The sequence below is a fragment of the Micromonospora sp. NBC_00858 genome (genome assembly GCF_045207365.1).
Lineage (GTDB): Bacteria > Actinomycetota > Actinomycetes > Mycobacteriales > Micromonosporaceae > Micromonospora.
Window position 1 is genome coordinate 3835105 of sequence record NZ_CP108828.1, and the last position, 57238, is coordinate 3892342.

Below are 57238 nucleotides of genomic sequence, written 5' to 3' on the forward strand. Positions count from 1 at the left end.
CCACGGCCGCCGCCACCCCGGCTGCGATCCGGGCCAGGTCGGCGTCGTCGGTGACGTACGGCGGCATCGTGTAGATCAGGTCGCGGAACGGCCGCAGCCAGACCCCCTGGTCGGCCGCCGCCACGGTGGCCGCGCCGAGGTCGACCTCGTGGTCGAGCTGGACCACCCCGATCGCGCCGAGCACCCGCACGTCGGTCACGCCCGGTGCGCCGCGCAGCGGCTCCAGCCCGGCGCGGAGGCCGCCGCCGACCCTTTCCACCTGCGCCGCCCAGTCCCCGGCCCGCAGCAGCCCGATGGAGGCGTTGGCGACCGCGCAGGCCAACGGGTTGCCCATGAAGGTGGGTCCGTGCGCCAGCACGCCCGCGGCGGAGATGGCCCGGGCGACCCGCGGGGTGCAGAGCGTCGCCGCCAGGGTCAGGTAGCCGCCGGTGAGCGCCTTGCCCACGCACATCACGTCCGGGGTCACCCCGGCGTGCTCGGCGGCGAACATCGTCCCGGTACGGCCGAAGCCGGTGGCGATCTCGTCGAAGATCAGCAGCACTCCGTGCGCGCGGGTCACCTCGCGCAGCACTCGCAGGTACCCCGGATGGTGGAAGCGCATCCCGCCGGCACCCTGCACCACCGGCTCGACGATCACCGCGGCCAGTTCGTCGGCGTGCCGCTCGACCGCGTCCACCAGCTCCGCCACGTACGCCTCGTCGGGCGGGTCGGCGAAGCCGCCCGGCGGGACCGGGGCGAAGACCTGCCGGGGCAGTACGTCGCCCCAGAGGTGGTGCATCCCGCCCTCCGGGTCGCAGACGCTCATGGGGTGGAACGTGTCGCCGTGGTAGCCGCCCCGCCAGGTGGCGAGCCGGCGCCGCTGCGGTTGGCCGACGGCCCGCTGGTACTGCAGGCACATCTTCACCGCCACCTCGACGCTGACCGAGCCGGAGTCGGCCAGGAACACGTGCTCCAGGCCGTCCGGGCTCAGCTCGACCAGGGTCCGGGCGAGCTGGACCGCGGGTTCGTGGGTGAGCCCGCCGAACATCACGTGGCTCATCCGGCCGAGCTGGTCGGTCACCGCCGCGTCCAACGCCGGGTGCCGGTAGCCGTGGATCGCCGCCCACCAGGACGACATCCCGTCCACCAGCTCCCGCCCGTCGGCCAGCCGCAGCCGTACCCCCTCGGCGCTCTGCACCACGTACGGCGGGTTCGCCGACGGCAGCGCGGTGTACGGATGCCAGACGTGCGCCCGGTCGGCGGTCAGGATCTCCTCGGGCGTCACGCGCGTTCCTTCCAGTCCTGGGCGGGCAGGGCAGCCGTACGCCCCACGCCGGGTCCGGTCACCGCCCGGCGACCGCGTCCGGCGCCGGGGACGCGGCCGTCGCGCGGGCGACGGCACGGACCAGGGCGGGGCCTCGGTAGATGAAGCCGGTGTAGAGCTGCACCAGGGCGGCGCCGGCGTCGAACATCCGCGCCGCGTCGTCCGGGTCCAGCACTCCGCCGACCCCGATGATCGGCAGCCGGCCACCGGTCTCCCGGTGCACGAAGGAGACCACCTCCCGGGCCCGGCCGGTGAGCGGCCGGCCGGACAGGCCGCCGGCCTGCGCGCCACGCTCGGCGTCCACCGGGGCGAGCCCGTCCCGGGCCAGGGTGGTGTTGGTGGCGATCACCCCGGCCGCGCCCCGGGCCAGGCAGACCTCCAACAGCTCGGCGATCGCCGCCTCGGTCAGATCAGGGGCGATCTTGACCAACACCGGCTTCTCCCCGACCAGCGCGACGAGCAGCGCGTCCAGGTGCGCCCGATCCTGCAACGAGCGCAGCCCGGGGGTGTTCGGTGAGGAGACGTTCACCGCGAAGTAGTCGCCGTGCCCGCGCAGCGCCCGGTACGAGGCGAGGTAGTCCTCGACCGCCTCGTCCAGCGGGGTCACCTTGGATTTGCCCAACGAGATGCCCAGCGGCACGCCGATCGGCCGCGGCAGCGCGGTCAGCCGGGCGGCCAGTGCGGCGGCGCCGGCGTTGTTGAAGCCCATCCGGTTGACCACGGCCTCGCTGGCCGGCAGCCGGAACAGCCGCGGCCGGGGGTTGCCCGGCTGTGCCCGCGCGGTGACCGTGCCGACCTCGACGAAGCCGAAGCCGAGCGCCGGCCAGGCCGGCAGCGCCGCCCCGTCCTTGTCCATTCCAGCGGCCAGCCCGACCGGGTTGGGGAACCGCACGCCGAACACCGTGCGCGGTGCCTGGACCGCGTACCGGGCCCGCAGCGCCGCCAACGCCATCGGCCGCCGGGACAGCGCGGCCAGCCGCCGCAACGTCCACTCGTGCGCCGCCTCCGCGTCCCCACCGCCAACCCGGAACAACTGCGGCCGCACCACCCGCTCGAACACGGTCACTGGGCGGCTCGAAGGGTGGCGTGCAGGTCCTGCAGGGGGCGGACCTGCATGTCGCCGCGGATCCGCGCCTCGATACCCATCACGGCCGCGGCGGCGCCGGGGACCGTGGTGATGCAGGGGATGTCCGCGGTGACCGCGGCACTGCGGATCTCGTACCCGTCCGAGCGGGCGCTGGCGCCCGAGCCCTGCGGCGTGTTGATCACCAGCGCCACGTGGCCGCCGAGGATCAGCGACACCGCGTCGTCGCCCTCGCCGGCCTGGTAGTGCTTGCGGATCTGCTCGCAGGCGATGCCGTGCCGACGAAGCACCTCGGCGGTGCCGGTGGTCGCCACGATCTCGAAGCCCAGATCGGCTAGGCGCTTGATCGGGAAGATCATGCCACGCTTGTCCCGGTTGGCCACCGAGACGAAGATCTTCCCGGCGGTCGGCAGCGAGCCGTACGCGGCCGACTGGCTCTTGGCGAAGGCGTGCCCGAAGTTAGTGTCGATCCCCATCACCTCGCCGGTCGACTTCATCTCCGGCCCGAGCAGCGAGTCGATCCCCTTGCCGGAGCGGGTACGGAAGCGCTTGAACGGCAGCACCGCCTCCTTGACCGCGATCGGCGCGTCGGCGGGCATCGTGCCGCCGTCCCCGGTCGCCGGGAGCAGGCCCTCGGCGCGCAACTCGGCGATGCTGGCGCCGAGCGCGATCCGGGCCGCCGCCTTGGCCAGCGGCACCGCGGTCGCCTTGGAGACGAACGGGACGGTCCGCGACGCGCGCGGGTTGGCCTCCAGCACGTAGAGCACGTCGTCCTTGAGCGCGTACTGCACGTTGAGCAGGCCGCGGACGCCGACGCCACGGGCGATCGCCTCGGTGTAGCGACGAACCTCGGCCAGGTGCGAGCCCGCGAGGGTGATCGGCGGCAGCGCGCAGGACGAGTCGCCGGAGTGGATGCCGGCCTCCTCGATGTGCTCCATCACCCCGCCGATGTAGACCTCGCCGTCGGCGTCGCAGAGCGCGTCCACGTCGATCTCGATGGCGTCGTCCAGGAACCGGTCCACCAGCACGGGGTGGTCCGGGGAGATGTCGGTGGCCCGGCCGATGTAGTCGCGCAGCGTCGGGTCGTCGTAGACGATCTCCATGCCCCGCCCGCCCAGCACGTACGACGGCCGGACTAGCACCGGGTAGCCGATCTCGTCGGCGATCGCCTTGGCCTCGTCGTAGGAGGTGGCCATGCCGTGCGCCGGTGCGCGCAGCCCGGCCCGGGCGAGCACCGCGCCGAACGCGCCGCGCTCCTCGGCGAGGTGGATCGACTCCGGGGAGGTGCCGACCACCGGTACGCCGGCGTTCTTGAGCCGCTGCGCCAGCCCCAGCGGCGTCTGCCCGCCCAGCTGCACGACCACCCCGACCACGCCCGGCCCGCCGGCCGCCCGGCCGGAGGACTCCTCGGCGTGCCAGACCTCCAGCACGTCCTCGAAGGTCAGCGGCTCGAAGTAGAGCCGGTCGGCGGTGTCGTAGTCGGTGGAGACGGTCTCCGGGTTGCAGTTGACCATGACGGTCTCGAAGCCGGCCGCCCGCAGCGCCTGCACCGCGTGCACGCATGAGTAGTCGAACTCGATGCCCTGCCCGATCCGGTTCGGGCCGGACCCCAGGATCAGCACCTTCGGCCGGTCCGACGGCACGACCTCGGTCTCCGAGTCGTAGCTGGAGTAGTGGTACGGCGTGGTCGCCTCGAACTCGGCGGCGCAGGTGTCCACCGTCTTGTAGACCGGGCGCACGTCGAGGCGGTGCCGCAGGGTCCGTACGCCGTCCTCGGCGGCCAGCTCCGGCCGCAGCGCGGCGAGCTGCCGGTCGGACAGGCCGGCCCGCTTGGCCCGGCGCAGCAGCTCGGCGTCGAGCACCGGGGCGTCCACGATCTCGGCGCGCAGCTCGACCAGCGCGGCGATCTGGTCCAGGAACCACGGGTCGATCCCGCCGGAGGCGGCGGTGACCTCGGCGATCGACGCGCCCAGGCGCAGCGCCCGCTCGACGGTGTACAGCCGGCCGTCGTGCGGGATCCGCAGCGCGGCGAGGGTGTTCTCCGTCGTCGCGTCGGCCGGGTCCGGCACCGTCCAGAAGCCCGCTTCCTTCGTCTCCATCGAGCGCATCGCCTTGTTCAGCGCCTCGGTGAAGTTGCGCCCGAGGCTCATGGCCTCGCCCACCGACTTCATCGTGGTGGTCAGCTCCGGGTCGGCGCCGGGGAACTTCTCGAACGCGAACCGCGGGATCTTCACCACCACGTAGTCCAGCGTCGGCTCGAAGGCCGCCGGGGTCTTCAACGTGATGTCGTTGGGGATCTCGTCGAGGGTGTAGCCGATGGCCAGCTTGGCGGCGATCTTGGCGATCGGGAAGCCGGTCGCCTTGGAGGCCAGCGCCGAGGAGCGGGACACCCGCGGGTTCATCTCGATCACGACGATCCGGCCGTCGGCCGGGTTGACCGCGAACTGGATGTTGCAGCCGCCGGTGTCCACACCGACCTCGCGCAGCACCGCGATGCCCAGGTCACGCAGGTGCTGGTACTCCCGGTCGGTGAGCGTCATGGCCGGGGCCACGGTGACGCTGTCGCCGGTGTGCACGCCCATCGGGTCGACGTTCTCGATCGAGCAGACCACCACCACGTTGTCGTGCCGGTCGCGCATCAGCTCCAGCTCGTACTCCTTCCAGCCGAGCACGCTCTCCTCGATGAGCACCTCGTGCACCGGGCTGGCGGAGAGACCGTCGCCGGCGATGCGGGCCAGGTCCTCCGGGGTGTGCGCCATGCCGGAGCCCAGGCCACCCATGGTGAACGACGGCCGGATCACCACCGGCAGGCCCAACTCGGCGACGGTCGCCTCGACCTCGTCCATCGAGTGGCAGACCCGCGAGCGGGGCACCAGCGCGGCCGGGTCCTCGATGCCGAGGCGGACCCCGGCCTTGGCCACGATCTCCTTGAACAGCTGGCGGTCCTCGCCCCGGTTGATCGCGTCGATGTTCGCGCCGATCAGCTCCACGCCGTACTTCTCCAGCACGCCGGCCTCGTGCAGGGCGACCGCGGTGTTCAGCGCGGTCTGCCCGCCGAGGGTGGCCAGGATCGCGTCCGGCCGCTCCTTGGCGATGACCAGCTCCACGAACTCCGGGGTGATCGGCTCGACGTAGGTCGCGTCGGCGAACTCCGGGTCGGTCATGATCGTCGCCGGGTTGGAGTTGACCAGGCTGACCCGGATCCCCTCGCTGCGCAGCACCCGGCAGGCCTGGGTGCCGGAGTAGTCGAACTCGCAGGCCTGCCCGATCACGATCGGCCCGGAGCCGATCACCAGGATGTGCTTGAGATCGGTCCGCTTAGGCATTGCTGCGCCCCTCACTGTGCTGCGAGTCGAGGCCGCGGCCTTCGATCAGCTCGGCGAAACGGTCGAAGAGGTAGTCCGCGTCGTGCGGGCCGGCCGCCGCCTCCGGGTGGTACTGAACGGTGAAGGCGGGCACGTCCACGGCTCGCAGCCCCTCGACCACGTTGTCATTGAGGCAGACGTGGCTGACCCGAACCCCGCCGAAATCGGTGCCGATCACCTGGTCGGGGACCACCGCGCCCTGCCCCGCGCCGGGCACCTGGACGGCGAAGCCGTGGTTGTGGCTGGTCACCTCCACCTTGCCGGTGGTCCGGTCGAGCACCGGCTGGTTGATCCCCCGGTGGCCGTAGCCCAGCTTGTAGGTGCCGAAGCCGAGCGCCCGGCCGAGGATCTGGCTGCCGAAGCAGATGCCGAACAGCGGCACCCGCCGGACGAGCGCCTCCCGGGCCAGCGCCACCGGGCCGTCGGCCGTGGCCGGGTCGCCGGGGCCGGGCGAAAGGAAGATCGCGTCGGCGCCGGTGGCGAGCAGTTCCTCCATGCTCGACCCAGCCGGCAACACGTGGGTGGTCACCCCACGCGCGGCGAGCCGGCGCGGCACGTTGCGCTTGATGCCCAGGTCCAGCGCCGCCACGGTGAACCGGTGCTCCCCGACCGCCTCGACGACGTACGGCTCGGCGGTGGTCACCTCGGCGGAGAGGTTCGCGCCGACCATCTGCGGCGACTGGCGAACCCGGGCCAGCAGGCCGCGCGGGTCGTCGTCGACGCTGGAGATGCCCACCCGCATGGCGCCCCGCTCCCGCAGGTGCCGGGTCAACGCCCGGGTGTCCACTCCACTGATGCCCACCACACCCTCGGTGGCGAGCCGGTCCTCAAGACTGCCGGTGGCCCGCCAGTTCGAACCGATCCGGGCCGGATCGCGCACCACGTACCCGGCCACCCAGATCCGGCTGGACTCGTCGTCCTCGCCGTTGACGCCGGTGTTGCCGATGTGCGGGGCGGTCTGCACCACCACCTGCCGGTGGTAGGACGGGTCGGTGAGGGTCTCCTGGTAGCCGGTCATGCCGGTGTTGAAGACCGCCTCGCCGAAGGTCTCCCCGACACTGCCGTACGCCTCGCCGTGGAACGTACGCCCGTCCTCGAGTACGAGGATCGCGGAACGTCTGCGGGTCACTTGATTGCCTTTCCGTCCAGGACCGTCGGCTCGCCACGCAGGAAGGTCGCCACGATGCGACCCGGCAGCGTCATGCGGGCGTACGGGGTGTTGCGACTGCGACTGGCCAGCTCCGCCGGGTCGATGGTGCGACGGGCGGCCGGGTCGACCAGGGTCAGGTTGGCCGGCACGCCGGGTGCCGGGTCGACACCGTGGCCGGCCAGCCCGGCGATCCGGGCCGGGGTCCGCGACATCCGCTCGGCGATCAGGTCCCACTCGGGGCCGAGCACGTCCAGCGCGATGGAGAGGGCCGTCTCCAGGCCGAGCATCCCCGGCCGGGCGTACGCCCACTCGCACTCCTTGTCCTCCACGGCGTGCGGGGCGTGGTCGGTGGCGATCACGTCGAGCACCCCGTCGGCGAGCGCGGCGCGCAGCGCGGCGATGTCCGCGGCGGTGCGCAGCGGCGGGTTGACCTTGAAGACCGGGTCGTAGGTCTCCGCCCGCTCGTCGGTGAGCAGCAGGTGGTGCGGGGTGACCTCGGCGGTGACCCGTACCCCGCGCGCCTTGGCCTGGCGCAGCACCTCGACGCTGCCGGCGGTGGAGACGTGGCAGACGTGCAACCGGCTGCCCACGTGCTCGGCGAGCAGCACGTCCCGGGCGATGATCGCCTCCTCGGCGACCGCCGGCCAGCCGATCAGCCCGAGTCGGGTGGAGACCTCACCCTCGTGCATCTGGGCGCCCTCGGTGAGCCGGGGCTCCTCGGCGTGCTGGGCGATGATCCCGTCGAACGCCTTGACGTACTCCAGGGCCCGGCGCATCAGCTTCGGGTCGGCGACGCAGTGCCCGTCGTCGGAGAAGATCCGCACCCGGGCCGCGGAGTCGGCCATCGCGCCCAGCTCGGCCAGGCGCTCGCCGGCCAGCCCGACGGTGACCGCGCCGATCGGCTGCACGTCGACCAGCCCGGCCTCCCGGCCGAGCCGCCAGACCTGCTCGACCACGCCGGCGGTGTCCGCGACCGGGGAGGTGTTGGCCATCGCGCAGACCGCGGTGTAGCCGCCCAGCGCGGCCGCGCGGGAGCCGGACTCGACGGTCTCGGCGTCCTCCCGACCGGGCTCGCGCAGGTGGGTGTGCAGGTCGACCAGTCCGGGCAGGGCGACCAGGCCGGTGCCGTCGAGCACCGTGGCGTCCGGTGCGGACAGCCCCGGGCCGACCTCGGCGACCACCCCGTCGCGGATCAGCAGGTCGGTCGGTGCGGAGCCGACGACACTCACGCTGGTGATCAGGTACGCGGTCACCGGTTGTTCCCTCCGAGCAGCAGGTACAGGACGGCCATCCGCACGGAGACCCCGTTGGTGACCTGTTCGACGATGGTGGAGCGGGGAGAGTCGGCCACCTCGGGAGTGATCTCCATCCCCCGGTTCATCGGGCCGGGGTGCATGACGATCGCGTGCTCGGGCAGCCGGCGCATCCGCGGCCCGTCCAGGCCGTAACGGCGGGCGTACTCGCGGGCGGAGGGGAAGTAGGAGTCGTTCATCCGCTCCCGCTGCACCCGCAGCATCATCACCACGTCGACGTTGGGCAGCACGGAGTCGAGGTCGTAGGAGACGTCGGTGCCGGGGGCGAGCGCCGCGGAGATGTCCACCGGGATGAGGGTGGGCGGGCCGACCAGGGTGACCTTGGCGCCGAGGGTGGAGAGCAGCAGCACGTTCGAGCGGGCCACCCGGGAATGCAGCACGTCCCCGACGACCGCGACCGACAGGCCGGCCAGCCGGCCAAGCCGGGCCCGCATGGTGTACGCGTCCAGCAGCGCCTGGGTGGGGTGCTCGTGGGTGCCGTCGCCGGCGTTGACCACCGACCCGTCCACCCAGTTGGCCAGCCGGTGCGGCGCACCGGAGGCAGGGTGCCGGACGACCACCGCGTCGGCGCCCATGGCCTGCAGGGTCAGCGCGGTGTCCTTCAGGCTCTCGCCCTTGGTGACGCTGGACCCCTTGGCGGAAAAGTTGATCACGTCGGCGCTGAGCCGCTTCGCCGCCGCCTCGAAGGAGATCCGGGTGCGGGTGGAGTCCTCGTAGAAGAGGTTCACCACGGTCCGGCCGCGCAGCGCGGGCAGCTTCTTGATCTCCCGGCCGGCGACCGTGGCCATCTCGGCGGCGGTGTCCAGGATCTCGGTGGCGGTGTCGGCGTCCAGGTCCGCGCCGGAGAGCAGGTGCCTGATCATGAGGTGGTCCCCCCGTACAGCTTGACCTCGTCGGCTCCGTCGGTCTCGGCGAGCGTGACCCTGACGCTCTCGACGAGCGAGGTCGGGATGTTCTTGCCGACGTAGTCGGCCCGGATCGGCAGCTCCCGGTGGCCGCGGTCGACCAGGACGGCGAGCTGCACGGACGCCGGGCGGCCCACGTCGTTGAGCGCGTCGAGCGCGGCCCGGACGGTGCGGCCGGAGAAGAGCACGTCGTCGACGAGGATGACCCGCTTGCCGTCGATGCCACCGGCCGGCAGCTCCGTCGGGCCGACCGCGCGGGTGGCGTGCCGGCGGAGGTCGTCGCGGTAGAGCGTGATGTCGAGCACACCGACCGGGACGGCGACGTCCTCGAAGGTGCTGATCCGGGCGGCGAGCCGCCGAGCGAGCGGGGCACCCCGGGTGGGAATCCCGAGCAGCACCGTGTCGGCGGCGCCCTGGGTCTTCTCCAGGATCTGGTGGGCGATGCGGTCGACCACGCGTTGCACGTCGGCGCTGGCGAGGATCACCTTCACCGAGGGTTGTCGCGGTGGTGACGAGCGGGCAGCCGGTGGGTATGCCACGGCGGACCTCCTTCCCCGCCTCACTGGACGGGTCGTTAAAGGATGTCGGGCACCTCCGGCCGGTCCGCGGACGGACCTGGCCGGGGCTTCACGCCACGTTACCAGTGGTCACCGGGCCGATGGACGGCGGCCGCTGAGCATCGGATCAGGCCCGGCGAATGGGGATAACTCCCCCGGTGCTCCCCAACGGTAAGGTCACGACCACTTGACCAGGTGTCGCAATCCCCGTACCGTCACGCTCCGTAGCGATCGACGGGAGAACCCCGAGCAGCACTGGGAGTGTCCGAATGCCCTCTGAATACGCCAAGTCGCTGGGCGCCCGCCTGCGCTCCATCCGCCAGCAGCAGGGTCTCTCCCTGCAGGGCGTGGAAGAGAAGTCGAACGGGCGGTGGAAGGCCGTGGTGGTCGGCTCGTACGAGCGCGGCGACCGGGCCGTGACGGTGTCCCGCCTGGCCGAGCTGGCTGAGTTCTACCGCGTCCCCGTCTCGGAGCTGCTGCCCGACGGCAGTGGTGTCCGTCACGAGCCCACCAGCAAGATCGTCCTGGACCTGGAGCGGCTCTACGACGAGGCCTCCGAGGACCTGGCCTACGTCGCCCGCTACGCCCGCGCCATCCAGCAGCAGCGCGGCGACTACAACGGCCGGGTGCTCTCCATCCGCGCCGATGACCTGCGGGCGCTCGCGATCGTCTACGACGCCTCGCCGTCGGGTCTGATCGAGCGGCTCACCGAGCACGGTGTGCTGGTCGCCGACCCGCGGGCGTTCTTCGCGTCCTGAGCCGTCGATCCACGAGAAGGGCCCGTGCCATCCGGCACGGGCCCTTCTCGTGGTACGGGTGCTCAGCGGGTGGCGTACTCGGCGATTCGGCCGAGGATGCCGTTGAGGAAGCGCGGCGAGTCGTCGGTGGACATCTGCCGGGCCAGCTCGACGGCCTCGCTGATCGCCACCGCGTCGTCGATCTCGTCGACGTAGAGCAGCTCGTAGACCGCGATCCGGGCGAGGTTGCGGTCGACCACCGGCATCCGCTCCAGCGTCCAACCCTCGGCGTAGCTGGCGATCAGCTCGTCGATCCGGTTCAGGTGCTCGGCGACCCCCTCGATCAGGCCCACCGCGTAGCCCAGGTGCTCCGGCCGGGGCTGCTCGATCCGCTGCAGGTAGCCGGCGAGCACCTCGACCGGGGGCCGGTCCCGAAGGTCAGCCTCGTAGAGGACGTCCAGCGCCCGCTTGCGCGCCTTGCGACGCGCGGGCATCTGCTGCTTGGGACCCTCAGCCATCAGGAGCGGCCGAGGTAACGGCCGTCGCGCGTGTCGACCTTGATCTTCTCGCCTGTGGTGATGAAGAGCGGCACCTGCACGGTCGCGCCGGTCTCGACGGTGGCCGGCTTGTTGCCGCCGGTCGACCGGTCGCCCTGCAGACCCGGCTCGGTGTAGGTGACCTCCAGCACGACGCTGGTGGGCAGCTCGATGTAGAGCGGGACGCTCTCGTGCGTGGCGACGGTCGCCTCGGCCTCGGGGAGGAGGTAGTTGGCCGCCTCGCCGACGGTGCCCCCGGGAACGGTGATCTGGTCGAAGGTCTCCAGATCCATGAAGACGTAGTCCTCGCCGTCGGCGTACAGGTACTGCATCGTGCGCTTGTCCACGGTCGCGGTTTCGACCTTGGTGCCCGCGTTGAAGGTCTTGTCGACCACCTTCCCGGACAGCACGTTCTTCAGCGTGGTGCGCACGAACGCACCACCCTTACCGGGCTTGACGTGCTGGAACTCGACGACGGCCCAGAGCTCGCCGTCAAGGTTGAGTACCAGGCCGTTTTTGAGGTCGTTGGTGGAGGCCATTTCCTGCCTTGATCATCAATTGGCGGACAGACCCTACGAGTCTACTAGCTGCGTCGAATCGCCCGGCCCCCGCTCGGGACGGCCCCTCAGCGGGCGGCCAGATGGTGCAGGGCGAGGCGATAACCGTCAATGCCGAGCCCGCAGATCACCCCAGTGGCCACCGCGGACACCACCGAGTGGCGCCGGAAGTCCTCGCGGGCATGGATGTTGGAGATGTGCACCTCCACCAACGGCCCCCGCAGCATCGCGCAGGCGTCCCGCACCGCGTACGAGTAGTGCGACCAGGCGGCCGGGTTGAGCACCACCGCGGCGCCCTCGTCGGCGGCGGCGTGCAGCCAGCCGAGCAGCTCGTGCTCGGCGTCGGTCTGCCGGACCGTCACGTCGAGCCCCAACTCCTTGCCGGTGTGCTCGCAGAGCGCCACCAGGTCGGCGTAGCTGGCCGCGCCGTACACAGCAGGCTCGCGGGAGCCCAACCGGCGCAGGTTCGGCCCGTTGAGGACGTAGACCTTCACGCCGGGCCACCTTTCGTTCGCGACCGCGGGGCTCGCAAACCCGGCTCACTCCTCGCGCTCACGCGAGACCCACCTCCCGGTAGGCGGCCGCGAGCAACTCGTCGTCCGGACCCTCCAACATCGCCGGGCGGGCCAGCCCGTCCAGCACCACGAAGCGGAGCTGACTGCCCCGGGCCTTCTTGTCCACCCGCATCGCGGCCAGGAGCTGCGGCCAGGCGTCGGCCGGGTAGCTCACCGGCAGGCCGAGCGCGGCCAGGGCGCTCCGGTGCCGCTCGGCGGTCGGCGCGTCCAGCCGGCCGGCGAGCCGGGCCAGCGCGGCGGCGTACACCAGGCCGACGGCGACAGCGTGGCCGTGCCGCCAGCGGTAGCCCTCGACCCGCTCGATCGCGTGGGCCAGCGTGTGCCCGTAGTTGAGCACCTCCCGCAGGCCCGACTCACGCAGGTCGCCGGAGACCACGTCGGCCTTGACCCGGATCGCCCGCTCGATCAGCTCCCGGGCGACCGGCCCGCGCGGGTCGGTGGCCGCCGCCGGGTCACGCTCGACCAGGTCCAGAATCGCCGGGTCGGCGATGAAGCCGCACTTGATCACCTCGGCCAACCCGGCCGCCAGGTCGGTGGCGGGCAGGCTGTCCAGGGTGGCCAGGTCGGCCAGCACCCCGACGGGTGGGTGGAACGCGCCCACCAGGTTCTTGCCGGCGGCGGTGTTGATCCCGGTCTTGCCGCCCACCGCGGCGTCCACCATGCCCAGCAACGAGGTGGCCACCGGCACCCAGCGCACGCCGCGCAGCCAGCAGGCCGCGACGAAGCCGGCCAGGTCGGTCACCGCGCCGCCGCCGACCCCGACCACCGCGTCGGTACGGGTGAAACCGGCCGCACCGAGCCGGTCCCAGCACTCGGCGGCCACGTCGATCTGTTTGCCCGCCTCGGCGTCGGGCACCTCGATCGGCAGCGGCTCGACGCCGGCCGCGCGCAGCCGCTCGCCGATCGCGTCGGCCAGCGCCTTCAGCGGGGGCGCGTGCAGCACCGCCGCGCGGGTCGCGCCGGGCAGCAGCCCAGGCAGCGTGTCCAGCAGGTCTCGTCCGACCAGCACGTCGTACGGCCGCTCGCCGCCGACCGGGATCCGGGTCACCTCGTCCATCGCCGGCAGCCTAGTCCAGCGGAGGGCGCGGTGACGGCAGCTGCCCACCTGCTGGCCGGGCGGCCCAGTCGGCCAGCAGGCGGGCGTGCTCGGCCACCGCGGCGCGCAGCGCGTCCGGGTGCCGCACGGTGAACGGGCAGCCCAGCCCGGCGAGCAGCGCGGCCGCGCCGGGCAGGCTCTCCGCGCGGCCCCGAAGCAGCACCCCGTCGGTGGTGGCGGTCAGCTCGGCCACGCTGGGCGGGACGCGACGGCGGGCGGCGACCAGGTCGGTCTCCAGCAGCACCTCGATCTCGTGCGTGTACGGCACGCCGGCCAGCGACCGGGTCACCCGGGCCACCGGGTCGAAGCCGTCCGGCACGGTGAACGTCGCCGCGCCAGGCGTCACGGCGCCGATCCGGTCCAGCCGGAACGTGCGGATCTGCCCACGCCGGTGGTCGTGGCCGGTGACGTACCAGCGGCCGGCGTGGAAGACCAGCCCGTACGGGTCGAGCTCACGGTGCGACTGCTCACCCCGCCAGGAACGGTAGTCCAGCGCCACCCGCTGCCGGTGTCGGGCAGCCGCGGCCAGTGTGAGCAGGGTGCCCGATGTCGGCCCCCGCTGCGCCTCGGGGCGCCACAGGGTGAAGCCGAGGTGCTCCTGCACGGCGGCCAACCGGTCGGCGAGCGCCGCCGGCAGCACCCGCCGGATCTTCGCCAGCGCGGTGGCGGTGGCCGGCTGCTCGGTGCCCAGCCCGACCCGTTCGGCGACGACCAGGCCGAGCAGCACGGCCACCGCCTCGTCGTCGGTGAGCATCAGCGGCGGCAACTTGAACCCGGGGTGCAGCCGGTAGCCGCCGTGGCGGCCCCGGTCGGCGGTGACCGGGATGCCCATCTCGACCAGGGTGGCCGCGTACCGGCGCACGGTGCGCTCGTCCACGCCGAGCCGCCCGGCCAGCTCGGCGGCGGTCGCCCGGTGCCGCGTCTGCAGCAGTTCGAGCAGGGCCAGCACCCGAGCCGCAGGATGTGACACGGACCACTCCTCTAAACCGGGCGGATTCTGTCCGGTTGCAATCGTACGGTCGTGGCCACAACCGAGAGAAGGAGCGACAGATGGCGACGTTCGTGCTGGTACCGGGGTTCTGGTTGGGTGCCTGGGCATGGCGGGACGTGACCGGTGCGCTGCGCGCGCAGGGGCATGAGGTCTACCCGATGACGCTGACCGGGTTGGCCGAGCGGGCCCATCTCGCCGGGCCCGAGGTGAGCCTGGAGACGCACACCGTCGACATCGTCCGGTTGATCGAGGTCGAGGACCTGCGGGAGGTGCTGCTGGTCGGGCACTCCGGCGGTGGCATGCCGGTCGCTCAGGCGGCGGACCGCATCCCGGACCGGATCGCCCGGGTGGTCTACGTGGAGAGCGGGCCGCTGCCGGACGGCACGGCGCAGTTCGACACGGTGCCACCCGAGGAGCAGCAGGCGCTGCGGGACGCCATCGGTGCTGGTCACCTGCTGCCGCCGCCGGCCTGGGATCCGGCGGCCGATCCGGCCAACCTGGCCGGGCTGGACGAGCCGACGCTGGCCCTGCTGCGCGCCCGGGCCACTGGGCAGCCGCTGCGGGCGGCGACCGACCCGGTGCGGCGCACCGGTGGTCGCCCGGTGCCGACCGCGCTGGTCGCCAGCACCTTCCCGCTGGCGGTGGTGGAGCAGATGATCGGACAGGGGCACCCGTTCTTCACCGGGCTGGCCGGTGGTCAGCTGTTCGAGCTGCCCACCGGGCACTGGCCGATGCTCAGCGAGCCCAAGGCCCTGGCCGACGTGCTCGACGCCATCGCCCGCAGCTGAGGCAGTGCCTGCCACCGGCCCGCCACACCCGACCATGAGGGGCGAAATACGCCGGCCGGGGTGAAACGGCGGGCGGTGACAGGCCTGTGGGAGGGTGTGTCGGCGCGGTGGTCGCGTCCATGGTGATGCCCGGCGGACAGTTGCGGGGCAGGGGTGAGGAGTTGGGCATGTCGACGGTGAAATGGGCTACCGGCGCGGCGATGTTGACGTGCGCCGGGGCGCTGGTGGCCTGCCAGGCCGACCCGCCCGCAGACCCCGCCGCCTCCGCCGGGCCCTCCGCCTCGGCACCCGCGACGGCGACGGTGGCTGCACCGTCGCCGTCCACCCCGCCGCCGTCCACCTCGGCAGGTCCGACCGACGCCGTCCTGTCCGGTTCACGGGAGGTCGCCATCGTCCGGGTGCAGTCATTCGAGTCCGGGGTGTCGCTCTACGGCCAGCTCGTCGAGGCCGACGACGACAGCGGCCGCCAACGGTTCGTCCCGACGCCGATCGGTGGCGACAAATACCTGATCAAGGCGTACGGCCAGCCCAACAGCCATCCCGCCAACGATGAGCCGTCCTGCTGGCAGGTGCGCAACCCTCGCACCACAGAGTCACTGACCGTCGAGGGGGCGGTCTGCGACACCGCCAACCCGGGTCAGCAGTTCACGATCACCGCCAGCGGCAAGGGTGCGTACGCGATCAGCAACGAGTCGGCGTACCTGCAGCACTCCGCCACCAGCGGCCTGATCCTCGAAGAGCTGGGCGACGCCCCGCTGCGGAGCACCTTCCGGTTCGTCGACAACGGCCCCGCCCGCCGTCCGGCCGGCGGCTGACCGGGTCAGCGGGGCAGCAGCGCGGCGATCTCGGCGACGATGTCCTCCGGGGTCCGACCGTCGGTGCGCACCGTCGCGGTGGCCACCTCGGTGTAGAGCGGCCGGCGCTGATCCATCAGATGCTTGAGGGTGGCCCGCGGGTTGATCGCCAGCAGCGGCCGGCCGGCGCCGAGCCCGACCCGCTTCACCGCGTCGGGCAGCTCGACCGAGAGGTGCACCACCCGGTGCCCGACCAGGGCGGCCCGGGTCTCCTCGGCCAGCACCGCGCCGCCGCCGAGGGCGAGCACCCCCGGGCTGGCAGCCAGCGCCGCGGCCACCGCGGCCCGTTCGAGGGTACGGAAGTGCGCCTCACCCTCGTCGATGAAGATCTCCGGGATGGGCTTGCCGGCCATCCGCTCGATGTCGGTGTCGGTGTCGCGGAACTCCACGCCGAGGGCCGTGGCGAGCGCCTCCCCGACGGTGGTCTTGCCGGAGCCGGGCGCGCCGACCAGTACGACGACCGGCGCCATCAGCGGATGACCAGCGCGTCGAGGTAGCCGGCCACGTTGCGGCGGATCTCGGCCACCGAGTCCCCGCCGAACTTCTCGGTGGCCGCCTCCGCCAGCACCAGCGCGACCATCGCCTCGGCGACCACCGCCGCGGCGGGCACCGCGCAGACGTCCGAGCGCTGGTTGATCGCGGTGGCCGGCTCCCCGGTGGTGACGTCCACGGTGGCCAGCGCCCGGTTCAGCGACGAGATCGGCTTCATCGCGGCACGGACCCGCAGCGGCTCACCGGTGGTGATGCCACCCTCCAGGCCGCCGGCCCGGTCGGTGACCCGGCGGACGCCGGTCGCCGACGGGATGATCTCGTCGTGCGCCTCGGAGCCGCGGGACCGGGCCTGCTGCCAGCCGTCGCCGATCTCCACACCCTTGATCGCCTGGATCGACATCAGCGCGGTGGCCAGCCGGGCGTCGAGCTTGCGGTCCCACTGCACGTGGCTGCCCAGCCCCGGCGGCACCCCGTACGCCAGCACCTCGACCACGCCGCCGAGGGTGTCGGCGGCCTTCTTCGCGGCGTCCACCTCGGCGACCATCAGGGCGCTGGCCTCCGGGTCGAGGCAGCGCAGCGGGTCGGCGTCGATCCGGGCGGCGTCCTCCGGGCGCGGGCGCAGCCCTGGCTTCGCGGCCACCGGGCCCAACTCGACGACGTGCGAGACGATCTCGATGCCGAGCGCCTGCCGGATCAGCGCCTTGGCGACCGTGCCGACGGCCACCCGTGCGGCGGTCTCCCGAGCGCTGGCGCGCTCCAGGATCGGCCGGGCGTCGGTGTGGCCGTACTTCTGCATGCCGGCCAGGTCCGCGTGGCCCGGCCGGGGGCGGGTCAGCGGGGCGTTGCGGGCCTGCCGGGCCAGCTCGTCGGGGTCGACCGGGTCGGCGGCCATCACCGTGCGCCACTTCGGCCACTCGGAGTTGCCCACCCGGATCGCCACCGGGCTGCCCAGGGTGACGCCGTGCCGCAGGCCACCGAGCACCTCGACCTCGTCCCGCTCGAACGACATCCGGGCGCCACGGCCGTAGCCCAGCCGCCGGCGGGCCAGCTCGTCGGCGATCTCGGTGGTGCTCACCTCGATGCCGGCCGGCACCCCCTCCAGCAGCGCGACGAGGGCGGGACCGTGCGATTCACCTGCAGTCAACCAGCGCAACACAGCGGTCAGTCTGTCACGGCCTGCCACCGGCACTGTGCGCTGCCCGTCGCGTCCCGCCCTGCGGACGCCGCCGGCTTGACGGGAAACCCTAAGATCAGGTCGGTGCGCCGGGAAGTCTGGTCGGCAGTGACTTCGTCGAGCCCTGATTTCAGGAGTTCCGGTGCTGCTCTTCGCGTTCGCCGCCGTCCTGCTGCTGGCCGTCCTGCTCTCCAGCCTGGCCCACCGGACCATCCTCTCCACCGCGGTGCTCTTCCAGTTCGCCGGCTTCGTGCTGGGCCCGGAGACCACCGGGTTGCTGGAGGTCACCGCCCAAACGCCGATCGTGTCGACCCCGGCCGAGCTGGCCCTGTTCACCGTGCTCTTCACCGCCGGCATGCGGGTCGGCTGGGCGAACCTGCGGCTCGGCGGCCTTGCCGACTGCCCGGCCGGGCGCTGGGATGGGGCCTGCCGCTGACCCTGGTCATCACCGCGGTGCTGGCGCACTTCGTGGTGGGGTTGGACTGGCCGGAAGCACTGCTGCTCGGGGCGATCCTCTCCCCCACAGACCCGGTCTTCGCCGCCGGCCTGGTCGGCAACGACCGGCTGCGCCACCTGCTCAACGTCGAGGCCACCTTCGGCGAGCGGCAGCGGGAGAGCTTCGAACACTTCGGCGAGCTGATCGCCGGGCTGGGTCTTCGCGGTGCTCGCCATCGTGGTGGCCCGCCCGGCGGCACTGGCCGTGTCCTTCCTCGGCTCACACCTGAGCCGCACCGAGCAGTTCGCCGCCATGCGGATCGGCCCGGAGGGCTTCGCCTCGGTGGTCTACGGCCTGCTGGTGCTCCAGGCCGGCACCCCCGCTGGCGACGAGGCCTTCCACCTGGCCGCGTTGACCATTGTGCTGTCTATCTTCGCGCACTCCTCGACCGACACTGTGATCGCCCTAATCTTCAACCCGTCGCCCCCGCCTGGTACGAAAATGGCTGCGGTTATATGGCTCGGCTGTCGCCGGGCCGAACCGAAGGCCCAGGGCCGCGACCGCCGACGCCAGTCCAACCACAGCGTCGAGAAACACAGCGTGACGACGTAACGGGACTGCCAACCGCTCCGCGTCGGCCCAGCCGAATTCGCTGATGGCGCCGTCGAGCAGTTCAGGGTGTCCGAAACGTCGATGACCTGTGCGACTTCCACCGAATGCACACCGCCTCCTGCCGGGTCCTGGGCTTCAGCCCGCAGGCCTACTACGCGTGGCGTAGAGATTCGGCCTCACAGCGGGACTGGGACAACGTCCACCTGATCAACGCCGCGCTGGACATCCACCACGACGACCCGGCGTTCGGCTACCGGTTCATCGCCGACGAACTCGCCGCTCAGGGCATCCACCGCCGGCGCCAACCGGGTGGCCAGGCTCTGCTTCTGGGAAGACGTCGCGCGGGTGCGGGTGGGGAGGGCGGCCTCAGGCGGCGCGTGCCGCAGCCAGCGCGGCGGCCATCTCGGCCCGGGGCGCGGCGACCCCGGTGAACTGCTCGAACTGGCCGACCGCTTGGGCCAGCAGCAGATCCAGCCCGGAGACGAGCCGGCGACCGGCCGCCAGCGGCGTCGGCCACGGGTCGTAGAGCGCGTCGAAGAGCACCGCCTCCGGCCGCCAGGCCACCGTGCCGGCGAGCGGGTCGGCGACCCCCTTCGGCACCGTCGCCGCCGAGGGCGAGCACCCCCGGGCTGGCGGCCAGGCCGGCCCGCGCCAGGTGGCGGCGAAGCCGTTATGAACTCCGGTGCGCAATCAGCGACTTGGTAAGGCCCAGCAGTCGTTCGTTGCGAATGGTGGCATCCGGAAACAGGTGCCGCATCTCCGCCCGGCCGATCAGCTCCGTGGTGAGGACCTGCCGGATAGCTGCCTCGTACGACTTGCCCGGGGTGTATGCCAACGGCCACTTTCGCGCCACGACCACGCGCGCCGGCACCGGCAGGAACTGCATGCCGGGCGCCACCCAGTGCGGCTCGACCGGGAAGTACCGGTACGGCGTCTGCACCCAGTACGCGGGCGCCAGCTCGCGAATCGCCTCCGCCATGCGCCGGCGGCGTTCGTGCCCGCCCACATGCTCCAGCACGCTGTTGCTGAAGACGAGGTCGTACCGGCGGCTGAGGATGCTCTTGGGCAGCTCGCAGGCGTCGGCGTGGTCCGCCTCGGCCCACGCCGGCAACTCCGACGGCAGCGGCTCCAGGTTGACCACGTGGACGCGCGCCGGACGTACCGGCACCCCGGCCCAGCTCTCCACCCGCCCGCCAAGGTCGAGGACGCTCATCTCGGCGAGGTTGGGGAACGTGTCCGGCAGCCAGGCCGCGCGCCGCGCCCGGCGCTTCGCGCCGAGCGAGGTCGGCGAGTCGACCAGGCGGAACCTGAGCGAGTGAAGTGCCATGAGCCGGCATCCTTGTCTGCTGTGTCGGGGGAGGCGGTTCGCGAAGCGAACCGGTCGTGCGGTCGGTGGGCGCGAGCTCAGATGCCCCGGCCCCGCTTGTGCAGGGTGCGCAGGACAGCGTCGGCCCGGACCACCCGCCCGGCCACCGCGAGCGCGAGGTACGCGCGCGGCTCGCGCGGGTTGCGCCGGATGGTCCGCCGCGCCCAGCGCAGCGCGCCCTGCCGGTCCCCGGACGCGGCCCGGGCGAAGGCGATCTGCCCGGCAACGCGCGCCTCGCCGGCCGGCTGGGTGCCGAACTCCGGGTAGCGCTCCAGCAACCACTGCAACGCCTCGGAGATCGTGTCCCAGCGCTGCGCGAAGTACGACCGCTGGTGCCAGCGCACCAACACGTAGGGGGTGCGCAGGTTGACCAACGGGGCGCTGCGGGCGGCCCGGAGCAGGAACTCGTAGTCCTCTGCGTAGCTGCCCGGGATCTCCTCGTCGACCAGCCCGAACCCGTCCCGCAGGGCCGCGGCGCGGATCAGGAAGGTGGACGGATGCAGCTCGGTCATCCGGTCCCGGAGCAGGTCGGCCAGGGCGACCCGCTCCCTGTCGAGCACCCGGTCCACGGTGTGCCCGTCGTAACTGACCCGGATGCCGCAGCTGACAAACTCGGCCTCCGGCGCTGTGGCGAGCGCGGCGATCTGGGCGGAGAGCTTGCCCGGCAACCATTCGTCGTCGTCGTCGCAGAACGCGATCAGCTCACCCTCGGCGGCCAGGGTGCCCGAGTTGCGTGCCCCGGCCAGCCCCGGGGTTCGCCCGTTACGGATCACCCGGACGGCGCGGTCAGGCCGGGACAACTCGATCAGCGACCCGTCCGGGTCGGAGTGGTCCTGGACCACCACGACCTCGATGGCGCCGGGATGCTCCTGGTCGAGGATGGCCCGGACCGCGGCGCGGAGCAACTCCGGCCGATCCCGGGTCGGCACCACGACGCTGACCGTGGGTGCCGTCATCGGTCCCGCCCCTGGCCCCGGCCGGGCCGCTCCCACGGGCGCCACCACGCCCGGCGTCGCCCGGATGCGGAGGCGACCAGCCCGTCCACGATCTGCCCCACCCGGGCCACCGCCGCGTGCCGCGCGTCGTGCGCCTGCGGGTCGGAGGCGACCGCGAAACGGGTCGGGTCGGCCAGCCCGGCGTCCAGTGCGTCGCGCAGGGCCTGACGGGTCTCGCAGAGCGCGACCATGCCGGCCGCGCCGAGCCGGCGGGCGAAGAGCAGTTGGTGGTCGTCGACGTGCTCGCCGTGGGCCGGATCCCGTGGAACCACGATCGGCAGGTGACCGTGCCGGCGGGCCTCCAGGATGGTCGCCGGGCCGCCGTGGCAGACCACCAGGTCGACGTCGGCCATCGCGGCCTGCAACGCGTCGTGGCCGAGGAACGGCACCGCGCCGGGCAGCGCGGGAGCACGGGTGTGCCCGTGCTGGACGGTGAGCCCGACCTGGTCGGCGGCCTCGACATGCCACTCGTCCAGCCAGCTCACCAGCCGGTCGAACTGGTGCTTGTCGGTGCCGACGGCGACCAGCACTCGTAGCTGGGCGTCGTCGGCGCGATCCCGCTGGCGGGGCACCAGGGCCGAGTCCGGGTGGGCGGCGTGCGGCACCGCCCGGGGCGGGGCGGGCCGGGCGGCGGGCGCTGTGCCGGTGGTCGCCTCCCCGCTCACAGCAGCGTCCCCACGACGGTCGCCTCCGGGTACTGCCGACGTTGCTCATCCCACTGCACGAGCATCGCGGAGAGAAACGGTCGGCAGAGCCGGGCGGTCAACGTGGGGGTGTCGATCCGGTCGTACACCTCGATGTACACGGTCGGGACGTTGCGCAGCCGGGCCAGCACCACGAACGGAACGGCGACCCCGGCGCCGGTGGTGACCACCGCGGCGACCCGTCGGCGACTCAGCACCCGCCAGGCGAGCACCGCGTTACGCAGGAGGTTCGGCACGTTCCGGGTGGTCGGATGGTGTGCCGGCACCAGGTCCTCCCCGGCGAGCAGCGACACCGCCTCCGGCGTGTCGAAGGTGACCCAACATCGGGGCCAGGTCTCGTACCAGGACCGCAGTGCCAGCAGTTGGGCCAGGTGACCGCCGCTGGAACCAACCAGCAGCAGGACCGGGAGCCATCCGTCCTCAATGTTCGTGTCCACGCGACTCCCCACAAGTTCGCTTGGAATTTCGGTCGGCGCCAGGCAGAAGCCGATCACAGGCCGGCCGTTGTACAGGGCGACCGGATAATCGATCGATCTCCCGCCCGGGCCGTCCGGCGCGCCGGTCGCCCGATGGTTCATCGACCACCATCACGACAAGTGATTCTCCCGTCACGCTCAGCCAGTGGTCAACAGCCATCGGCGTGGCGATCCATCCGAATCAGCCCGTATCTCGTTTCTCGATGACGTCCAACAGGGCGGGGTGCAGCGCGGCGTTCCAGCCCGCTCCGCCGTCGGCCAGCCGCCAGGTCCGCAGCCACATCTCCAGCAGGTAGCCGTCGGCCACCAGACGGCGCTGGGCCGGCCCGAGCCCCATCTGGTCGCCGTACCGATCGAGCTGGGCGTCGATGGCGTCCGCAGCCGTGCCAGCCGGTTCCGCGCGCAGCACCACGGCCCGCTGGAACGCGTCGTGCGCCAGGTCGAAGCCGAGCGGGACGTGCGGCCCACTGTGCTCCCAGTCCCAGGCAACCAGCCGTCCGTCGTGCAGGCCGAGGTTCCACGGCACCCAGTCGCCGTGCCAGTGTCCGAACTCGACCGTGGTGCGCCCGTGCCGGCGTACCAGCCTTGCCACCGCGGCGACCGCCCGCGCACCGGACGGGGCCGCGCCCGCCGCCCGGGCCGCCTCGGCGGCCAACCGGGCGAGGAACGGTGAGCCGGCCAGCGGTCGGGGCGGGGCCGCCGGGCGGCCCCTGCGGGCGACCGCGAGCAGCGCGGCGATCCGCGGCCGGTCGGTGACCGGCACCCCCTGCACCCGCGACGGCAACGGCTCGACCACCGCCACCACCTGCCCCGCCCAGTCGAGCTGGGCCAGTAACCGGGGCGTCGCCGGGTGGTCGGGCACACCGGTCACCTCGGCCAACGCGCGCAGCGCGGCGGACTCGGCGGCGACCAGCGCCCGGGTGGCGTCGTTCCAACCGATCTTCGCGTACCCGCGGGGCCGGCCGTCGGCCGCGAAGAGCTGAAGTGTGGGCTTGTGGTTCGGGTCCGGTGGGCGCACCCCGCACGCCGCGTGCAGCGGAGCGCCGCCGAGGGCAACGGCGAGCCGCTCGGCCAGCAGCAGCTCGGCGGGCTCCTCGCCGGCCGGCACCGAGACGGTGAGGGTGGGAAAGCCCCGCTGTAACGCCCCGACCCGGGACAGGGTGCCGAGCGCGGCCCGCACGGCGCGCACCTTCGGCGGACGCAACGCGTTGTACGCCAGCAGCGACGCCGTGGTGGCCCGGGGCGCGCCGAGCGGCAGCAGGAACCGGGCCCGGGCCAGCGACGGAACCACCGCGTACCGGGCCAGCGCGCGGTGACCGGCCGGCGGTTCGCCGCCCACGGTCAGCGCGACCCGCTCGTTGCCGAAGACCGCCCGACTCACCCAACCCAGCCCGTCGGTCCGGGTGCGCGGGTCGGTGGACGCGGCGACCTCGACGGTCACGCCGCCCGCTCCGGCCAGTCGAGGTTCAGCCCGAGCCGCTGCCGCAGCGCGTCGTTGTACGGCCGGTAGTACGCGGTCAGCTCCGTGCGCAGCGCCGGCGCCAGCGGAGCGGACCGCCGGTCGTTGTAGACCTTGAAGTTGGGCAGGTTGTACGGGGGCAGCCCGAGGAAGTCCAGCGTCCGACGGTAGGTGAGGCGGGCGTCGCGGTAGAGGGCCTCGCTGGGCAGGAAGAGGATCCGCGCCCGGTCGAACCGGTCCAGCCACGGCTCCAGGTGCTCCAGGTAGCGCCCCCGGGCGCGGTAGGTGTACCAGTCGTAGGGCTCGCTGAAATACTCCGGCTCGGCAATCAGCCGCTCCCGCTCCCCCGCCGTCCGCTCCTCCTCGGCGGCCAGGGCGTCGGCGAAGTCCAGCGGCTCGATGCCGTGCGTCCGCCGTTCGTTCCAGTGCGAGTACGCCCGCTCGACCGGGTCCCGAAGCAGCACGATCAGCCGCACCGACGGCATCAGCGCGGCGACGCGTTGCGCGGCCAACGGGTGGAACATGTAGAGCGGGGCGGCCTCACCGACCCGTGCCGGCCCGCCGTGCCGGCTCTCCAGCGCCGCCCGCTGCCGCTCGGTCGGGAAGTGCGAGCGGTACCACGCCTCGCCCCGGTGCCAGTTCTCCTCGAAGTAGTGCGAGGCCTTGGTGTTCCAGGCCGGGAAGAGGCGCGGCACCAGCGGGTGCTGGATCAGGTAGTTCCACAGCGAGGTGGTGCCGCCCCGTTTGGTGCCGATGATGAGGAAGTCCGGCAGTGGCCGGCGGTCGCTGGTGCGCACCGCATAGTCGACCAGAGAGTCCTTCACCCGGTTGGTCACCTGGGTCGGCACGAGTTGCTTCACCCGGTCTCGGATGGACGACACGGAGGACCTACCTGCCCTTCATCGAGGCCGTGGCGGCACCGACGGCGGCCGGCTCTGCCCCCTCCCCGCCACGGAGCCGTTTCATGGTCACCCGGATGCGCCGTCGCACGCTGGGCACCGTCAACATGCCGACGCAACCGGCGGCCAGCACACCCAGCGCCGACACCAGACCGACAATCCCCCGACCGCCCGTGAGCACGCCGGCCAGAGCCGCGATCCCCACCCCGGCGACCACCCCGGCCGCCGCGCGCAGCAGCGCCGCGTCGACCAGAGGCTGGCCGACCACCGCGCGGGCGCAGCCGAAGGCGGTGAGGTTCTCGGTGGCGATGCCGGCCGCCCACGCGACAGCGGCACCGGTCACGCCGTGCTCCGGGATCAGCCACAGCCCGAGGGAGACGGTGACCAGCAGCCCGGCCACCGTCGCGGCCAGGTGCAGGCCACTGCGCCCGCCCATCAGCAGCAGGCTCTGCACGTTTCCCACGCCGGTGTTGACCAGCATGGCCAGGGCGAGCACGGTCATCGCGGCGGTGCCAGCGGTGAACTCCGGCCCGAAGAGCTGGAGGAACGCCAGCCCGAACACGGCCAGCAGCAGGTAGACCGGCCAGGACAGCACCAGCGCCCAGGTGGTCAGCTGCCGGTGCACCGCCGCCGCGGCGGCCCGCTCGCCGCGCCCGAGCAGCCGGGACAGTTGCGGCGACACCGCCACCCGCAGCCCCTGCATGGCGAGCTGCCCGGCCAGGATGTAGCGGCCGACCGCACCGAACACGCCGGCGTCGGCCTGCCCGGCGAGCACCGAGGTGAGCAGCACGCCCACCCACACGGCGCTGGCGTCGATCGCCGCGGAGGCGGCGCGGGGCAGGGCGAAACGCCAGAACGTCGACCAGTCGGCCCGCTCGGGACGCAGCGTCGCGCCCCGGCCGACGCCGAGTGGGCCGGCCACCAGCGTCAGGCAGACCAGGACAGCGAACGCCGCCGGGACCAGCCAGCCGGTCATGCCGACCAGCACACCTCCGCTGGCCACGGCGGCCGCGCCGACCAGCACCGGCCGGGCGACCGGCACCAGGACGGACTGCACACCGACGTACGCCCGAATCGGACGGACGCAGCGCAGCACGGCGAGCAGCAGCGTCATCGCCACCACCAGCGGCACCGCGGCGAAGCTGACCGCGATCAGGGCCGTACCGCCGGCGCCCGGCCCGTCCAGCAGGCGGGGTGCGAGCGCGTCCGCGGCGAACACCCCGGCGAGGCCGACGATGACGGCTGCCACCAGCGGCGGCAGGAGCGCCACCGGGAGCACGCGGGCGGCGTCGCCTCGCCCGCCGGCGCGCCGCCGGGGCAGCGTCCAGATCAGCCCGGTCTCCGCACCCAGCGTGCACACGGCGGCGGTGACGGTGACGACTCCGATCGCGGCGAAGAACGCGCCCGAGCCGACGGTGCCGTAGCCGCGGGTGATGACGACCGCCAGCAGGAAGCCGAACAGACCGTTGGTGGCGGCGCCGGCCAGCCCGGCGAGGCCGGTGCGGGCGCTGCGCCGGGCCTCGGTCGTACCGTCGGTCGACGGCTCGTCGGGGTCGGATCCGGCGACGGCCGCAGCCGGTCGCACGTCGTCGCCGGGACCGGAGTCGGCGGCCGGGCGGATGCTGGCGGTCATACCGGAACGGCCTTGAGGCTGCGCGTGGGGTGGGCCGGGTGAGCCCGCCCGGCCCCCGCCTCCCGCTCGATGAGCACCACCGTGAAGGCGACCGCGAAGAACGCGACGGCCAGGTTGGGGCTGGCCATGCCGTAGAACGGGAACTGCACCAGGCAGACCACCGGGACCACCGCGAGCCACTGCCCGGCCGCCGAGCGGGCCCGCTGGCAGATCACCACGGCGGCCACGAACCAGGCGAGGAAGAGCACCAGCGCGGGTATGCCGTGGCTGAACAACACCATCCACACTTGCCCCTGGGTGCCGACCGGCGCCTGGGCGGAGAGGGTGTCGGCGCTGACCGGCGCACCGTAGCCCAGCCACGGCGAGTCGCCGATGCGGCGGATCACCTCCGCGTACAGGGAGAACCGGTCGGTGTTGGTGTCGCTCGACTCGACGCGGTTGCCGATCAGCTCGGTCACCGGGATGAACAGCGTGGCGAGACCGCCGAGGACCAGCACGCCGACGACCGAGAGGCCCACCCGCATGTTCCCCCGCAGCGCCGCCCGGACGCCGAGCAACACGAGGCCCGCCCCGAGGCTGACGAACATCACCCGGTTGAGGGTGAGGAAGGCCGGCGCCAGCGACAGCGGCAGGGACGCCAGCAGCATCCAACGCAGCACGCCGCGCCGGCGCAGCATGGTGTACGCCACCACGCAGGGCAGCGTCATCGCGTACGCGCTGCCGTAGTTGTTGGTGTACGGAAAGGGCGCGGCGGGCCGGAAGACCGGGTCGAGCGACCGGGCGCTGTACTCCGTGGCGGTGACGTGGACCAGGTCCTGGATGTAGGAGTTGCCCGCGACGCCGCCGGGCAGGAGCACCTCCATCGGCGTGGTCAACGCGAACCGTGGCGCCAGCACGCCCAGCCAGCCCAGCGCGACGAGCCCGAGCCAGAACGCGCAGAGCGGCAGGAGCACCGCCGTCGGGTCGGCGCGTTCCCGGGCCAGGGCGTAGACGTAGACGCCGACCACCAGGGCGGTGACGTAGAAACCCAGACGCAGGGCGAACGTCGGCAGGGACCCGGCCGACGACAGTCGGGTGGCGCTGAGCACGACCAGGGCCAGGAAGAGCAGCCAGATCCCGGTCACCGGCGGCAGCGGCACCCGGCCCCGGACCAGCAGCAGCGCGAACAGCAACGCGCCGAACAGCGACCAGCCAAGGTAGAACGCACCTGCCACCCACCACAGCGGAACCAGGCCGAACATGAGCGCCAGGGGCCAGAGTGGCAGCATGGCGGGCCGGAACGGCGGGGCCGGAGCGGGTGGCTCGGGCGGCGGCGGGTCTTCCCCCGCCGGGTCATTGGTCGCCGGGGCGCGGGTGACGGCCACCGTCAGTCCGAGCCGCTGCGGGTGAGGACGAAGCCCAGCGGCGTGACGCCGGCGGCCCGGAGCCGGCCGACCAGCCGGCGCAGGTCGCTCTCCCGGGTCCGGTCGCGTTCGACCACCACAACGGCCGATCCCTGGCGAGCGATCGCGACACCACGCTCGTCGGACTCCGCCGGAGGGGCGTTGTACAGCACCAGCCCGTGGTCGGCACCCTGCCGCCAGCTGCCGAACCGGACGCTGCCGATGCCCACCGCGACGTCGCCGGCACCGCCGGTCCGGTTGATCTCCACACCGCGCGCGGAGGCGACCCGGGGCAGAGTCAGGGTGGCGTCAGCGTCGGGCGACGGGCGGGCGCCGGGCGGGTGCGGCGACGGCCGTCGGGCGGGTGCGGGCTCCGCGGCCGCACCGCCGTTGGCCGGCGTTCCCGCCGGGCGCGGCTTCGGCACGATCGACCGTGCCTGGTCTGCAACGACCGGCAGCCGGCCCCGGTCGGCGAGCACGGCGGCGCGCAGCTTCTCGACGCGTCCGCTGTCGTCGGCGAGGAACACCTCCCGACCGTCGGCGGCGAGTGCCACCGCGAGGCCGGCGGTGAGGATGCTCGGATCCTCCCGGGCTGCCAGCAGGGACACCCGGGCGGGCTGGCGGACCCGCTCGGCGATCGCCATGGCCACGTAGCGCACGTCGGCGTCGACCGCCCGGCGTCGACCGCGGAACCGCTGGCGCCGTACGGTGCCCAACAGCGGCAGGCCGGTGGCGGCGCGGCCGTCCGCCGCCGAGCGGATCCGGCGGTCCACCGTCTCCCAGGCGTACGCCAGCACCACTCCGATCAGCGCCCCGCCGAGCAGGCCGGCGAACAGGTAGAGCGGGCGGTCCCTGCCAGCGGACACGAGGGCCCGCTCGGCGGTCTGAGTGACCCAACCGGGGTTGACGTCGACCGCGGCGATCTCGGTACGCGCCGAGCTCAGCTGCGTGAGCTGGCTGTTGATCCCGGAAAGCTCGGCGACCGCGGCGTCGAGGGCACCCTCCCGGGCGGTACCGATTCGCCGTTGCAGCGCGGTCTGCTGCGCGGCGACCTTGCCGATGCTCTCGTCGTACGACCGCAGCATCTCCGTGCGCTGTTTCTCGTACATCGCGCGGCGCACGTCGAGATAGGCCTGGGCGGCGATGTTGACGCTCTGCACCGCCTGGTCCGCCGAGCGCGCGGTGTAGGAGAAGCGCAGGATCTGCCCACCGGTGGGCACCTCGACCGCGAGTGCGTTCCGCATGTCGCGTTGGTCCCGGCCGTTCGCGTCGGCGAGCCGCTGCACCACCTCGGTGCCGGTGGCGATGCCGCTCTCCACGTTCATGTTCACCGCCCGGTCGGCGGCCGCTCCGCTGGGGGTGAAGGCGTCGGTGACGACCGGGCGGACCGCCACCACCGCGCTCGCGGTCACCACCGGCGGCACCATCAGCACGTACCCGACCGCCGCGAGCAGCCCGACCGCCGCGACCGCCGCGACCAGGCGGATGCGGTGCAGCGGGACGCGGAGCAGGTCGGCTAGGGTGACGGTACGGGCAGGTCCGCCGCCGGAGGCGTCGACGGGCCAGCTACCGACAGGAGCGTCAGTCATGGAGCGTTCTTCACCGCCTGTTGTGGTGTGCGGCGACCACGACCGGCGGCAGGGTGCGTCCGCATCACCGTCGCGGCGAGGGCGGTAGGTCCACTGCCGACGACGGACGATCCCGGGTAACGCCCTCCCCCGTGTCGTGGTGCCGGCGACGGGGGCCCCGCCGCCGGCCCAACACGAGCAATCTAACGATGTTTCGTCACCAACGGTGAGACCGTCACTGCACAGAGAAAAAGGTCCGTGGCGTGGACCAGGTCAGCTCCGGGGTCGCCGGTGCGATCACCACCGCCGCCGTACCGTCGACCGCCGGTGCGGCTGTCGGGTCGAACGGCACGCTGCGCAGCGTGCCGTCGGTGCCGCCGTAGACGATGCGGCCGCCGACCCAGGCCATGCCGCGTACCGTCGACCAGGTCACCCCTGTGGTGGGCAGGGTGAACTCGGTGGCGCCGAGATAGTCGCCGTCGGTCTCGAAGTAGCGGTAGTAGAGGGCGTTCGCACCGGTGCGGGTGTAGTAGAGCCTGCCGTTGAGGAAGAACGCGCCGGTCATCGCCGCGGGGTTGGACCAGTCGTTGTAGCCGGACGACTCCCACGGCACCCCGATGGCGCCGCCGTTGAACATCGAGACGTCGAGCCGGCTGCCGGTGGGCATGCCGCCAACGACGTGCGACCAGTAGATCCGGTCACTCACCCGCCAGGTCGCCCCGGCGCCGGTGTAGTTCGGCTGGCTGACCGTGGTCGGGGTGCCGATGGCCGCACCGTCGAACGGCACCTTGGCGAGCTGCCCCTCCCCCGTACCCAGGTAGATGTTGCCGGTGGTCGCGGTCGGCGGGTTCTTCGGGGTGATGGTGCGCCCGCCGACCAGCGGGAACATGCCGAGCCGGCCGTGGTACTCGCCGCCCATGGCGTCGGAGTTTTGCCCGAAGTAGAGCCCGTCGCTGCCCCGCCAGAGCACCGGCACCTGGGAGCCCCACGTGCTGGTGCCGGCGGGCATCGAGCCGCTGGCTCGACGGCCGGGGTTCCAGTTGACCGGCATCCCGGTGGCCGGGGTCACCGCGGCGACACCGAGCCGGTCGACCGCACCCGCGCCCGCCGCGTCGCTCGCGTTGGGATTGTTGAGCCAGCGGAAGTGCCCGCCCAGGTAGATGACGTTGTCGGCCACCTCCACGGAGGTGATGGTGTCGTTGCCTGTGTAGTCGACCCAGGTGCCGAGCTGGCCGCTGCCCCGGTTCGCGGTCTCGAACCGGACCAGCGCGTCGCAGTACGCGGCCGGCCAGCCGCCTCCGCCGTTGGTGCCGACCACGAACCAACTGCCGTCGGCGCCGAACTTGACGTCCTGGACGTAGTGGACGAACGTCGCCGGCGCCGCGCACGGTGGCACGAACTTGTCGCTGCTCCAGTCCAGCACCGTCGGCGTGCCGGTCAGGTCGACAAGCGCCATCTGGTTGCGCGGCAGGTCGTTGACCAATGTGAAGTTGCCGCCGGCGACCAGGGTGCCGCCGTCCGGCGTGACGTCGATGGCCCAGGCGTACGAGCCGGTGCCGTGCCGCCCGACGGTGGCGTTGACGTTGAACGTGGGGTCGATCGCCCCGGTGGTGGCGTTGAGCCGGCCCAGGCCGGAGTGCGCCGCACCGTTGAGCCAGTTGAACGCGCCGGCCACGTAGAGCCAGTTGTCCTGCAGGACCATGTCCCGGATCATGCCGCCGTCCGACCGGCCGACCCAGGAGGCGTCGGTCGCCCCCGTGGCCGGGTCGAGCGCCACCAGGTTCTTCCGCGAGACCCCGTTGACGTTCTTGAAGGCGCCGCCGACGATCAGCGTCCCGCCCGGGCCGGCCATCAGGGAGTTGACCGCCCCGTCCAGCACCGGCAGGAAGCCGGTGGAGATCGTGCCGGTGCTCCGGTCGTACGCGAAGAGGTAGCGCTGGGTGACCCACGCGGAGCTGGCGGTCTGGCGGATCTGGGTGAAACTGCCGCCGACGTAGACCATGTTGCCGACCTGCGCGAATGCCCGGGTCTCACCGTCCCTGGCGTGGGGGATGGGGTCGGCTGGGTTCGTCGACACCACGGTCGCTGGCGCCGGGGTGGGCACCACGGCCGCGGAGGTGGCGGTCGGCACGGCCAGCACCGCGGCGACGGTGGTCAGGGCCACCGCTCCCGCCCAGATGCGGAGTCTTCCGGAAGGTGGCAGTTCGGGCACGCTGCGCCTCCAAGGTGGATGAGAACCCGCGTAGCGTGCCTCGCCAACCCTGGTGCCCGGCATCCGCCGATTGGCCGGTCGGTGTATCCGCTAGCTGACAGAGCGTCACGTCAGTCGGATGTCCGACTCCGATCAGCGCCTGTCACTCTCGGATCAGTCGTCAGCGGCTCCCCCCGGTGGGCTGCCGCAGGTAGCCGTCCTGCCCGGCCCGGGTGAACCCAGCCAGCGCCGACGGGTCGTGATTCATGGTCATGTTGCAGGTGGCCGAGCTGCTGGTCACGCCCGGCGAGTTGAAGTAGATGGCAGCCTTGACCTTCGGGTGCGCCTTCAGCGCCGCCGGGAACTCCTGGAACCAACGCTGCTTGGCGCCGGGGTCTGCGGAGTTGAAGTTGGTGCCGAACTCGGCGAGCATCCGCGGCTTGCTGGCGCCGATGCCGTGCTCGTCCAGCCAGCGGTAGAAGCCGCCCACAGTGGTGCTCGGGCTCTTCCACACCGTGCTGCCGGTGCAGACGTGGAAGTTGTACGGGTCGTAGGCCACCCAGTCGACGTAGCGGTCGCCGGGGTACAGGCCGGCGTACCGGGAGTAGTGCCCGGACCAGCCCATCATCGTCCAGACCCAGACCGCGTTGTCCGCACCGGCCTTGGCGAACCGCTCGTACACGTACCGCCAGGCCCGGACGAAGTCGACGTCGCTGCCCTTGGCCGGGTCGTCCTCCGGCTCATGGTCGAAGCCCATGAAGACCGGCACGCCGGCGGCACGGATCCGGCCGGCGACCGCGTCGATGGTCGCGTCGTACCGGCCACTGTAGACGTCGGCCCAGGTCAGAGTGGTGCCGGTGGAGAAGTTGCGGGACTCCCAGGCGAAGAACATCAGCCGGCCTTCGCGCATCTGCTGCTGCTCGTACGCGTCCGGGAAGGCGCCGTTGCTGCCGGCGTTGGAGAAGTCGTGGTAGCGGTGCACGATGTCGAACTTGCGCCCGACCTGCGCCTCAACGTCGGTGATCGCCTTGCCGTGGTTCCAGCCGCCGGCCGCGACGGTCGGCGAGTACATGCCCCACCAGGCTCCGCAGGAGGGAACTAGCTTGTCCGACACGGCGCCGCACTCGCCGGGCGGAACGGTGGGGCTCGCCGTCGGGGTCGGCGTCCGTGTCGGGGCGATGGTCGGTGACGGCTTCGGCGCGGCGGTGGTCGGCGACGCGCTCGGCGACGGCGGCGGTGCCGGACGGGTCGTCGTGATCGGCGACGGGCGGGCGCCGATGTCGTAGCTGATCAGCAGGCGCGGGCGCAGCTCCGGGTCGCGGTTCTCGGTCGACGCCCAGTAGATCCGGGTTTCCAGGCCGGCCTGGGCCAGTGAGACGGTCCAGGTGCCGTTGCCGGTGACCAGCTTGGAGACGTCCCACTCGTTGACGCCCTTGGTCACCCCGGTCGCCGTGGCCAGGGCGGCGCCCGCCGGCACCGGGGCCGGCCGCGCCTGGCGGGCACTCAACGGCGAGGCGTGCGCCGTCACCGTGGCGGGGAACTGCTGCCAGGCGTGCACCCGCAGCGTCGCCCGGACGTTGACCGCAGCGGCCGGCACGCTGGTCACCGCGAACTCGATGACCGCCTCCCGACCACCTCGCGGGTTGCCGTCGCAGCGCGCCGGGCAGGTCGCGAGGGTCGCCTTGGCGGCGTTGTCGCCGTCCTGCGTCACCGCGGTCGCGGTGGTGTCCGCCGCCGCCTGGATCGACAGGTCGTCGCTGGCCAGCAGCGGCATCATGGTCGCCACGATGCCGGCCACCACCGAACCACCGACCACGCCGATGGCGATCGCCTTGCGGCGGGGGCCGGGGCGGAACCGGCGGATGCGGTGCAGTCCGTGCCTGGTCAAGGAAAACTCCCTGTGTCTGCTGCGATTACGCTCAGCAGCGTATCGATGACCAGGCCATGCCGTGGGAGGACAGTTTGCCGTAAGCGCGTCTTAACCGTCAGCTAAGGAAGTCGCTCCTGGTCGCGCTCCGCAGGGCGGCCCGCATCGCCTCGACCGGGGCGACCACCCCGGTGAACTGCTCGAACTGGCCGACGGCCTGGGCCAGCAGCAGATCCAACCCGGACACCACCCGCAAGCCGGCCGCGAGGGCGGAGGTGGCCAGTGGCGTCGGCCACGGGTCGTAGAGCGCGTCGAAGAACACGCCTCCCGGCCGCCAGGTCACCGCCTCGGCCAGCGGATCGGCGACGCCTTTCGGCACGGTGGAGACGACCACGTCGGCGACCAGGTGCCGGGGGGCGTCGGCCCAGCCCGCGGCGGTCAGCGCGACGCCGAGCGCGCCCGCCACCGTCCGCAGTTCGTCGACCGCCTCGGCCCGACGCGCCACCACCGTCACCGAGGAGCAGGCCAGCCGCGCGGCGGCGGCGAGCGCGGCGCGGGCCGTTCCCCCTGCGCCGAGGACCGTCATGGCGGCACCGGCGCCCACTCCGGCGTCGGTGAGCACCCGCACCATGCCGCCGACGTCGGTGTTGTCCGCGTACCAGGAGCCGTCCGGGCGGCGTACCAGCGTGTTGGCCGCGCCGACGGCGACGGCGACCGGCGAGGCATCCGCGGCCACCTCCAGCGCCGCCTCCTTGCCCGGCATGGTCACCGACAGCCCGGCCCACTCCGGTCCCAGGCCGGCGACCAGGGCCGGCAGCTCCGACGCCGCGCACTCGATCCGGGTGTACGACCATCCGGTCAGCCCGGCGGCGGCGTACCCGGCGGTGTGGATCACCGGGGAGAGGGAGTGCGCGATCGGCTTGCCCAGCACCGCGGCCCTACGGGAGGACACGACCACCGCCGGACACCTCACGAGCCCCCGTGTGGATGCGCATCATTCCCCCGCCCTGCCGCCCATCTCAGCTCGACCCTACCCGGCAGCGCGGCCGGCCTCAGATGATGCCGGCCTCCCTGGCCTTGGCCTCGTTGCGCTGCTGTTCCTCGTAGGTCTCGGCGAAGGCGGAGTGGCCCTGCTTGTCGATCGCCACGAAGTAGAGCCACTTGCCCGTCGGCGGGTTCATGGCCCCTTCCAGGGCCTGCTTGCCCGGGTTGTTGATCGGGGTGGGGATCAGGCCCCGCAGCTTGCGGTTGTACGGGTTCTTCGGGTCGTCCAGCTCGGACTGCGTCATCTGCGCGGAGGTCTTGGTCGGTTTGCCGATCGACTCCAGGTAGTAGTTGACCGTGACGTCCATCTCCAGGCAGTTGCAGGGGAACTCGCCGTACACCCGGTTGTAGGCCACTCGGGCGACCTTGCCCAGGTCGTCCTTGTTGCCTGCCTCGGCCTGGGCCAGCGAGGCCACGATCAGCGCCTCGTACGGGCTGACCTTGCGTTCCTTCTGCACCCGGTCGGCGAACTTCATCTCGCCGCTCACGGAGAGGAAGTTGTCGACCATCAGCTTGAGGATGCTCTCCGCGGTGGCCTTCGGCGGGATCTCGTACGTGTCCGGGAAGAGGAAGCCCTCGACGGACTTGGGGACCTTCTTGCCGTCCTCGCGCGTGAACCACCAGTCCGGGATGCCGAGCTCCAGCGGGTTCTTCGCGGCGGTCTCGAAGTCCTTGACCGGGATCTTGGTCTTCTCGGAGAGCAGCTTGTAGATGTTCTTGCTGGTACGCCCCTCGGGGATGGTCAACCCGTTGACGATCTTGTTCTTCAGGTCGAGCATCGCGGTGACGGCACTCGCGCCGCTCATCTGCTTCCGCAGCTTGTACGTGCCCGGCTGGATGTTCTTGCTGCGCGAGTTGGCCTCGGCGGCCTCGATGAACGCCTTCTGGCTCTTCACCACGTCGGCGGCGACCAGGGCGTCGGCCATGTCGGCGAGCAACGCGCCGTTCTTGATCTCGACGGTGATCTCGCCGGACCCGGTGCCGTTGTAGTCGGGCGTGACGAAGTAGTTCTGAATCCGGTCGAAACCGTAGAACGCGCCGCCGCCGATGCCGCCCAGCAGGACCAGGGCCATCAGCAGTGCCAGGAACGTCTTGCCCCGGCCCCCGGAACCGGAGCCGCCCTTGCGCTTGCGGACGAAGCTGCGGCGGTGCCGGCCCTTCTCCCCCCGCTCCGGCTCGTCGAACCCAAGGTCCAGATCGTCGATCATTACGTCCGCCTCCGCTGCGCGTCCAGCCAGCTCTGCAGAATTTCCACCGCGGCCGCCTGGTCGACAACCGCTCGTTGACGCTTGCCCCGAACGCCACGCTCAGCAAGCCTACGAGAAGCGACCACGGTCGACATCCTCTCGTCAGTGAGCGTTACCGGGACGGGCGCTATCACATCGACCAGTCGGTCAGCGTACGCCTTCACATGGATGGCTGCCGGGCCGTGTTTGCCGGCCAGATTGACCGGAAGGCCGACGACGACCTGCACGGCCTCATGTTCGGCCACCAGCGCGGCCAGCTCGGCGAGGTCACTGGGCACCGCGTCGGGCGCCGTCGTGAGGTCGCGGGCCAGGGTCACCAGCGGCGTGGCCAGCACGCCGTCCGGATCCGAACGGGACACCCCCACCCGGACCTGACCGACATCCACCCCGATCCGGACCCCGCGCGTCAGCTCAGTCACCGGCGGTCACCCCCGGGACCCGACGAACCAGGGCGGACCGATCGGCCCGCCCTGGTCGAACATGATGAACCATCACGCCTCGGTGATCGCCTTCTCGACGGTGTGTAGCAGGTTCGGCGCCTCGGCCGCCGGCAGGCCGCCACCCTGGGCCAGGTCGGGGCTGCCCCCGCCGCGCCCGGAGAACGCCGCCTTCACCAGGTCCGAGGCGGCCAGGCCCCGGCTGCGGGCGGCCTGGTTGACCGCCACCACCAGGGAGGCCTTGCCGTTCGAGCGGGCCGCCACCGCGACCACCGCCGGCCGGGCCGGGTCGATCTTGCCGCGGATCTCCTGGGCGAGGGTCCGCACATCGTTACCGGCCGCGCCCTCCGGGGCCTCGGTGCCCACGTACGCCACCCCGCGCACGTCCTTGGCCTGCGCGGCGAGCGCCGCCGCTCCGCCCAGCACCAGCTGGGCGCGCAGCTTCTCCAGCTCCTTCTCCGCATCCCGGAGCTGGGTGACGGTCTGCTCGACCCGGTCGGCGACCTGCTCGTTGGGCACCCGGTACAGCTCGGCCAGCCGGGAGACCAGCAGGTGCTCACGGGCCAGGAAGCCGAAGGCGTCCATGCCCACCAGCGCCTCGACCCGACGGACGCCGGAGCCGATCGACGACTCGGAGAGGATCTTCACCAGGCCGAGCTGGGCCGAGCGGGCCACGTGCGTGCCGCCGCAGAGCTCCCGGGCGTAGTCGCCCACCTCGACGACCCGCACCTCTTCGCCGTACTTCTCGCCGAAGAGGGCCATCGCCCCGATCCGCCGCGCCTCGTCCAGCGAGGTGATGAAGGCGTGCACCTCCAGGTCGGCCAGGAGCACCTCGTTGACCTGCTGCTCCACGTCGCGCAGCACGGTCGGCGACACTCCCGTCGGAGTGTTGAAGTCGAACCGCAGCCGACCGGGCGCGTTCAGCGAACCAGCCTGGGTGGCCGAGTCGCCGAGGAAGTTGCGCATGGTCTGGTGCACCAGGTGGGTCGCGGTGTGCGATCGGGAGATCGCCCGCCGCCGGGTGGTGTCGATCTCGGCGTAGCCGGTCTCGCCGGCGCGCACCTCACCCCGGATCACCCGGGCCCGGTGCACGATCAGGCCGGGCACCGGCTGCTGCACGTCGAGCACCTCGACCTGACCGCCGCCCACGGTGATCATGCCCTGGTCGGGCTGCTGGCCACCGCCTTCGGCGTAGAACGGGGTCGTGTCGAGCACCAGCTCGATGGTGTCGCCCTCGGTCGCCGCCTGGCGCGGGCCACCCTCGCCGAGCAGCGCCCGTACCGTCGACTCGCGGGCCACCTCGCTGTACCCGGTGAACGTCACCGGGCCACCCGAGTCCAGCACCGACCGGTACGCCGACACGTCGGTGTGCCCGGTCTTGCGGGCCTGCGCGTCCGCCTTCGCCCGCGTCCGCTGGTCGGCCATCAGCCGGCGGAAGCCCTCGTCGTCGACCGTGAGGCCCTGCTCCGCAGCGATCTCAAGGGTCAGGTCGATCGGAAAGCCGTACGTGTCGTGCAGCTGGAACGCCCTCGCCCCGGACAGCGCCGCGCCACCCGCGGTGCGGGTCTCCGCGATCGCGGTGTCCAGGATCGTGGTGCCGGCGCGCAGGGTGGACAGGAAGGCTTCCTCTTCGGCGTACGCGTACTGCGCGATCCGGTCGAAGTCGGTCGCCAGCTCCGGGTACGACGGCGCCATGCAGTCCCGGGCCACCGGCAACAGCTCGGGCAACGCCCGATCCTGCCAGCCCAGCAGCCGAATCGACCGGATCGCCCGACGCATGATCCGGCGCAGCACGTAGCCACGCCCCTCGTTGCTCGGGGTCACGCCGTCGCCGATCAGCATCAGCGCGGTCCGCACGTGGTCGGCGATCACCCGCAGCCGTACGTCGTCCGGGTGCGACTCGCTGGCCACGTGGCCGGAGTGCGCGCCGTACCGCTTGCCGGTCAGCTCGGCCGCCCGGTCCAGGATCGGCCGGACCTCGTCGATCTCGTAGAGGTTGTCGACGCCCTGCAGGATCGAGGCCATCCGCTCCAGGCCCATGCCGGTGTCGATGTTCTTCGCCGGCAGGTCACCCAGGATCGGGTAGTCGTCCTTCGTCGTGCCCGGACCCCGCTCGAACTGCATGAAGACGAGGTTCCAGAACTCCATGTAGCGGTCCTCGTCGACCGCCGGGCCGCCCTCCCGGCCGTACTCCGGGCCCCGGTCGTAGAACAACTCGGAGCACGGGCCGCACGGCCCGGGAATGCCCATCGACCAGAAGTTGTCGGCCTTGCCCCGGCGGACGATCCGAGCGGCCGGCACCCCCACCGACCGCCAGATCTCGAACGCCTCGTCGTCGTCGAGATAGACGGTCGGCCAGACGCGCTCCGGGTCGAGGCCGTAGCCGCCCTGGTCCTGTGGCTTGGTGACCAGGTCCCACGCGAGAGGAATCGCGCCGTCCTTGAAGTAGTCGCCGAAGGAGAAGTTGCCGTTCATCTGGAAGAACGTGCCGTGCCGGCTGGTCTTGCCGACCTCATCGATGTCCGGGGTACGGATGCACTTCTGCACGCTGACCGCCCGCTGGTACGGCGCGCGCTGCTGACCGAGGAAGTAGGGGACGAACTGCACCATGCCGGCGTTGACGAACAGCAGGTTCGGGTCACTGATGGCGGGCAGCGGAGCGGACGGCACCACGGCGTGGCCATTCGCCTCGAAGTGCGCGAGGTACCGCCGCTTGATTTCCGCCGTCTTCATCGCTGGTGTTCCTCCGGAAAGATGTATCGATCGCCGATCCGCGGGTCTTCCCGCAGCTCGGCGAACTGGTCGTCGAACGCCTCGCCCTGGGCGAACGCCTGGTGGATCTCCTGCTCGCGTTCGGCCATCCCGACGCGGACGTCCTCCACGAAGCTACGCAGCGATTCGACCAGCCCGCCAGCGGATTCCGACAACGTGCTCGCGATGCCGGCCGGGGTGTACGCCTGCGCGGTCCGGGTCGCCTTGCGGACCACCACCACGCCGACGGCGAGCCCGATGCCCAACCAGAACAATCGCCTCATGTCTCGCTACCTCCTGGTGCGCCGGCCGGTCAGCGGTTGCCGCGCCGGGCGGCCCGCCGCTGCTGCTTGATGGTGTCGCGCACCTCGCGCTCGGTCTCGGCGTGCCGGCGGCTGGCCGCGGCCTTGCGCACGCTGTAGCCGAACGCGGCTACCTTGACCAGCGGGTTCGCGGCCGCGGCAGAGACCACGGTGGTCAGGTTGGCGACGTTGGCGGTGATGTTCTGCGCGTGGCTGGTCATGGTGTCGACCTTCGCCAACTGGAGGTTCACGCCGTCGAGCGAGGTCTGCACCTGCTCCAGGGCGGTGTTGACGTTCTTCACCGTGGTGTTCACGTCACCGAGCAGCGGCGCGGTCCGATCGTTGAGGTCGTTGATCATCCGGGTGGTGGCGTCCACCGTGTGCCGCAGCCGCAGGATGGGCAGCGTCAGGATGAGCACCAGCACCGCGAACGCGCACGCCGCGATCAGCGCCGCAACCGCTCCAATGTCGCCCACGCCTGTCCTCCTCAAGCAGAGTTCCGGGGACCCGACGTCCCCGGAACGCACAACCGTGGTACCCGTACCGGGGCCCACCGAACCGTCACCGATCAACGGCAGCGGACGGGCCTACCAGCCCCAGACCCTACCGTCCGTGATGGAAACCGGCTCACGACGGTGAGGGTGTCAACTCACCCAGCGGGTCCGCGCTGACTGTCGGGAACGGATCCTCTCCGGTCAGTGACGGATCGGTGCTCGGCTGTGGCTTGGTCCGCTCGTCATCGATCGCGTTGCGCACCTTCACCGATACCAACGAGCCGGCGCACTCCGCCGCAGCGGCCGACGGGCCGGGAGACGGCACGATCGCCGGCTCGCCGTCGACCGGCGGCGGCACGCAGGTCGGCTCGCGCACCCACAGGTCGAGAGTCAGCTCGTCGCGACGCCAGCAGGTGTAGCTCCCCTTCGTCTCCTGCTCGGGGCAGCGGGTCACCTTCCACGGTTGCCAGCCGTCCTGTCGCAGCGCGTTCTCGTAGACCCCCGCCGTCTCCTCCGGCGACTTCTCCGAGGTGACGGTGCGCTCGCGCAGTCGACAGTCGAGCAGGCACCAACGACTGCCGCTGACCTCGTCGACCGTCTTCGCCGCGGCCCAGCCGGGCACGTTCAGCTGGTCCAGGTTGTCGAAGACCGGGTCCCGGCTCAGCGTACGGATGCCGAAGAAGAGCGGCACCGCGCCGAGCAGGACGACGCTGACCAGCGCCAGCACCGCCGCCCGCAGCCGGCGCCGCTCGCGCAACTGCCGGCGCAGCTCGGACCGGGCGCCCGGGGCGGCGCCGTCGTCGTCGGGCACGTCCTGGCCGGCTGGGCGCAGCGCGGGCCCGTCGGCCGGCGCGGGCACCGGCCGGTCCACCGGTCCGCCCGCGGTGGGCACCACGGCGGCGGCCCGGGCCACACCGACCGGCTCGCCGGGGCGGCCGGGCGGCGGCACGGGTGCGACACCGGAGGGCTCGGGACGACCGGGCTCCCGGTTCGGTGGCAGGGCACGGCCGGCGGCGCGATCGGCCGGCGCGGGTCGAACGGCCGGCGCACCGCCGCGGGCCACCGCGGGAGCTCCGGGACCGGTGCCGGGCTCGCCGCTCACGGGTGGGTGCACGGCGCCAGCGGGGCGGACGGCGGCGCGAGCCGGACCGTCCGGGCGCTGCCGGGGCGGGCCGTCCGGGCCGATGCCCGGTGGGACGGCGGCACGGGCCGGGCCGTCCGGGCGGGCGGCGCCACGGGCAGTGGTCTCGGCACCCGGGCCGGGCCGGGATGGCCCGTCGGGACCACGGTGTCCGGCGCCGGTGGCCGGCGCGTCGCCGGGGGCGGGCCGGGCACGACCGGGCGGGGTGGAGCGGGCGGCGCCGCGGGCCGGTGCGCCCGGACCGGCGGCACCGCCACCGGGCGCGGGTCGCCCGCCGCCGGCGGGACCGGCGTACGGGTCGTCGCCACGGTCGCCCGTCGCGCCGGGCCGGACGGCACGGCGACCGGTGGGGGCGTCCGCGGCCGGGTCGGCCGGCGGCCCGGCGGGCCGGCGACCGGTGCCGCGCTCCGCGGCCGGGTCCGGCACGGCGAGCCGGCCGGGCGAGTGGTCGGTGAGGTCACCCGCACCTACGGGCGGCCCAGGACGGCGGCCGGCCGGCGGCGGGGTGCCACCGCGCCGGTTGACCACCGGCAGGGCGGGGTCGGTGTGCGGCAGGCGGCCTGCCTGGCGCAGCCAGTCGGCCGGCCGCTCCGGGCGGTCGGTCCGGGGCTCGCCGCCGGCCGGAGCGCGGCGCTCCTGCTCGTCCGGGACCGTCCGGCGGCGCCCGGTGCCGTCGGCCGGACCGATGGTCGGCGCGGCGCCGGTGTGGCCGGACGCGTCGGGCACCGCCGGGGCGTTGCCCGAACGGGGCACCACCGGCTCGTCGGGTTCGGCCGCGCGGCGGTGCCCGCCGGAGGACGAGCGGGCGCGGTCGGCCGGCCCATGGCCGGACGTCTCCGTCGCGCCGGGGTCGACTGTGCCCGGGCGACGCCGGGCGTTCCGCGGATCACGGTCGACGGCGGGGTCGGGTCGCAGTCCACCGGGGACCGGCGGTACGGCACCGGTCGACGCCGCGTCGAAGCGGGTCCCGCCGGGGGCGGTGGGTGAACCGGCGGCCCGCGCCGGATCGGTCGTACGCCGACCGGCGGGCCCGCCGTCGGTGGGCAGTGGACGGCCGGGCTCGGTGGTCTCCGGGCCGGGTCTGCGACCCAACGGCCCGGCGTCGGGCCGGCGTAGCGGCGGCATCGCGTCCGCTCGACCCGATGGGGGGACGGCGGCCGGGCGGCGACCGGTCGGTGCGCCGGTGCCCGGCGGGCCGGCGGGCGGGCCGGCCGGGGCAGCGCCCGGGCGGGGCCGGGCCGGGCCGGCCGGTACGCCCGAGGTCGGGGGTCCGGGTGGGCCTGCCGGCTCGCCACCGGCCGGGCGGGCGGCGGTGGGAGGCGCGAGCGGCGGCCCGGCGGCGCGAGGGCCGCTGCCGGGTGCCGGCTGTGCCCCGCGGCGGGCCGGCTGGCCCGGGGCGGGGACTCCGGGGCCGGCGGCCCGGGGTCGGTCGGCGGGTGGCCGCTCGTCCGGGCGGCGGCCCGGCGGCGGAGCGTCGCCCGGCCATGGTCCGCCGGCCGGCCGGCGCGCGGCGGGACCGTCCGGGTCACCACGGTGCGGGGTGGGTGGCACCGGGCCGTCCGGCGGCACCGGGGCGCCCCCGCGTGGCCCTGCGGGCTCTACCGCGGCCCCGTCGGGGCCAAGCTCGGAACGTTGCTGCTTGGCCGACCGCAGGTCGTCGATCCAGCCGAACTCCTCGCCGGCTACCGGCTCCTCCGGCTCGGCCTCGGCCCGGCCTCGACCCCAGCGGCGGCCCTTGGCGCGGGGATCGCGCCGCTCATCCGGGCCCTCGTCCGGGCGGTCCGCACCACGCGACTTCACTGTTGACCCTCTCCTGCGGCGTTGGTGCCGCTGTCTTGCATCGTGCCGGGACCGCCCGTGCCCGTCGTCGGGCGACCGTTCTCGTCGGCAAGCGCCGGCCCGTTCTGCGCCGTTACGGGCGGCCCGGCCGGCGGGGCCTCCGGGCGGGCGGGCGGGGCCGGCAGCCCTCGCACGATCCCGCGCAGCAGCGGCAGCCGGGTGGCCACCGACCGCTCCGCCCCGTGCGGGCTGGGCCGGTAGTAGTCGGTGCCCACCAGGTCGTCCGGGACGTACTGCTGGGTGACCACGCCACGCTGGTCGTCGTGCGGGTAGCGGTAGCCGGTGCCATGGCCCAGCCCTCGGGCGCCGGCGTAGTGCGCGTCGCGCAGCCCGCGCGGCACCGGGCCGCCCCGGCCGGACCGCACGTCGGCGATCGCGGCGCCGATGGCAGTGGTGGCCGAGTTCGACTTGGGCGCGGTGGCCAGGTGGATCACCGCCTGGGCAAGGTTGAGCTGCGCTTCGGGCAGCCCGACGTACTCGACGGCGTGCGCGGCGGCGGTGGCCACGCTCAACGCGCCGGGGTCGGCCATGCCCACGTCCTCGCTGGCGAAGATGACCAGCCGGCGGGCGATGAACCGGGCGTCCTCCCCGGCGACCAGCATCCGGGCCAGCCAGTGCACCGCGGCGTCCACGTCCGAGCCGCGCATGCTCTTGATGAACGCGCTGACCACGTCGTAGTGGGCGTCGCCGTCGCGGTCGTAGCGCACCGCCGCCACGTCGACCGCCTGCTCGGCGGTGGCGAGGTCGATCCGGCTCGCGCCGAGCGCCGTGGCGGAGGCCGCCGCCGCCTCCAGTGCGGTCAGCGCCTTGCGAACGTCGCCGGACGCGAGCCGGACCAGGTGGTCCTCGGCCTCGTCGGCCAGGGTGAGCGTGCCGCCCAGGCCACGCTCGTCGGTCACCGCACGGCGCAGCAGACTGCGCACCGCCTCGTCGTCCAGCGGTTGCAGGGTGAGCAGCACGCAGCGTGACAGCAGTGGGGAGATGACCGAGAAGTACGGGTTTTCGGTGGTCGCCGCCAGCAACGTGACCGTACGGTCCTCGACGGCGGCGAGCAGCGAATCCTGCTGAGTCTTGCTGAACCGGTGCACCTCGTCGATGAAGAGCACGGTCTGCGGGCCGCCCGAGCGGCGCTGCCGGCGGGCCGCCTCGATCACCGCGCGGACGTCCTTGACGCCGGCGGAGAGCGCCGACATGGCCACGAACCGGCGGTCGGTGGCCCCGGCCACCAGGTGCGCGATGGTGGTCTTGCCGCTGCCCGGCGGTCCCCAGAGGATGACCGACATCGGGGCGCCGCCGGAGACCAGTTGCCGCAGCGGCGCGCCGGGGGCGAGCAGGTGGGCCTGCCCGATCAGCTCGTCGAGGGTCGCCGGGCGCATCCGGACGGGCAGGGGCGAATCGGCTGCTACCGGAGTGAAGCCGTCGACACTGGCGGAACCGTCGGGCGCGCTGCGCGACCCGGCGGGTGCACCGAGGGAGAAGAGGGCGTCGGACTCCATCACGAAGACAGTACCGGGCCGTGCCCGCGACGCCGGAATCGCGCCGCGGGCCGGGCCACTGGTGATCGGTTCCGGTCAGCCGCGACCGGGGCGCCGGCCCCTGTACCAGCGGCCGCCGCCACCGCCGCGCGGGCCGTTGCCCACGCCGCCCAGGTAGAGCGAGAGCAGGAACAAACCGAGGAGCACGAGCGTGTTCCAGTTGAACAGGTCCGGCGCTCCGAAGTTGGTGTCGAGCAGGTCGATCAGCAGGGCAAAGCCGAAGACAATGGCGGCCAGAATGGCGAGCATGTCGGTCCTCCGGTGGGGGTTCCCAGTAGGTCGGCCCCGGATGTACCCAATCGGTCGACTCGTCAATCTCCACGATGGATTCGGCCTGGCCGTGGCGGCCCGGCGCAAGCGTTCGACCCCCGGCTCCTAGGCTGGTCGCATGATCATCGACGACCAGGTGGTCCTGGACCGGACCGCCATCCTGGCCGCCGTCGGCCACCACCCGTTCGCCCGGCACGCACTCGGGCGGGGCGCGCCGGCGCGCGGCTACCGGCGCGACGGCACCGTGCTGTGGTTGGTGCCGCCCGAGCACGGGCCGGCCGGCTGCGCGATCGGCCCGGCCGGGCCGGCGATCGAGGTCTGTGTCGCGCTGGTCGCCGACGGGATGCTGCGCCCGGGGCAGCGGCTGCACCTACCCCGGCACGATCCCGCCCTGCTGGCGGGCCGGCTGGCGGTGACCCGGCACGACGACTGGGACTTCCACTGGACCGACACGCCACCACCGGCACAGGCGGACGAGCTGCGGGTGGTACGACTCGCCAAGGCCGACCATCCGGCGCTGGAGGCGCTGATCGACGAGGCGTTCCCGAGCACCACCGCCCGCCCGGGAGACGCAGAGGTGGTGGACTGGTACGGCATCCGGGTCGGCGGCCGGCTGGTGGCGTGCGGCGCGGACCGCAGCCGGGGCGACATCGGGTTCCTCGCCGGCCTGACCGTCGCCCCCGACCAGCGGGGTCGGGGGCTGGGCGCGGCGCTGACCGCCGGGATGACCCGGGCGCTGCTGGCCCGCTACGACACGGTCGGGCTCGGCGTCTACACGGACAACGTCGGGGCGGCACGGCTCTACCGGCGGCTCGGCTTCACCGAAACCCTTCCGCTCAGCTCGCTACGGCTGGGCTGAGCGGGAGGGTTCCGCTGGAATCGCCGCGGGTAGCGGAAGGGCGTCCGTCCTAACGCCCGGCGGTCTGCGGCTCGGTGGGTTCGGGTACCGCGGGCGGGTCGGCGGTATCCGCCGCGGGCCGACGGCCGGCCCGCCATGCCGGCAGGTAGAGCGGGGCGGCGATGGCCAGCACGACCGCGCCGACGACCATGGCGGTGCTGATGCTGGTGGCGGCGGCGAGCGCGGTCAGGGCCACCCCGCCGAGCGCGCCGGCCGGCTGCGCCATCATCGAGTTCAGCGAGAGCACGCTGGTCCGGTACGGGCCGTCGACCTGCCGGTGCAGCAGCCCGCTGTGCAGCGGGTTGGACGCGCCGTGCACGGTGTAGCAGGCCAGGTAGGCCACGAGCACCCCGACCGGCCCGGCGAAGAGGCCCATCCCGACCACCGTGACGCCCTGCAGGATGCGCAGCAGAGCCGCGCCCGGCGCAGCGCCGGGCCAGCGCAGCAGCAGCGGGGTCAGCGCCGCGCCGGCCGCCGAGGCGAGCCAGGCGGCCGAGTTGGCCGGGCCGAGCAGCGCGGCGGCCCGTTCCGGGTCGCCGACCACCTCGGCGAGCCGGACCGGCAGCAGCGACTCGAAGGTGATCATGCCGAAGCCCCAGAACAGCTCCACCGACACCAAGGCAAGCAGCACCCGCGAGCGACGCAGTAGCCCGACGGCCTCGCCGATCATCCGGGGCGCCTGTGACACCGAGGCCCGCAGCGCCGCGACGCCGGTGGCCGGCCGCTGCTCCACCAGCAGGACGACCAGCGCGACCAGTGCCGCCGACTGGGCGACGACGGCGGCCAGCACGGGCACCGTGAGCGCGCTGACCGGTCCGATCGGGCCCAGCGCGACCAGGCCACCGCCGAGCAGCGCGCCGGCGCCGATGGCCACGCCGCTGACGGTGCCGGCGTGCCCGAGGCCCCGTTCGTACTCGGCCTCGGGGTCGGCGGCCAGGGTGGCATCGACGTACCAGGACTCCAGCGGGCCGCTGTCCAACGCCCGGTAGACCCCCTGCAACGCCCAGACCAGGAAGAACATCCAGAACGAGTCGGCCACCGCGAACAGTGACAGCGAGACGAGGTTGAGCGTCCCGGCGGCGAGCAGCACCGGGCGGCGGCCGAGGGCGTCGGCGAGCCCGCCGGTGGGCAGCTCCAGCGCGAGCACCAGCAGCCCCTGCGCGGTGAAGACCAGGCCGATCTGCGGCAGCGACAGGCCGCGCTCCTGCATGAGCAGGATCATCACCGGGATCATCAGGCCGGTCGGCAGCCAGCGCAGGCCGTAGAGCGTCAGGTAGCGACGCCGGACCTGGCGTACGGTCAGCGTGCTCATCGGGGCCCTTCCAGCAACGGGTAGGCGGCCAGGAAGACCTGCACGGGGCGGGCCTGCGGATCAGCGGGGTCGACGAGGCCGGCCTCGCGGTTGTACCGCTCCAGCACCTGCCACACCTCCGCCTGGAGCGCCTTCAGCCGGTCTGGCGGGATCGTCATGAAGATGTCGCCCATGCCGATGGCGTCCCGCCAGGCGGGGGACCACTCGTGCTGAATGGCGAACCAGCGTTCGGCGTGCTCGACGAGAAGGCGTACCTGGTCGCCCTGGATCCACTCGATCGCAGCCCGGGCGTCGGGGTCGTCGTCGAAGTCGGTCGGCTCCCAGTTCGTGACGTCGTGTGCGGCCTGCCACCAGCGCTGCCGGCCGCTGCCCCGGTCGGGGTCCTCGGTCACCAGCCCCACCTCGGCGAGCTGGCGCAAGTGGTAACTGGTCGCGCCGGTGTTGGTGCTGAGCAGCTCCGCCAGGGTGGTGGCGGTGGCGGGCCCGTTCACCCGCAGTGCCCCGAGCAGCCGCATCCGAAGCGGGTGCGCCAGCACCCGGACCTGCCGCTTGTCGATCCGTACCTCACGCGGCGCCGGTCTCGGCGTCTCTCCGTCGTTCGCCATGACTGCACAATAACTCTGCACACTTCCTATGCACAACTCTTGTGCATAGGAAGTGTGCAACTGCGGGGCGGTCGGCTCAGCGAGCCAGGATCTCGCGCACGCCGCGTAGCCGGGTACGCAGCAGGCCGGCAGCCCGGGTGGAGTCCAGGCGTACGTCGGTGGGGCCGACCACACCGGCGGCGGTGCTGGTGGTGGTCTTCAGGCCGGCCGCGTCCAGGTCGAACCGCTCGGCGACCAGCAGGCCCAGCTCGGCGCGGCTGACCGCGTCCGGACCGGCCACGTTGAGCGGGCCGGCGTACGCGCTGTCGACCAGCTCCAGAACGGCGGCGGCCAGGTCGGTGACGTCGACCGGGCAGCGGATCTGGTCGGTGAACAGGGTGGCCCGGCCGGCGAGCGCGTCCCGGGAGAGCTGGATCTGCTTACTGCCCTCCCCCAGGATCAGCGACGTACGTACCAGTGCCGCGCCGGGGTCGACCACTCGCACGGCAGTCTCGGCCGCGGCCTTCGCGGCGCCGTACGCGTTCACCGGCGTCGGCGGGTCGTCGTCGGCGTACGGCTCGGGCCGGCCGGCGTGCAGCGCGTCGCTGGACACGTGCACCAGACGGGCGGCCACCTCGGCTGCCGCGACCGCCACATACGCGGCCCCGTCGGCGGTCACCGTCCAGTCGTCGTACCGGTAGGGGGTGGAGACCACCGCGTCCGGACGCACCTCGGCGACCAGCGCGCGCACGGCGGCCCGGTCGGTCACGTCCAGCCGGCGCACCGTGACGCCCGGCGCGCTGATGTCGCCGGAGTGGCACGTCCCCACCACCGACCAGCCGGCGTCCACCGCCCGCCGACACACCTCACGCCCGAGAAACCCACTCGCCCCCACCACGAGCACCCGCATGTCACCACTCCCCCGCCAACGATCAAGAGGTTTGCGTCACCTCGCCGGGGCGAGCATGACGCAAACCTCTTGATCAACCAAGCAGGTGGGCGGCGGTCAGACCGGGTCGGCTACCGGGGCGGCCGGGCCCGCAGTGCCGGTGTGGGCGGTGGCTGGGGGCTTCGGCTTGGCGTCGATGCCGGCCTCGGTGCGCTGCTGGGCGGTGATCGGCGTCGGCGCGCCGGTCAGCGGGTCGAAGCCGCCCCGGGTCTTCGGGAAGGCGATCACCTCGCGGATGGAGTCCGCGCCGGCCAGCAGCATGCAGACCCGGTCCCAGCCGAAGGCGATGCCGCCGTGCGGCGGGGCGCCGTACTTGAACGCCTCCAGCAGGAAGCCGAACTTGTCCTGCGCCTCCTCCGGGGTGATGCCGAGCAGATCGAAGACCCGCTTCTGCACGTCACCCCGGTGGATACGGATCGACCCGCCGCCGATCTCGTTGCCGTTGCAGACGATGTCGTACGCGTACGCCAGAGCCCGGTCCGGCGCCTCCTCGAACCGGTCCACCCACTCCGAGTTGGGCGAGGTGAACGGGTGGTGCACGGCCGTCCAGCCGCCCTCGTCGGTGCGCTCGAACATCGGCGCGTCGACCACCCAGCAGAACGCCCAGGCGCTCTCGTCGATCAGCCCGGCCCGCTTGGCGATCTCGATGCGGGCCGCGCCGAGCAGCTCCTGCGCCTCCCGGGTGGTGTTGCTGGCGGCGAAGAAGACCGCGTCGCCCGGCTTGGCGCCGACCGCGTCGGCAAGCCCGCCCAGGTGCTCGGCGGAGAGGTTCTTGGCCACCGGGCCGCGCGCCTCGCCGGTCTCGGCGTCCAGCACCACGTACGCCAGGCCACGCGCGCCACGCGCCTTGGCCCAGTCCTGCCAGCCGTCGAGCTCCTTGCGGCTCTGCGCCGCTCCGCCCGGCATCACCACCGCGCCGACGTAGCCGCCCGCGTCGATCGCCCCGGCGAAGACCCGGAACTCGGTGCCGCGCAGGTAGTCGGTCAGCTCGGTCAGTTCCACGCCGTAGCGCAGGTCCGGCTTGTCGGAGCCGTACCGGGCCATCGCGTCGTGCCAGGTGATCCGCGGGATGGGTCGGGTGATCTCGTGCCCGGCCAGGTCCTTCCAGAGCGCCGAGACGATCGCCTCGCCGAGGTCGATCACGTCGTCCTCGGTCACGAAGGACATCTCGATGTCGAGCTGGGTGAACTCCGGCTGCCGGTCGGCGCGGAAGTCCTCGTCCCGGTAGCAGCGGGCGATCTGGTAGTACCGCTCCATGCCGCCGACCATCAGCAGCTGCTTGAACAGCTGCGGCGACTGCGGCAGGGCGTACCAGCTGCCGGGCTGGAGGCGGACCGGCACCAGGAAGTCGCGGGCGCCCTCGGGCGTCGAGCGGGTCAGCGTCGGCGTCTCGATCTCCAGGAAGTCCCGCTCGTGCAGCACGCCCCGGGCAAGGTGGCTGGCGCGCGAGCGCAGCCGCAGCGCGTTCGCCGGGCCACTGCGGCGCAGGTCCAGGTAGCGGTACTTGAGCCGGATGTCGTCACCGGCCTCGACCTGGTCGTCCACTGGCAGCGGCAGCGGGGCCGCCTCGGAGAGCACCTCCAACTCGACGGCGGTCACCTCGACGTCACCGGTGGGCAGCTCCGGGTTCTCGTTGCCGGCCGGCCGGCGGGTCACCTCGCCGGTGACCTTCACGCAGAACTCGTTGCGCAGCGCGTGCGCGTCCTCTTCCCGGAACACCACCTGGACCACGCCGGAGCCGTCGCGCAGATCGACGAAGATGACGCCGCCGTGGTCGCGTCGGCGGGCCACCCACCCGGCGAGCGTCACCGTCGCGCCGGCGTCCGTCGCGCGCAGGCTTCCGGCATTGTGGGTACGGATCACGGCTGCCAACTCCTCATCGTGGAACAGTCCTCACCGGCATTCTGTCAGGGGCGGCCGGCCTCCTTTGGGGGCACCCGGCAGGCCGGAGCGATTCGCCGGTGGGCAGACGGACGAACCGTGCTCGGCGGGCTGGCGTGTTGGTTAACGTGGCGAAATGCGCGCCGTACCGAACTGGGCCGTCGCCACGGCGGTGGCCGCGCCCCTGCTGCTGGTGGCCGGCTGGACGGTCGCGGAAGGCCGGCAGCCCGCCGGCTACGACCCGATCCGGGACACCATCAGCGAGCTGGCCGGGCACGACGCCACCGATGCCTGGATCATGATCAGCTGTCTGGTGCTGCTCGGCTGCTGCTACCTGGCGATCGCCGCCGCGCTGCACGCGGCCGGGTTGCCCAGCCGCTTCCTGCTCGCCGTCGGCGGGGTGGCCACCATCGCGCTGGTGGCGTTTCCCCGGCCGACGGTGGGCGGTTCCGTCAGCCACGGCATCGCGGCGACGGTGGCCGTCCTCGCCCTGGCGCTCTGGCCGGCCGGCTCGGCGCTGTGGCTGCCGCGCGGCCGGGACGCCGCGCATCCGGCCGCGCCGGAGCCGCCCTGGGCGTTCCGCCGGGGGGTGGGGTTGAGCGCCACGGTCGTACTGCTGGCCCTCTTCGGCTGGTTCGCGTTCGAGGTGACCAGCGGGTCCCGGACCGGCCTGGCCGAGCGGGTGACGGCGGTGGCCGTCTCGCTCTGGCCGCTGCTCGCGGTCCTCTCGGCCCGCCGGGCGCACCTCGCGTGGGCCGCCGGCGGCGCCGTACCCGTCGGCCCGGACCTACCGACGGTCGGCGTCGTACCCCCGGATCCGCTGGGACCAACTCACGGGCCCGCTCCTCGACGGCCCGATTGGCTGCCGTGAGTCGTCGCCCGACACAGCCCGGCGGCAGCGACGTCGGCCCATCCGCGCGAGCGCGAGGCGCCGGTCGCACCGCTACGATCGCCCGATGTCGGCCGTTCCCCGCTGGGCCCTGCTGTCAGCCGGTGGCGCACCGCTGTTTCTCATCGGGGGCTGGACGCTGGCGCAGGCCGCCCAACCCGACGAATTCGACCCGGTCCGGCAGACCATCAGCGCGCTTGCCGCCTCGAACGCGGACCATCGCTGGATCATGACGATCGGGCTGGCCGGCCTGGGCCTCTGTCACCTGATAACCGCGCTGGGCCTGGTCACCGCCGCGCCGGCGGGCCGAGGGCTGCTCGCGCTGGGCGGACTGGCCACCCTGGTGCTGGTCGCCTTCCCGCAGCGCCCGGCGGGCGACTCGATGACGCACGTCGTGGCCGCTGGTGTGGCGTTCGGGGCGTTGGCTGTCTGGCCGGCCCTGGCCGTGCCCCGCCGAGTGGCGCCGCCCCTCGGCCGGGATCACCGTCATCCGCCGGACGGGTCAGCGCCGAGCGGACCCGCACGCTGGACAGCGTTCGCGGTGGCGGCGGTCCTCCTCGGGCTGCTCGGCTGGTTCGCCGTCGAGCTTTTCGCCGACGGCGCACGGATCGGGCTGACGGAGCGGCTGGTGGCGGCCGCCGAGGCGGCCGTACCGCTGGCCGCCGTGCTCGCCGCGCTGGCCTCGGAGCGGCGGCGGGGACCGTCCGGGCCCCGCTGACCGTCATCGCCGACGCCGGGCCGCGCGAACGGGCCGCCGGAGGGTTCCGGCGGCCCGTGAGCGGTGAGTGGATCAGAAGACGCTGACGCCGTAGCGGCTCAGCGCCTCGGTGACCGGCTGGAAGAAGGTGGTGCCACCGGTGGTGCAGTTGCCGCTACCGCCGGAGGTCAGGCCCAGGGCGGTGCTGCCGCTGAACAGCGAGCCGCCGCTGTCGCCCGGCTGGGCGCAGACGTTGGTCCGGATCAGGCCGGAGACCGAGCCCTCGGCGTAGTTCACCGTGGCGTTGGTCGCGGTCACCGAGCCGCTACGCAGGCCGGTGGTGCTGCCGGAGCGCTGCACCGACTGGCCGACGGAGGCGTTGCCGGCGCCGGTGATGTCCCGGTAGCTGCCGTTGTAGAGGTAGACGTTGCCGGCGGCGTTGGCCGAGTTGCTGTGCCGCACGATGCCGTAGTCGTTGCCCGGGAAGCTGGTGCCGGTACGGGTGCCGATCAGCGCGGTCTGGCCGGAGTTCGAGTACCAGCTCGACGAGATGTTGGTGCAGTGCCCGGCGGTCAGGAAGTAGTAGGTGCTGCCGCTGCGCACGTTGAAGCCGAGCGAGCAGCGCCCGCCACCGCCGGCGTAGATGGCCTGTCCACCGGAGATCCGGGTGCTCAGCACGCCGGCCTCGGCCTCGATCCGGACCGCGCCGTTGGCCCGCGCCGCAGCAGCCTTGACCCGCTCCAGCTTCGCGCCGGTGACGGTGCTGTCCACGGAGACGACGACCTGGTTGGTGACCGGGTCGCTCCACCAGGCGGTGCCCGGAATCTTGGCGGAGCCCTCCAGGTCCGCGGTGGCCCGGTTGAGCTCGGCGGCGCCACGGGTGACGTACCGGACGGTGGCGCCGGCCTTGCTCGCCTTGCGGGCGGCGGCCGCGTCGGTCACGGTGACGACGGACTTGCCGCTGGCGTCGATGTACGAGCCGGCGGAGCTGTCGCCGAGCTGTGCGGAGAGGGCGGCGGCGGCATCCGGAGAGGCGGCGGGGGCGGCCTGGGCGGGCGCGCCGACGAGTGAGCCGACGACCAGGGTTCCGGCGACGGCGACGGTGGCCGCGACGCGGAGTGAGGACCTCGTGGGTCGCATGTAATAAACCTCCTGGGCGGGGGAACGGGTCTCGCCGGGGGCGGCGAACCCGAGGGGGGCAACCCGGCCGATCTGGGAAAACCGTCCGAGCAAACTGAAGTATTCACATACTTAAGATCATTGACAAGACTTGGTTTCGCCCGGATTTGCCGATCTTCGCTGGCCACGTAGCCGCAACACCTCGGACACGCTCGCGAACGCCGACCGTCACACCGCATCCGCAACACCACTGACGCACTCGCGAACCGCCACCGTCACACCGCATCACCGCCGGTCCCTTTCGGACACGACCTGCCATCGGACGCCCGCGACGCGGCACCGGGAACCGTCCGGCATGAGGGTGAAAGCCCGGCGGTACGACAGTCGGGCTGCCTCGCCACCGTCGGGGGCACGGCCGCCGATACCCGGCGGCCCTCGCCAGACGGCGTCAGGAGGTACGGCGGCGGGCGGCGGGACCGGGGCGGGGCAGCACGTCGCGGTGCCCGCTCACCTCGTGCCCGTCCACGCAACGCAGCTCGACGCGCACCTCCGCACCGCAGTCTCGGTGACCCACGCTCAGCGGCGAGCCCTCCGGGTCGGCGAGGTACCGGTCGCCCCACCCGAGTACGGCGACCAGCACCGGCCACAGGTCCAGACCCTTCTCGGTCAGCCGGTACTCGTGGCGCAGCCGGCTGCCCGGCTCCCGGTACGGCTCGCGGCGCAGCACGCCCTGCTCGACAAGGGTGCTCAGCCGGTTCGCCAGCACCTGACGCGGGATCCCGGTGCGCACCCGCATGTCGTCGAAGCGGCGTACGCCGTTGAACACCTCGCGGAGCACCACCAGGGTCCACCGCTCGCCGAGGATCTCCATCGCGCGGGCGATGGTGCAGTTCTCCACCGACCAGTCCAGTGCCGCGGGTCTCATCCGCCCAGGCTAGGTCTGATTGACAGACTCAGCAACGTGCTGCGAGGCTGCGTCCATGACACAGACGCAGGAGCCGACGCGCAGCCGTACCTTCACCTGGTCGGATCCGGCGACCAACGCTGCGCAGCTCGGTCAGCGCGGCGGCCTCGACCTGCTCCGGGCGATGATCGCCGGCGAGCTGGCCGCACCGCCGGTGATGCACATGATCGACATGGCCCGGATGGAGGCCGACGAGGGACGGGTCGCCGTCGAGCTGGTCCCGCAGGAGTTCCACTACAACCCGCTCGGCACCGTCCACGGTGGTGTCATCTCCACCCTGCTCGACACCGCCGCCGGGTGCGCCGTGCACACCACGCTGCCCGTCGGCATCGGCTACACCTCGCTGGACCTGAACGTGAAGTTCCTCCGACCGGTCACCGTCGACAGCGGCATCCTGCGCTGCGAGGGCACGGTACTCCAGCGCGGCCGCCGCACCGCCCTGGCCGAGGCCCGCCTCACCGACGCCAGCTCCCGCCTCATCGCGCACGCCACCAGCACCTGCCTCCTCTTCCCCATCCCCGCCGACTCCCCCGCCTGACCCAGGTCGATCATGAGGTTGACGGGTGATCGGGAGATCGAACAGCCCGCCAACCTCATGATCAACGAGGTGGGCGCGTGGGTGGGGCGGCGCGGTGGGGCAGGGTGGGGGTTTAGCGGAGGGCCAGGCGGGCGGCGCGGGCGTCGCGCTTCTCCTCGAAGCGGGTGGCGGCGACCTGCAGGGTGTCGAGTTGGGCGGCGAGCTGCTCGCGGGCGGCCTCGCCGTCGGCGTTCAGGCCGGTCACGTTGAACACGTCCCACTGGCGCAGCACCGGCATCAGCACCTCGTCGCGGTGCTGGCGCAGGTCGTAGATGCCGGCCAGGGCGATCGCCACCGACTTGCGCGCGAAGCCGTCGATGCCGTTGCCCGGCATCTGGAAGTCGGCCACCACGTCCGCGACGGCCCGCATGGCCTGGCTCGGGGCCAGCTCGAACGAGGCGGCGAGCAGGTTGCGGTAGAAGACCATGTGCAGGTTCTCGTCGGCGGCAACCCGGGCCAGCAGTGCCTCGCAGGCGGGGTCGCCGGTGGCCTTGCCGGTGTTGCGGTGCGAGATCCGGGTGGCCAACTCCTGGAACGAGACGTACGCCAGGGAGTGCAGCACCTCGTCGTCGTGCGCGTTGACGTAGCCGGTGGACATGTGCGTCATCCGGGCCCGCTCCAGCGCCACCGGGTCGACCGCCCGGCTGACCGTCAGGTAGTCGCGGATCGCCGTGCCGTGCCGGCCCTCCTCCGCGGTCCACCGGTGCACCCAGGTGCCCCACGCGCCGTCCCGGCCGAACAGGGTGGCGATCTCGTGGTGATACGAGGGCAGGTTGTCCTCGGTCAGCAGGTTGACGATCAGCGCGGTGCGCGCCACGTCGGGGATGGTGGAATCGGTCGGCGACCACGCCTCACCACCGAGCGGCCCGTCGAAGGTACGCCCTTCGCTCCACGGCACGTACTCGTGCGGGAACCACTCCTTGGCCAGCGAGAGATGGCGGTCGAGGTTGCGCTCAACCACCGGCTCCAACTCGACGAGGAGAGCGGTCTGGCTCAGTGTGGTGCTCATGGTCACGAGAAACTCCCTACGGTGGCGTAACTTACGCTACCGTAGGTCCCCGCGGCCGAACGCGCCAGTGGTGAGATTCAGCTGACCATCGGCTTGAGGTCCTCCCGGGGCGGCATCCACTCCCCCGCGGCAGCCGTGACCTGCTCGCCGGAGCGGATGTCCTTCACCTCGTCCGGCGCGCCGTCGACCCCCGGGAACCAGACGTACGGGATGCCGCGCCGCTCGGCGTAGCGGATCTGCTTGCCGAACTTCGCCGCGCTCGGCGACACCTCGGTCGGCACCCCGCGCCGCCGCAGCGCCTCGGCCACCCGGTTGCTGGCCGTACGCCGCTCCTCGCTGGTCACCGCCACCAGCACGGCGGTCGGCACCTCTCGGGAGATCGACAGCTCGCCCGCGCCGAAGAGCAGGCCGAGCAGCCGCGTCACCCCGATCGAGATCCCCACCCCGGGGTACGAGGTGGCACCGGAACTGGCCAGATTGTCGTACCGGCCGCCGGAGCAGATCGAGCCGAACCGCTCGTAGCCGCGCAACTGGGTCTCGTAGACCGTGCCGGTGTAGTAGTCCAGACCCCGGGCGATGCGCAGGTCCGCCACGCAGAGGCCGGGCGAGTGCTCGGCGGCGGTCTCCACCACCCGGACCAGCTCCTCGATGCCCTCGGTCAGCAGGGGATCGTCGACCCCGAGCGCGCGCACCGCGTCGGCGAACGAGGCGTCCGGTGCGGAGATCTCGGCCAGCGCCAGGCACGCCTTGGCCTGCGCCTCGCTCGCCCCGGCGGTCTGGGCCAACAGCTCGGCCACCTTCGCCGGGCCGATCTTGTCGAGCTTGTCGACCGCGCGCAGCGCCGCCTCCGGGTCGGTCAACCCGATGCCCCGGTAGAAGCCCTCGCAGATCTTGCGGTTGTTGACCTGGATCGTCACCGGCGGGATCGGCAGCGCGCGCAGCGCGTCCCCGATCACCAGTGGCATCTCCGCCTCGTGGTGCGGGGCCAGGGTGTCCCGGTCGACGATGTCGATGTCGGCCTGGACGAACTCCCGGTAGCGCCCCTCCTGCGGCCGCTCACCCCGCCACACCTTCTGGATCTGGTAGCGGCGGAACGGGAAGGCCAACTTGCCTGCGTTCTCCAGCACGTACCGGGCGAACGGCACGGTGAGATCGAAGTGCAGGCCGAGCTGGTCGTCGCCGGCCGCACCGTCGGCGTCGGCGTGCAGCCGGCGGATCACGTAGACCTCCTTGGAGGTCTCCCCCTTGCGCAGTAGCTGGTCCAGCGGCTCCACCGCACGGGTCTCCAGCGGGGCGAAGCCGTACAGCTCGAAGGTGGCCCGGATCCGGTCGAGCACGAACTGCTCGGTCATCCGCTGGCCGGGCGTCCACTCGGGGAAGCCGGAGATGGGCGTGGGCTTGTTCATCACGTACTCCTTGCGGTTCCGCGGCAATGCGCGGGGACGCCGTGGGTCCGCACGGCGCAGACGACGGGTTTAGAGGCCCCTGGTGGGCGCGGCCGCCGACGTGCCAGCCACCTCGACGAGGTACGGGTTGCTGGCGCGCTCACGGCCGATGGTGGTGCTGGGGCCGTGGCCGGGCAGGACGACGGTGTCGTCGGCCAGCGGGAGGATCTTGTCGCGCAGGCTGCTGAGCATCGCCGGCATGCTGCCGCCGGGCAGGTCGGTGCGGCCGATCGAGCCGGCGAAGAGCACGTCGCCGGAGAGGCAGATCTCGTCGGCCTCCCAGCCCGACCCGGCGCCGGGCAGCCGGAACAGCACCGACCCGCCGGTATGGCCCGGGGAATGGTCGACGGCGATCTCCAGACCGGCCAGCGTGAGGGTCGCGCCGTCGGTCAGCTCGGCCACGTCCTCCGGCTCGGTGTAGCTCAACCGGCCGCCGAAGAGCGAGCTCAGGTCGGTCGAGAGACCCTTGGCCGGGTCGGCCAGCATCTCCCGGTCGCCGGGGTGCACGTACGCGGTGATGCCGCGGGCACCACAGACCGGCGCCACCGAGAAGGTGTGATCGAGGTGGCCGTGGGTGAGCAGCACAGCGGCCGGATGCAGGCGGTGCTCGGCGAGCAGCGCGTCGAGCTGGTCGAGCACCCCGATGCCGGGGTCGACCACCACGCACTGCTCCCCCGGCGCGGTGGCCACCACATAGCAGTTGGTGCCGAAGGCGTCCGCGGGAAAGCCGGCCACGAGCACTGGCGCTGTCCTTTCCGTCGAGCTGTCGTCCTGCCCAGCAGCCTAACC

At 72.8% G+C, this 57238-nt stretch carries 50 protein-coding genes and 3 pseudogenes (1 of these 53 cut by a window edge); 9 read left to right on the plus strand and 44 right to left on the minus strand.

What is annotated here, in order from left to right; genetic code table 11:
• The 7 genes in view from OG990_RS17880 to pyrR are tightly spaced (at most 58 nt apart) and all read right to left on the minus strand, a layout consistent with a single transcriptional unit that may run on beyond the window.
• A protein-coding gene (locus OG990_RS17880) for an adenosylmethionine--8-amino-7-oxononanoate transaminase (RefSeq protein WP_386991710.1) crosses the window boundary here: on the minus strand, positions 1–1264 show its 5' portion. The gene continues 11 nt to the left of window position 1, outside the view; the window shows 1264 of its 1275 coding nt (coding positions 1–1264); its start codon is at positions 1262–1264; its stop codon lies off the left edge, out of view.
• 58 nt (positions 1265–1322) lie between these two features.
• Positions 1323–2369 carry a quinone-dependent dihydroorotate dehydrogenase gene (locus tag OG990_RS17885; protein WP_406081578.1) on the minus strand — a complete coding sequence of 349 codons (1047 nt, stop codon included), beginning with the start codon at positions 2367–2369 and terminating at the stop codon, positions 1323–1325.
• Positions 2366–5713, minus strand: a complete 3348-nt coding sequence (carB, locus tag OG990_RS17890; protein ID WP_328414091.1) for a carbamoyl-phosphate synthase large subunit — start codon at positions 5711–5713, stop codon at positions 2366–2368. Before carB ends, OG990_RS17885 begins: the two co-directional genes overlap by 4 nt.
• A complete protein-coding gene (gene carA, locus OG990_RS17895) occupies positions 5706–6881 on the minus strand; it encodes a glutamine-hydrolyzing carbamoyl-phosphate synthase small subunit (protein WP_406081580.1) in 1176 nt (391 codons plus the stop codon). The genes carB and carA overlap by 8 nt, the downstream gene beginning before the upstream one ends.
• Positions 6878–8155: a dihydroorotase gene (locus tag OG990_RS17900; RefSeq protein WP_406081582.1), complete on the minus strand. Its 1278-nt coding sequence runs from the start codon at positions 8153–8155 to the stop codon at positions 6878–6880. The genes carA and OG990_RS17900 overlap by 4 nt, the downstream gene beginning before the upstream one ends.
• The gene (locus OG990_RS17905; protein ID WP_328414086.1) at positions 8152–9078 is read right to left on the minus strand and encodes an aspartate carbamoyltransferase catalytic subunit; all 927 of its coding nucleotides are present in this window, start codon (positions 9076–9078) and stop codon (positions 8152–8154) included. Before OG990_RS17905 ends, OG990_RS17900 begins: the two co-directional genes overlap by 4 nt.
• Positions 9075–9659 (minus strand): bifunctional pyr operon transcriptional regulator/uracil phosphoribosyltransferase PyrR, encoded by a 585-nt coding sequence (gene pyrR / locus OG990_RS17910; protein WP_328414084.1) that lies wholly within the window; start codon positions 9657–9659, stop codon positions 9075–9077. Before pyrR ends, OG990_RS17905 begins: the two co-directional genes overlap by 4 nt.
• 287 nt (positions 9660–9946) lie before the next feature.
• Here pyrR and OG990_RS17915 point away from each other — a divergent pair, with 287 nt between their 5' ends.
• Positions 9947–10435 (plus strand): transcriptional regulator, encoded by a 489-nt coding sequence (locus tag OG990_RS17915; protein WP_007458348.1) that lies wholly within the window; start codon positions 9947–9949, stop codon positions 10433–10435.
• Between the two features lie 62 nt (positions 10436–10497).
• Here OG990_RS17915 and nusB read toward each other — a convergent pair whose 3' ends face one another.
• From nusB to OG990_RS17940, 5 genes are all read right to left on the minus strand, one after another.
• Complete coding sequence (gene nusB / locus OG990_RS17920; protein WP_328426460.1) at positions 10498–10908, minus strand: transcription antitermination factor NusB; 411 nt, start codon at positions 10906–10908, stop codon at positions 10498–10500.
• A 23-nt stretch (positions 10909–10931) separates the two neighbouring features.
• The gene (gene efp / locus OG990_RS17925; RefSeq protein ID WP_210917934.1) at positions 10932–11489 is read right to left on the minus strand and encodes an elongation factor P; all 558 of its coding nucleotides are present in this window, start codon (positions 11487–11489) and stop codon (positions 10932–10934) included.
• An 86-nt stretch (positions 11490–11575) separates the two neighbouring features.
• Positions 11576–12001, minus strand: coding sequence for a type II 3-dehydroquinate dehydratase (aroQ, locus tag OG990_RS17930; protein ID WP_355605800.1), 426 nt, complete (start codon positions 11999–12001; stop codon positions 11576–11578).
• A gap of 58 nt (positions 12002–12059) precedes the next feature.
• A complete protein-coding gene (gene aroB / locus OG990_RS17935) occupies positions 12060–13139 on the minus strand; it encodes a 3-dehydroquinate synthase (protein ID WP_406081584.1) in 1080 nt (359 codons plus the stop codon).
• A gap of 10 nt (positions 13140–13149) precedes the next feature.
• A complete protein-coding gene (locus OG990_RS17940) occupies positions 13150–14148 on the minus strand; it encodes a YafY family protein (protein WP_328414076.1) in 999 nt (332 codons plus the stop codon).
• Positions 14149–14228: 80 nt separating this feature from the next.
• On the opposite strand from OG990_RS17940, the gene OG990_RS17945 reads away from it, so the two are divergent.
• Complete coding sequence (locus OG990_RS17945; protein WP_355605794.1) at positions 14229–14957, plus strand: alpha/beta hydrolase; 729 nt, start codon at positions 14229–14231, stop codon at positions 14955–14957.
• A gap of 167 nt (positions 14958–15124) precedes the next feature.
• Positions 15125–15772 carry a hypothetical protein gene (locus OG990_RS17950; RefSeq protein ID WP_406081585.1) on the plus strand — a complete coding sequence of 216 codons (648 nt, stop codon included), beginning with the start codon at positions 15125–15127 and terminating at the stop codon, positions 15770–15772.
• A gap of 5 nt (positions 15773–15777) precedes the next feature.
• Here OG990_RS17950 and OG990_RS17955 read toward each other — a convergent pair whose 3' ends face one another.
• Entirely contained in the window at positions 15778–16281 is a 504-nt protein-coding gene (locus OG990_RS17955) for a shikimate kinase (RefSeq protein ID WP_406081586.1), read from the minus strand.
• Positions 16281–17459: a chorismate synthase gene (gene aroC / locus OG990_RS17960; RefSeq protein ID WP_406081587.1), complete on the minus strand. Its 1179-nt coding sequence runs from the start codon at positions 17457–17459 to the stop codon at positions 16281–16283. The genes OG990_RS17955 and aroC overlap by 1 nt, the downstream gene beginning before the upstream one ends.
• Positions 17460–17601: 142 nt before the next feature.
• On the opposite strand from aroC, the pseudogene OG990_RS17965 reads away from it, so the two are divergent.
• Both OG990_RS17965 and OG990_RS17970 read left to right on the plus strand, forming a co-directional pair.
• Positions 17602–18569, plus strand: a pseudogene (locus OG990_RS17965) (cation:proton antiporter).
• Positions 18570–18635: 66 nt separating this feature from the next.
• Positions 18636–18864: pseudogene (locus OG990_RS17970) on the plus strand (IS3 family transposase); the annotation flags it as partial.
• A gap of 27 nt (positions 18865–18891) precedes the next feature.
• On the opposite strand, the pseudogene OG990_RS17975 reads toward OG990_RS17970, so the two are convergent.
• The 21 genes and pseudogenes from OG990_RS17975 to OG990_RS18075 form a co-directional block, all read right to left on the minus strand.
• A pseudogene (locus tag OG990_RS17975) lies at positions 18892–19131 on the minus strand (shikimate dehydrogenase); the annotation flags it as partial.
• Between the two features lie 64 nt (positions 19132–19195).
• On the minus strand, positions 19196–19852 hold the full coding sequence (locus OG990_RS17980; RefSeq protein ID WP_406081589.1) for a class I SAM-dependent methyltransferase: 657 nt from the start codon (positions 19850–19852) through the stop codon (positions 19196–19198).
• Between the two features lie 77 nt (positions 19853–19929).
• On the minus strand, positions 19930–20847 hold the full coding sequence (locus tag OG990_RS17985; RefSeq protein WP_406081591.1) for a glycosyltransferase family 2 protein: 918 nt from the start codon (positions 20845–20847) through the stop codon (positions 19930–19932).
• Positions 20844–21491, minus strand: a complete 648-nt coding sequence (locus tag OG990_RS17990; RefSeq protein WP_406081800.1) for a glycosyltransferase — start codon at positions 21489–21491, stop codon at positions 20844–20846. The genes OG990_RS17985 and OG990_RS17990 overlap by 4 nt, the downstream gene beginning before the upstream one ends.
• A 56-nt stretch (positions 21492–21547) precedes the next feature.
• Positions 21548–22027 carry a UDP-N-acetylglucosamine--LPS N-acetylglucosamine transferase gene (locus tag OG990_RS17995; protein ID WP_386991728.1) on the minus strand — a complete coding sequence of 160 codons (480 nt, stop codon included), beginning with the start codon at positions 22025–22027 and terminating at the stop codon, positions 21548–21550.
• A gap of 220 nt (positions 22028–22247) precedes the next feature.
• Positions 22248–23507 carry a hypothetical protein gene (locus OG990_RS18000; protein ID WP_406081593.1) on the minus strand — a complete coding sequence of 420 codons (1260 nt, stop codon included), beginning with the start codon at positions 23505–23507 and terminating at the stop codon, positions 22248–22250.
• Positions 23504–24406 carry a sulfotransferase domain-containing protein gene (locus OG990_RS18005; protein ID WP_406081594.1) on the minus strand — a complete coding sequence of 301 codons (903 nt, stop codon included), beginning with the start codon at positions 24404–24406 and terminating at the stop codon, positions 23504–23506. The genes OG990_RS18000 and OG990_RS18005 overlap by 4 nt, the downstream gene beginning before the upstream one ends.
• Positions 24407–24413: 7 nt before the next feature.
• Positions 24414–26057, minus strand: coding sequence for a lipopolysaccharide biosynthesis protein (locus OG990_RS18010; RefSeq protein WP_406081595.1), 1644 nt, complete (start codon positions 26055–26057; stop codon positions 24414–24416).
• Positions 26054–27421, minus strand: a complete 1368-nt coding sequence (locus OG990_RS18015; RefSeq protein WP_406081596.1) for an O-antigen ligase family protein — start codon at positions 27419–27421, stop codon at positions 26054–26056. Before OG990_RS18015 ends, OG990_RS18010 begins: the two co-directional genes overlap by 4 nt.
• 2 nt (positions 27422–27423) lie before the next feature.
• On the minus strand, positions 27424–29028 hold the full coding sequence (locus tag OG990_RS18020) for a lipopolysaccharide biosynthesis protein (protein ID WP_406081597.1): 1605 nt from the start codon (positions 29026–29028) through the stop codon (positions 27424–27426).
• Between the two features lie 214 nt (positions 29029–29242).
• On the minus strand, positions 29243–31171 hold the full coding sequence (locus tag OG990_RS18025) for a hypothetical protein (protein ID WP_406081599.1): 1929 nt from the start codon (positions 31169–31171) through the stop codon (positions 29243–29245).
• Positions 31172–31379: 208 nt separating this feature from the next.
• A complete protein-coding gene (locus tag OG990_RS18030; protein ID WP_406081600.1) occupies positions 31380–33086 on the minus strand; it encodes a glycoside hydrolase family 26 protein in 1707 nt (568 codons plus the stop codon).
• 97 nt (positions 33087–33183) lie between these two features.
• Entirely contained in the window at positions 33184–33996 is an 813-nt protein-coding gene (locus tag OG990_RS18035; RefSeq protein ID WP_406081801.1) for a shikimate dehydrogenase, read from the minus strand.
• A gap of 121 nt (positions 33997–34117) precedes the next feature.
• Complete coding sequence (gene mltG, locus OG990_RS18040) at positions 34118–35317, minus strand: endolytic transglycosylase MltG (protein ID WP_406081601.1); 1200 nt, start codon at positions 35315–35317, stop codon at positions 34118–34120.
• Entirely contained in the window at positions 35317–35775 is a 459-nt protein-coding gene (gene ruvX, locus OG990_RS18045) for a Holliday junction resolvase RuvX (RefSeq protein ID WP_328414012.1), read from the minus strand. The genes mltG and ruvX overlap by 1 nt, the downstream gene beginning before the upstream one ends.
• Positions 35776–35847: 72 nt before the next feature.
• Positions 35848–38526, minus strand: a complete 2679-nt coding sequence (gene alaS / locus OG990_RS18050) for an alanine--tRNA ligase (RefSeq protein ID WP_406081602.1) — start codon at positions 38524–38526, stop codon at positions 35848–35850.
• Positions 38523–38828 carry a hypothetical protein gene (locus OG990_RS18055; protein ID WP_328414009.1) on the minus strand — a complete coding sequence of 102 codons (306 nt, stop codon included), beginning with the start codon at positions 38826–38828 and terminating at the stop codon, positions 38523–38525. The genes alaS and OG990_RS18055 overlap by 4 nt, the downstream gene beginning before the upstream one ends.
• A 29-nt stretch (positions 38829–38857) precedes the next feature.
• Entirely contained in the window at positions 38858–39322 is a 465-nt protein-coding gene (locus OG990_RS18060; RefSeq protein ID WP_406081603.1) for a DUF948 domain-containing protein, read from the minus strand.
• A gap of 151 nt (positions 39323–39473) precedes the next feature.
• Positions 39474–40199: a hypothetical protein gene (locus OG990_RS18065; RefSeq protein ID WP_386992032.1), complete on the minus strand. Its 726-nt coding sequence runs from the start codon at positions 40197–40199 to the stop codon at positions 39474–39476.
• Positions 40200–42277: 2078 nt separating this feature from the next.
• On the minus strand, positions 42278–43816 hold the full coding sequence (locus OG990_RS18070; RefSeq protein WP_406076313.1) for a replication-associated recombination protein A: 1539 nt from the start codon (positions 43814–43816) through the stop codon (positions 42278–42280).
• A gap of 75 nt (positions 43817–43891) precedes the next feature.
• Entirely contained in the window at positions 43892–44104 is a 213-nt protein-coding gene (locus tag OG990_RS18075) for a hypothetical protein (protein ID WP_328414004.1), read from the minus strand.
• Positions 44105–44243: 139 nt separating this feature from the next.
• Between OG990_RS18075 and OG990_RS18080 the strand changes: the two genes are divergently transcribed.
• Entirely contained in the window at positions 44244–44984 is a 741-nt protein-coding gene (locus OG990_RS18080; protein WP_406076315.1) for a GNAT family N-acetyltransferase, read from the plus strand.
• 49 nt (positions 44985–45033) lie between these two features.
• Here OG990_RS18080 and OG990_RS18085 read toward each other — a convergent pair whose 3' ends face one another.
• The 4 genes from OG990_RS18085 to aspS form a co-directional block, all read right to left on the minus strand.
• The gene (locus tag OG990_RS18085) at positions 45034–46335 is read right to left on the minus strand and encodes an MFS transporter (protein WP_406076317.1); all 1302 of its coding nucleotides are present in this window, start codon (positions 46333–46335) and stop codon (positions 45034–45036) included.
• Entirely contained in the window at positions 46332–46940 is a 609-nt protein-coding gene (locus OG990_RS18090) for an ArsR/SmtB family transcription factor (RefSeq protein WP_406076318.1), read from the minus strand. The genes OG990_RS18085 and OG990_RS18090 overlap by 4 nt, the downstream gene beginning before the upstream one ends.
• Before the next feature lie 76 nt (positions 46941–47016).
• On the minus strand, positions 47017–47829 hold the full coding sequence (locus OG990_RS18095) for a sugar nucleotide-binding protein (protein WP_406076320.1): 813 nt from the start codon (positions 47827–47829) through the stop codon (positions 47017–47019).
• Between the two features lie 96 nt (positions 47830–47925).
• Positions 47926–49731, minus strand: coding sequence for an aspartate--tRNA ligase (aspS, locus tag OG990_RS18100; RefSeq protein ID WP_355605760.1), 1806 nt, complete (start codon positions 49729–49731; stop codon positions 47926–47928).
• A 154-nt stretch (positions 49732–49885) separates the two neighbouring features.
• Here aspS and OG990_RS18105 point away from each other — a divergent pair, with 154 nt between their 5' ends.
• Positions 49886–50620, plus strand: a complete 735-nt coding sequence (locus OG990_RS18105) for a DUF998 domain-containing protein (RefSeq protein WP_406076321.1) — start codon at positions 49886–49888, stop codon at positions 50618–50620.
• Positions 50621–50705: 85 nt separating this feature from the next.
• On the plus strand, positions 50706–51356 hold the full coding sequence (locus tag OG990_RS18110) for a DUF998 domain-containing protein (RefSeq protein ID WP_406076323.1): 651 nt from the start codon (positions 50706–50708) through the stop codon (positions 51354–51356).
• A gap of 72 nt (positions 51357–51428) precedes the next feature.
• On the opposite strand, the gene OG990_RS18115 is transcribed toward OG990_RS18110, so the two are convergent.
• Both OG990_RS18115 and OG990_RS18120 read right to left on the minus strand, forming a co-directional pair.
• Positions 51429–52475 (minus strand): S1 family peptidase, encoded by a 1047-nt coding sequence (locus OG990_RS18115; protein WP_328413990.1) that lies wholly within the window; start codon positions 52473–52475, stop codon positions 51429–51431.
• Positions 52476–52902: 427 nt separating this feature from the next.
• Positions 52903–53379: a winged helix-turn-helix transcriptional regulator gene (locus OG990_RS18120; RefSeq protein WP_406076324.1), complete on the minus strand. Its 477-nt coding sequence runs from the start codon at positions 53377–53379 to the stop codon at positions 52903–52905.
• A 55-nt stretch (positions 53380–53434) separates the two neighbouring features.
• Here OG990_RS18120 and OG990_RS18125 point away from each other — a divergent pair, with 55 nt between their 5' ends.
• The gene (locus tag OG990_RS18125) at positions 53435–53956 is read left to right on the plus strand and encodes a PaaI family thioesterase (protein ID WP_355605747.1); all 522 of its coding nucleotides are present in this window, start codon (positions 53435–53437) and stop codon (positions 53954–53956) included.
• Between the two features lie 112 nt (positions 53957–54068).
• Here OG990_RS18125 and OG990_RS18130 read toward each other — a convergent pair whose 3' ends face one another.
• The 3 genes from OG990_RS18130 to OG990_RS18140 form a co-directional block, all read right to left on the minus strand.
• Entirely contained in the window at positions 54069–55004 is a 936-nt protein-coding gene (locus tag OG990_RS18130; protein WP_386992034.1) for an acyl-ACP desaturase, read from the minus strand.
• 77 nt (positions 55005–55081) lie between these two features.
• A complete protein-coding gene (gene hisS / locus OG990_RS18135) occupies positions 55082–56410 on the minus strand; it encodes a histidine--tRNA ligase (RefSeq protein ID WP_406076326.1) in 1329 nt (442 codons plus the stop codon).
• A gap of 69 nt (positions 56411–56479) precedes the next feature.
• Positions 56480–57190 carry an MBL fold metallo-hydrolase gene (locus OG990_RS18140; RefSeq protein WP_406076328.1) on the minus strand — a complete coding sequence of 237 codons (711 nt, stop codon included), beginning with the start codon at positions 57188–57190 and terminating at the stop codon, positions 56480–56482.
• Positions 57191–57238: the final 48 nt, after the last annotated feature.

What these genes read in the sequence shown, in the direction of transcription:
- carB (WP_328414091.1), bottom strand. Translation starts at nt 5,713, where the DNA reads ATGCCTAAGCGGACCGATCTCAAGCACATCCTGGTGATCGGCTCCGGG.
- OG990_RS17905 (WP_328414086.1), bottom strand. Translation starts at nt 9,078, where the DNA reads ATGATCAGGCACCTGCTCTCCGGCGCGGACCTGGACGCCGACACCGCC.
- OG990_RS17915 (WP_007458348.1), top strand. Translation starts at nt 9,947, where the DNA reads ATGCCCTCTGAATACGCCAAGTCGCTGGGCGCCCGCCTGCGCTCCATC.
- nusB (WP_328426460.1), bottom strand. Translation starts at nt 10,908, where the DNA reads ATGCCCGCGCGTCGCAAGGCGCGCAAGCGGGCGCTGGACGTCCTCTAC.
- efp (WP_210917934.1), bottom strand. Translation starts at nt 11,489, where the DNA reads ATGGCCTCCACCAACGACCTCAAAAACGGCCTGGTACTCAACCTTGAC.
- aroB (WP_406081584.1), bottom strand. Translation starts at nt 13,139, where the DNA reads ATGGACGAGGTGACCCGGATCCCGGTCGGCGGCGAGCGGCCGTACGAC.
- OG990_RS17945 (WP_355605794.1), top strand. Translation starts at nt 14,229, where the DNA reads ATGGCGACGTTCGTGCTGGTACCGGGGTTCTGGTTGGGTGCCTGGGCA.
- OG990_RS17950 (WP_406081585.1), top strand. Translation starts at nt 15,125, where the DNA reads ATGTCGACGGTGAAATGGGCTACCGGCGCGGCGATGTTGACGTGCGCC.
- OG990_RS17955 (WP_406081586.1), bottom strand. Translation starts at nt 16,281, where the DNA reads ATGGCGCCGGTCGTCGTACTGGTCGGCGCGCCCGGCTCCGGCAAGACC.
- OG990_RS17980 (WP_406081589.1), bottom strand. Translation starts at nt 19,852, where the DNA reads ATGGCACTTCACTCGCTCAGGTTCCGCCTGGTCGACTCGCCGACCTCG.
- OG990_RS17985 (WP_406081591.1), bottom strand. Translation starts at nt 20,847, where the DNA reads ATGACGGCACCCACGGTCAGCGTCGTGGTGCCGACCCGGGATCGGCCG.
- OG990_RS18010 (WP_406081595.1), bottom strand. Translation starts at nt 26,057, where the DNA reads ATGACCGCCAGCATCCGCCCGGCCGCCGACTCCGGTCCCGGCGACGAC.
- OG990_RS18020 (WP_406081597.1), bottom strand. Translation starts at nt 29,028, where the DNA reads ATGACTGACGCTCCTGTCGGTAGCTGGCCCGTCGACGCCTCCGGCGGC.
- mltG (WP_406081601.1), bottom strand. Translation starts at nt 35,317, where the DNA reads ATGATCGACGATCTGGACCTTGGGTTCGACGAGCCGGAGCGGGGGGAG.
- alaS (WP_406081602.1), bottom strand. Translation starts at nt 38,526, where the DNA reads ATGAAGACGGCGGAAATCAAGCGGCGGTACCTCGCGCACTTCGAGGCG.
- OG990_RS18055 (WP_328414009.1), bottom strand. Translation starts at nt 38,828, where the DNA reads ATGAGGCGATTGTTCTGGTTGGGCATCGGGCTCGCCGTCGGCGTGGTG.
- OG990_RS18070 (WP_406076313.1), bottom strand. Translation starts at nt 43,816, where the DNA reads ATGGAGTCCGACGCCCTCTTCTCCCTCGGTGCACCCGCCGGGTCGCGC.
- OG990_RS18075 (WP_328414004.1), bottom strand. Translation starts at nt 44,104, where the DNA reads ATGCTCGCCATTCTGGCCGCCATTGTCTTCGGCTTTGCCCTGCTGATC.
- OG990_RS18080 (WP_406076315.1), top strand. Translation starts at nt 44,244, where the DNA reads ATGATCATCGACGACCAGGTGGTCCTGGACCGGACCGCCATCCTGGCC.
- OG990_RS18085 (WP_406076317.1), bottom strand. Translation starts at nt 46,335, where the DNA reads ATGAGCACGCTGACCGTACGCCAGGTCCGGCGTCGCTACCTGACGCTC.
- OG990_RS18090 (WP_406076318.1), bottom strand. Translation starts at nt 46,940, where the DNA reads ATGGCGAACGACGGAGAGACGCCGAGACCGGCGCCGCGTGAGGTACGG.
- OG990_RS18095 (WP_406076320.1), bottom strand. Translation starts at nt 47,829, where the DNA reads ATGCGGGTGCTCGTGGTGGGGGCGAGTGGGTTTCTCGGGCGTGAGGTG.
- OG990_RS18105 (WP_406076321.1), top strand. Translation starts at nt 49,886, where the DNA reads ATGCGCGCCGTACCGAACTGGGCCGTCGCCACGGCGGTGGCCGCGCCC.
- OG990_RS18110 (WP_406076323.1), top strand. Translation starts at nt 50,706, where the DNA reads ATGTCGGCCGTTCCCCGCTGGGCCCTGCTGTCAGCCGGTGGCGCACCG.
- OG990_RS18115 (WP_328413990.1), bottom strand. Translation starts at nt 52,475, where the DNA reads ATGCGACCCACGAGGTCCTCACTCCGCGTCGCGGCCACCGTCGCCGTC.
- OG990_RS18120 (WP_406076324.1), bottom strand. Translation starts at nt 53,379, where the DNA reads ATGAGACCCGCGGCACTGGACTGGTCGGTGGAGAACTGCACCATCGCC.
- OG990_RS18125 (WP_355605747.1), top strand. Translation starts at nt 53,435, where the DNA reads ATGACACAGACGCAGGAGCCGACGCGCAGCCGTACCTTCACCTGGTCG.
- OG990_RS18130 (WP_386992034.1), bottom strand. Translation starts at nt 55,004, where the DNA reads ATGAGCACCACACTGAGCCAGACCGCTCTCCTCGTCGAGTTGGAGCCG.
- hisS (WP_406076326.1), bottom strand. Translation starts at nt 56,410, where the DNA reads ATGAACAAGCCCACGCCCATCTCCGGCTTCCCCGAGTGGACGCCCGGC.